The sequence below is a fragment of the Paractinoplanes hotanensis genome, assembly GCF_023717965.1.
GTDB lineage: Bacteria > Actinomycetota > Actinomycetes > Mycobacteriales > Micromonosporaceae > Actinoplanes > Actinoplanes polyasparticus.
The window spans coordinates 1-57,215 of record NZ_JAMQOL010000012.1 but is presented as its reverse complement, the minus strand read 5'-3'; the positions used below and the strand labels follow the sequence as shown (position 1 = coordinate 57,215).

The following is a 57,215-nucleotide window of genomic DNA, read 5'->3' as shown; positions in this document are numbered from 1 at the left end:
GCAAGATGCAGGACTATGTGGACGCTCGGAACGGCGGCCCCGGCAAGGGCTGGTTCCGCCTGGCTACCACCCCGGCCCAGGTGCGCCAGATCGCCGCCCAGGGCAAGCTGGCCGTCACCATCGGCGTCGAGAACTCCGAGATCTTCGGCTGCCGCGAGGTCAACGACGTGCCGCAGTGCACCCGGGCCCAGATCGACGCCGGCCTCGACGAGCTGGCGGGCATGGGCGTCAGCGGCATCTATCCCGTGCACAAGTTCGACAACGCGTTCGGCGGCACCCGCTTCGACGAGGGGGTCACCGGCGCCGCGGTCAACGTCGGCAACCTGATCTCGACCGGCCACTGGTGGCAGGCGACGTCCTGCACCGGGCCCTCCGACAACGAGCAGCCCCTGGTCAGTGATGACTTCGCCCGGCTGCTGCAACTCGGGGTCGGCCTGCCCGCCGGCGCGATCCTACCGGTGTACCCGAGCGGCAAGATCTGCAACGTCCGGGGCCTGACCGAGCTCGGCCGCTATCTCGTCGAGCGCATGATGGACCGCGGCATGATCATTCATATCGACCACATGAGCGTGAAGGCCGCCTCGGCCGTGCTGGACATGGCCGAGCAGGCGTCGTACCCGGGTGTCGCCTCGGTGCACAGCTGGTCCGACCCGTCGATGGTCAACCGGATGCTCGGGGTGGGTGGCTTCGTCGCCGGCTATGCGTTCTCGGCCACCGGCGACGGCCAGGACACGCCCACCTTCCTCGACGAGTGGCGCGCCAACAAGGGCCTGGCCAACGGCTCGAAGATCAGCGGGTACGGCGTGGGCACCGACGTGAACGGGCTGGGTCCCCAGGCGGCGCCGCGTCTGGACGCCGGGTCGCGTCCGCTCACCTATCCGTTCACCGCGACCAACGGGACGCGGGTGGCCAAGCAGGTCTACGGCTCCCGCACGTTCGACCTCAACACCGACGGCGTGGCCCAGTACGGTCTGTACGCGGACTGGATCACCGACCTGATCAACCAGGCCGGCCCGGACGCGACCCTGCTGCGCCGGCATCTGCTCGGCGGAGCGGAGGCGTACACAATGATGTGGGAGAAGGCGCGAGCCTGACCCTCGTCGACCACACACCCGCCCGCCCCGGCGTTCGCACAAGCGCCGGGGCGGGCGTCACTCGTCCTGGGCGCCCAGTAGCTCGCGGGCCAGCTTCTTCGCGCGGACCAGCACGTCGAACTGAGCCTCGTTGTGGAGCTCCCGCATCGCGTCGTCGAACGTCTCGCGGGTGACGGATTTGCCCTCCAGCACGTGGGCCATCGGGTCGTTGTTCATCCAGGGATAGTCGCGCAGAGTCTTCGCGATCTGCGGCGCGAACTTCTCGGCCAGGTTCTGCCGGGTCGCCTCGTCGGCGTCGGCCGGCAGGGAGTCGAAGTCGTCGTCGGCCGCGGAGTGGTCCTCGGTCAGCAGGCGCTGCAGGTCGGCCAGGGCCTTCTCGTCGTAGACCTGCGTGTACACGTGGACGATCGAGCGATCGGCCTCGGACAGGCGGGCCGCGACGGACTCGAAGCCCGGCGGCGAGTCGGCCGGCGCCTGTTCCCGCAGGATGGTGGCGATGTCCTCGCGGGCCTTGGCCAGACGTTCGATGGCGGCCGCGTGCTCGGTGTCGACCTGGCGCAGCGCTGCGGGGGAGCCGTCCCCGTCCGCGGTCAGGGCTTTGATCCGGGTCAACGGCACGCCCAGTTCGACGAGCCGCCGGATGCGCAGCAGGCGGACGAGGTCCGGTGTGCCGTACTGCTTGTAGCCGTTGTGACGACGTTCGGGCTCCTCGAGCAGGCCGGACCGGTGGTAGTGCCGGATCGTGTTCACCGTCGTGCCGGCGAGCCTCGCCAGCTCGCTGGTGCTCCAGGCCACGTCGCCTCCTTCCCGCGCATCCGGGGTGCGGGCCGGGGTGCGGGCCGGGCCGCGGGCAATAAGTACCGGCCGGTACGGAAGGGGTGAAGCCTAGCAGCCGGCCGGCGGGCCGTGGTGCAGCTGAGGCGACCGTCACGTGCGCGGACCGGTCGGTACCGTGACGGGATGAGTGGCGCCCGCAACACCGTGATCGGCCGGCCTCGGGGCTTCGACACCGACGAGGCGCTGGAACGAGCCATGCGGGTGTTCTGGCAGCGGGGTTACGAGGGCGCGAGCCTGACCGACCTGACCACCGCCATGGGCATCACCAAGACCAGCATGTACGCGGCCTTCGGCAACAAGGAGGAGCTGTTTCGCAAGGCCTTGCAGCGCTACTCCGACGGCCCGGCCGGCTACATCGAGAGCGCGCTGGCCGAGCCGACCGCGCGCGCGGCCACCGAGGCGATTCTTCGGGGAGCCGTCCGCACCTCCACGTCTCCCGGCGACTTCGCCGGGTGCCTGACGGTGCAGGGCGCACTGCCCTCGAACGACGGATGCCGGTCCGCGCACGATGTGCTCGTCGAGTGGCGCAACGAGGCCGGCGCACGTCTCGAGCAGCGCTTCCGCCGTGCCGTCAGGGACGGTGACCTGCCGCGCGGCACGAAGCCGAAGCGCCTCGCCCGTTTTGTCATGACGGTCGCCTTCGGCATCTCGGTGCAGGCCGCGAACGGCGTCGGCCGCGCCGCTCTCGACGAGATCGTCGACCAGACGATGCTGACCTGGCCCGGCTGACCGAGGGGCCGCCGCCGGCCCCTCGGCGTACAACCTTCAGAGGGTGCTGACGAGGCCGCCGTCGATCGCGAAGTCGGCGCCGGTGATGTTGGCGGCCCGGTCGCCGGCCAGGAACACCACGAGGTCGGCGACCTCCTCGGGACGGGTGAACCGCCCGGTCAGGGAGTCGCCCGCGGCCCGCTCGGCGACGGCGTGGGGATCGCCGCCGGTGGCCTTCGCGACCGTCGCGGCGACCCCGCCGTCGCGGTCGTCGGGCAGCACCACAGCGGTGTCGCCCCGCGTATCGAGCTCCTGGCCTGGAGCGGGCGGGCGGCCGAGACGCGGGCGATGGCGGCCCGCGCGGGCGGCCTCGACGACCTGGCCCGGAACGCGCTGGCCGTCCTCGAGCTCGGCCTCGGCCGGTACCCCGAGGCGCTGGCCCACGTACGATCCACTTTCGACGGTGATCGGCCGGGCGCGGCCACCCGGTCGCTGCACGAGATCGTCGAGGCGGGCGTGCGGAGCGGAGACCACGAGGCGGCGAAGGCGGCCCTCGCGCGGATGGACGAACGGGCCCCGGTCAGCGGCACCGCATGGGGGCTGGGCCTGCTGGCCCGCTGCCGGGCCCTGATGGCGGACGACGATCAGGCCGAGGCGCTGTATCGCGAATCGACCGAGCTGCTCGGACGTACCCGGATCAGAACCGAGCTGGCCCGCAGCCACCTCCTGTACGGCGAGTGGTTGCGCCGGCGCCGGCGGCGGGCCGACGCCCGGGTCCAGCTGCGAACTGCCCACGAGATGTTCACGCGCATGGGCGCCGCGGCTTTCGCCGGCCGCGCGCGATCCGATCTGCTGGCCACGGGCGAGCGGCCGAGCCCCCGCAGCGAGCGCTCCGACAGCGGCCTGACCCCGCAGGAGAGGCAGGTCGCGGGCCTGGCGGCGGCCGGAGCGACCAACAGCGAGATCGCCGCCCGGCTGTTCCTCAGCACCTCCACCGTCGAATACCACCTGACCCGGATCTTCCGGAAGCTGGCCATCACCTCTCGCCGCCGGCTGGCCGCCGCCCTGAGCGACGGGGCCTGAGGCCTGTTTCAGCCACGTCTCGACGGGCTCGATGATCGCGCGGGGGCCGCGGCGGGCCCAGGTGAAGTGGTCGAAGCCTTCGGACTGGGCGGCGGGCACGGTGATCTGTTCCGCCGGTCCGCCCACCCGCGAGGTCGGCGCGGAGCTGTTCCTCGGCGCCCGCACGGTCGAATGGCATCTGAGCAGGGTCTGCACAAGCTCGGCATCAACCGCCGCCGCGAGCTGCGCTCGGCGCTGGGACCGGTCTGACCCGGCCGTTCCGTTGCCTACGGTTCGGTTTCGACGGCGAACGAGGCCCAGACGTGTTTGGTGTCGCCGGCCGGGTACCAGCCGACGTCCAGCGACATGGCGCGGGCGATGGGCAGGCCGCGGCCCCGCTGGTTGGTCAGGGAGGCGGCGGTGTCCACCGGGGCGTGGTGGGGGTCGTGGTCGGCGACGTCGAGGACCAAGCGGTCGTCGTGGCGCAGGAGCCGGACGGTGGTGGGTGGAAGACCGTGCTGCAGAGCGTTGGTGGCGAGCTCGGTGGCGACCAGCGCCATGCGTTCGGAGACCTCCGCCCGCGTCTCGTCGCCAGTCGGCCGCAGGTCGGCGAGCACCTGATCCAATGATCTCCGGAGCGAGCGCAGATCGTCGGGGCACACGAGCGACCAGCGCCGCAACTCGACGGTGTGCGGCGGCGGACGGGACTTGGTCACCTCGGTCATCCCTCAGATGTGCCCTCCCACGGCGGGGCCAAGCGCGGAAGCCGGTATGACGTGATCGGGGCGTTCCGGCCACCGGCTAGATTCGTGGCGTGACTGATCCGTTCGAGGCTGCCGGCGTGCTGGGGGAGGCCTATCGGCAGGTCGACTGGGCGGCGACCCCGCTCGGACCGGTGCAGTCGTGGAGCCCGGCTCTGGTCGCCGCGGTGGATCTGATCGTGCGTTCCCGGATCGGGGCGACGCTGCTCTGGGGTCCCGAGTTCGTGCTGCTGTACAACGAGGCGTACATCCCGATTCTGGCCGAGAAGCATCCGGCTGCGCTGGGCCGGACGGCGCGGGAGGTGTTCCCGGAGGTCTGGGCCGACATCGAGCCGCTGTTGCAGTCGGTCTTCACCGGCCGCGGCACCGTGTTCATCGAGGATCTGCGGCTGCTCATGCAACGCAACCACATGTTGCAGGAGTCGTTCTTCACGTTCTCGTACTCGGCGGTGGCCGGCGCCGACGGAACGGTCGAGGGCGTGCTGGACATCGTCGCGGAGACCACCGCGCAGGTCATCGGGCACCGCCGGCTCGCGCTGCTGAGCCGGCTGATCAGTCGGGTCGTCGATGCGGACGACCCGCGTGACCTCGTCGACCGGGCCCTTTCGGTGCTGCGCTCCGCACCCGAGGATCTCGCCGCGGTCGACATCCGGATTCCCGGCGTCACCGCGCCGTCGCCTCCGGCGGAGTCCGACGACCGTACGGTATCGGTCCGGCTCGCCACCGGGAGAGCAGCCCGGGACGGCGCGTTCGTCGTCCGGTTCAGCGAGAACCTGCAGGTGGATGACGCGTACCGGGAATTCCTGGCGCTCATCGCGGCGACCCTGGAGCAGAGCCTGGGCCGCATCCGGGCCCGGCAGGACGAGCGGCACAGCGCGGTGCTGGAGCGGGAGATGTCCGAGGCACTGCAGCGGAGCCTGCTGACCGAGCCCGTTCAGCACGAGCGTCTGCAAGTCGCGGTCCGTTACCAGCCGGCCGCCGAGCAGGCTCAGGTCGGTGGCGACTGGTACGACTCGTTCCTGCTGACGGACGGCGGCCTGACCGTGGTCGTCGGCGACGTCTCCGGTCACGACCGGCATTCGGCGGCGGCCATGGCGCAGGTGCGCAACCTGACCCGGGGCGTGGCGTACACCCTGCAGCAGCCGCCGTCGCGGGTGCTCAGCTCGCTGGACGCCGCCATGTCCGGTCTGGCGGTGAACGCGCTGGCCACGGCGATCCTGGCCCAGTTCGACCAGAGCGCCACGGACGCCGGCCAGGGCCGGTGCACCATGCGCTGGTCGAACGCGGGGCATCCGACACCGCTGCTGCTGCGCGCCGACGGTGTGGTCGAGGTCCTGCAGACCCGCCCGGAACCGCTGCTCGGCATGCGGGGCACGCCCGCCCGTACCGATCACGCCGTCACCCTCGAGCCCGGCACGACCGTCGTGCTCTACACCGACGGCCTGGTCGAGCGCCGGAGCACCACCCTCGACGAGGGCATCGCCGAGCTCACCGCGCTGCTCGGCGGTCAGCAGAGCCGGACCGCCGAAGAGATCTGCGATCTGTTGCTCGAGCACTTCGGCTACAACACCGAGGACGACATCGTCCTCGCGGTGGTCCACTTCCATGCCGATCGGTCCGGACTCCGTGCGGCGCCGGAGGCCGGGAACCGACCGGCATGATCCGATTTCGGTGACCCAGGGGGTCAGCGGCTTGACCGGGCCTCCCGCAGCGGCGCTCCGACCTCGTGCAGGTGGCGAAGGGCCTGCCGGTACGACTCGATGAGGCCGGTCTGCTCGTACGGGACGCCGATCTCGGCGCAGTACTGCTGGACGATCGGCTGCGCCTTGCGCAGGTTCACGCTCGGCATGGCCGGGAACAGGTGGTGCTCGATCTGGTAGTTGAGGCCGCCCAGTGCGACGTCGACGAACCATCCGCCGCGGACGTTCCGGGAGGTCAGGACCTGCTTGCGCAGATAGTCCTCGTCGCCGGTGGGGTGCGGCATGCCCTTGTGGTTCGGCGCGAAGGTCATGCCCAGATAGACGCCGAACAGCGCCTGGTGAACCACCATGAAGGCCAGCGCCTGCAGCGGCGAGAGGACGATGAACAGCGCCGAGAAGTAGGCCGCGGCGTGGACGATCAGCAGGCCGATCTCCAGGCCCGGGCGTTTGACGGTGCCGGCTCGGATGGCCTTGAGGCTGGAGATCTTCAGGTCGAGACCGAGCAGGGTCAGCAGCGGGAAGAAGAGGCCGGCCTGGTGGCGGGTCACGAAAGCGGCCAGGCCGCGGCGGCCGAGCGCCGACTCGCTGGCCCAGATCAGCACCTCGGGCGCCACGTCCGGATCGAGGTCGTCGTGGTTCGGGTTGTTGTGGTGGCGGGTGTGCTTCTCCATCCACCAGCCGTAACTCATGCCGACACCGAGGTTGCCGGCGACGCGGCCGGCGATCGCGCTGGGACCCTTGGTGCGGAACACCTGCCGGTGGGCCAGATCGTGCGCGACCAGGGCCAGCTGGGCGAACGCCACGGCGAGCACCGCCGCGACCGCCAGCGTCCACCAGGACGAGCCGACGAGGAAGAACGCGGTCCAGCTGCCGGCGGCCAGCAGGCCGACGAGCGTCAGACGCAGGACGTAGTAGACCGGGCGGCGCCGCATCAGGTCGAGCGCGCTGACCCGGCGGTTGAGTTCCGCGAAGTCGCTGCCGGCGGTGGGGGGACGCCGGAGTGTGGAAGCCGTCATCGCTCCATCGTCGTCGCCGCGGGGCGGCGGATCAGGAGTGCCAGGCCCCAGTTCTGATTGGGGTGCCAGCACTCCTGCGGTGTCGCCACCGCCCGTCCTCCGCTGACCGGCGACGCGGGATGATGGGGTCATGCTCTTCCAGATTCGTGTGCGCACCGGCCTTCGTGCGATCGGGCTCGGCGTGTGCGCGACCGGTCTCGGGTTGCTGAACGTGCCGGTGCTCGCCCTGTGGTTGATCGGGCTGGTCCTCAGCCCGATGCCCGTGCTCGGCGCCGACCTGCTCCACGTGACCACCGTGGTCGTCCGGTGGCGGGCCGACCTCGAGCGGCGCCTCGGCGAGCTGGCCGGGGTGCCCATCCGCCGGCCGTACCTGCCCTCGCCCGACCGGGCCGAGCAGGGTAGCCGCCGATGGGTGCGATGGATCATCACCGACCCCGCGACCTGGCGTGACATGTCCTGGCTGCTGCCGGGCGCCCTGGTCAGTGTGGTGCTCGGCCTGATCACGATGGCGATTCCGGCGTATGGTCTGGCCGGCGTCCTCCTGATCCCGCTGTGGCTGTTCCTGGGCGACGTGTGGTTCGGGTACGGCTTGTTCTGGCCGGTCGCGAACGTGGCCGAGGCCTGGCTGGCCTTCCCGCAGGGGCTGATCGTCATCGCGGGCGGGCTCGTCGTGGCCCCGCTGCTGCGCCGGGTCGATGTGCTGTTCGCCCGGCTGTTCCTCGCACCGACCTCGGCCGCCGAGCTGCGGCTGCGGGTCGCCCACCTGACCACCACCCGAAGCGACACGATCGACGCGCAGAGCGCCGAACTGCTCCGCATCGAGCGCGACCTGCACGACGGCGCCCAGGCCCGGATGGTTTCGGTCGGCATGACGATCGGGCTGGCCGAACGGCTCGTCCGGCGCGATCCGGACGCGGCGCTCAAGCTGCTGGCCGAGGCGCGCGCGTCCAGCACGGCCGCCCTCGTCGACCTGCGCCACCTGGTGCAGGGAATACATCCGCCGGTGCTCGCCGAGCGGGGCCTGGAGGGCGCCGTCCAGGCGGTCGCGCTGCACATGCCGGTGCCCATCGAGGTGACGTCGCAGCTGCCGGGCCGGCTCGAGACGCCGATCGAATCGGCCGTCTACTTCGCCGTCGCCGAGGCTCTGACCAACATGGCCCGGCACAGCCGGGCCCACTCGGCCTGGGTGCGCATCCGTCACGTCGAGGGGCTGCTCGCGGTCGATGTCGGCGACGACGGTGTCGGCGGCGCCGACGCTGCCCGCGGCACGGGTCTGCGCGGTGTCGCGCGTCGCCTCAACGCCTTCGATGGCACGATGACGATCTCTTCGCCGCCGGACGGCCCGACCGTCGTGACCATGGAGGTGCCGTGCGCGTTGTCATCGCCGAAGATCTGACATTGCTGCGCGACGGGCTGACCCGCCTGCTCGAGGCGTTCGACTTCGAGGTCGTCGCCGCCGTCGACAACGGGCCCGCCCTGCTCCCGGCCCTGCTGCGCGAGCGCCCGGACGTGGCCATCATCGACGTGCGGCTGCCGCCCACGCACACCGACGAGGGGCTCAAGGCCGCCATCGCCGCCCGTACCGCGATTCCCGGTCTTCCGGTGCTGGTGCTCTCGCAGCACGTCGAGTCGCTCTACGCCCGGGAACTGCTGACCGACAGCGGCGGGGGAGTGGGCTACCTGCTCAAGGAACGGGTCTCCGACGTCGAGCAGTTCGTCCAGGCGGTGCAGCAGGTGGCCGCGGGCGGAACGGCCCTCGACCCCGAGGTCGTCACCCAGTTGCTGGGCCGCCGGGAACGGCTCGCCGGCCTGACCCCGCGGGAGCAGGACGTTCTCAAGCACATCGCCGAGGGTCGTTCCAACGCGGCCATCGCGGGCCGGCTGTTCATCACCGAGAAGGTGGTCAGCAAGTACATCAACAACATCTTCACCAAGCTCGGCCTGCCCCCGTCGGACGACGACAACCGGCGGGTCCTGGCCGTCCTCAGATACCTCGGCGGCTGAGCCGTCCACCCTGGTGCGAGGCCTACTTCGTGCGAGGCCTACCTGGTGCGAGGCGGTTCCGTGGGCGCCGCGACGGCGAAGGGGTGACGCATCGTCCGCATGGTGCTGTCGTCGCGGTCCGATGCCTGGGTGGCGGGCGGCTTCCGCTCCGCCGAGGGCGGTGCGAGGAACGTCGCGGTGTGATCGTGAGCCGGGGCGCTCTGCGGCGCGGCGGCGGCCGACTGTCGATCGTGGCTGAACCCGCCGGGGACCGATGCGGGCCGGGCGGCGGGGGTGTTCGGTGACGGGGCTGTCACTATCGGGCAGTGCCTTCCTGGAAAGGCGCGTCGTTAAGAAGGCACGGGCCGTGGGCACGGCCATCACGAAAACGAACCTGAGGAAAAATGAACAATGAGAATTTGCTGCACGGCGGCCCGCTGAACCAGTCGGGCCGCCGCGGTGAAGCATCGATCAGATTACGCGGATATTCGAGGCCTGGGGGCCTTTGGCGCCCTGAGTGATGTCAAACTCCACTCGCTGGTTCTCGTCGAGGCTGCGGAATCCGCTGGCCGAGATCGCCGAGAAATGGGCGAAGACGTCGGCGCCGCCGTCGTCCTGGCTGATGAAGCCGAAGCCCTTGTCGCCGTTGAACCACTTCACAGTGCCTGTAGTCAAGTCTGCTCCCAGCAGGGGTGTCGGGTGCCGCTTGGTGCGGAACCGCACGCCGTCGCCTTGATCACCCCGCGTCGAAACCGACGCGGAAAACGAAAAAGCGCCTGGACGGGTTTCAGATAACCCATCAGGCGCCGAGAACGTCCAAGGAAATCAAAACTGCAACTGTGCCACCGTAACACAGAATTCTGCGAGCCCTTCTCTGACGCGCTCTCGTTATTTTGACCGGCCGGTCGGCCGCGTAGAGTGGAGGGTCGGCCCTCCTGCGGAGCCTGCCCAGGCTGAACAGCGCAGCAGCGTCCCGTCGGCAAATCCCCCGATTCGCGGTCACCGGTCAGCCACTTCGACGTAGCGGCGGCGGACGAGTGGTCCTGCCCGAGCACCACCGACACCACAGGAGAACCTGCATGATCTCGAACAACACGCTCACCGCGCCCACGGCGCGCCAACCCGTCAAGACCCTTCGCGAGAAGGCGGCCACCAGCTTCAACGCCGCGCTCGCCGCGGTTCTGGTCGCCGGGCTCGAGGAGGCGCTCGCCGCGGGCGACCACCCGCGTGCCATCAATCTGATCAACCGGGGCTTCGCCGAGGGAAGTCCGCAGCTGGGCTGCGACCTTCTCTGCCGGGCCATGGCGGTCGTCGGCACCGCCCGGACGTGGACCGTGCAGCTCGCACCGTTGACCAAGGTTGAAACACGCTCCGCCCCGTAGGCGACTACTGCCGGTTGCGCCGCTCCGCCCTCGTGCCGCCGACCGGGACAGCGCGTACAGTGACCTTGCTCCGGCGTTTCGCACGCCCCTCACCGCACCCTCGGGAGCACCATGCCTCTGACACCAGCCGACATTCACAACCGGGAGTTCGGGAAGTCGTCGCTGGGCCGGCGTGGCTACGACGAGGAAGAGGTCGACTCGCTTCTCGACGACGTCACCCGTGAGATGATCAGGCTGCTGGAGGAGAACGACGCCCTGCGCGGCCGGCTCGACGCCGCACCGCCGCCCCGCCGGCCGGACATGTCCGGCCGAGCCGTCGCCGAAGAGTTGTCCGCGGTGACCGCCGCTCTCGACCGGGCGCACCGCGGGTACGAACAGGCCGAGCATCGGGCCCGGCTCGCGCGGCGTCAGCTCGACGAAGCCTACCGATCCGTCGCCGCCGCCCCGCCGGTTGTCGACGAAGAGGCGCCCTCGGAAATGGTGCTGGGAATGGCGCAGCGGACAGCCGACAACTACTTGCGCGAGGCTCACGAGAAGTCCCGCGTGTTGCTCGCCGAAGCGCGCGAGCAGGCCGAACGCGCGCAGGACGAAGCGCGGCGGCTGGCCGACGACATCGATCTGAAGGCCCACCGCCAGCATGACGAGGCGGCGGCCCAGCTGGTGACCAGGCGCAACGACCTCCTGCAGGAGATGGAAGAGCTCACGCGATTCGCCGCGGATTACCATGCCGCTCTGGAACGCCACCTGCACCGGCAGGGCCAGCTCATCGACGGCACCGCCGAATCGTAAAGCTCGGCACGGCGGCCGGCCCGGCCGTCCGGTTCGCACGGGTTCCGGCCGAGTCGTCGCACAGCTGATGACTCAACCGTCGCGCGGGCGGAGGGCCACGAGAAGGTCGTCGATCCGGTCGACGATCGCGCCGATCTGATCGTCGTCGGGGCGGCCCGCGAGGGGGCACTCGATGGCGGCGCGATACAGCGCGATGCTGCGGTTGAGCTGCTCGGCCTCCTGGCTCAGGCGGAGCTGGCCGGCCGAGTGCCGGCGGCGCCCGAGCAGGACGGCGCCGATGGCGACCCAGCCGAACAGATGCAGGCACAGCCACACGATCGGCGACCGCAGGGCCTCGGCCCCGGTGACCTTCGCCGCCACGGCGAGCGGAACGAGCAGGTGCAGCAGGGCGCCGGCGCCCACGATCGGGCCGAGCGCGGCGAACCGGCGGGCTGAACGCCGCATGTGCGTCTCCTCAGGATCGATTTCGGGGAGCCGTCCTCACGATGCGGCCGGTCCGGCACGGGCCGAGCACCAACCGGGCACGGGGTGGGCACGGGCCCGGCCGGTCGCGACAATGCAGCGGTGACAGTCAGCGCTCCGGTGAGGTTCGGCATCCTGGGTCCGGCCCTGGCGCGGTCCGCCGACGGCCGGATCGTGCCGATCGGGGGCCCGCGTCTGCGCGCGCTGTTCGCCCTGCTGCTCGCCCACGCCGGTCAGGCCGTCCCGGTCGAGCGGCTCATCGACGGCGTGTACGGGGACCAGCCGCCGGACGGCGCCGTCAACGCCCTGCGCTCGCAGGTGGCCCGGCTGCGCGGGCTCGTCGGCGACGCCGTGTCGTCGGACCCGGCCGGCTACCGCTACGCGGGCGACCCCGACGACGTCGACGTTCACCGGTTCGAGCGGCTGGCCCGGGCCGGACGCGCCGCTCTGGACTCCGGCGAGAGTGCCCGGGCAGCGGCCGTGCTCCGCGAGGCGCTGGGTCTGTGGCGTGGGCCCGCCCTGGCCGATGTCGGTCCGGCGTCGTTCGCGGGGCCGCTCACCGTCCGGTTGGAGGAGCTCCGGATGGCCGCGCTGGCGGACCGCATCGAGGCCGATCTGCGGTGCGGTGACGCCGGGCAACTCGTGCCCGAGCTGCTCGAGCTGGTGGCCGCCCATCCACTGCGCGAGCGGCTGCACGCCCAGCTCGTCAGCGCGCTGGCCCGGGCCGGACGTCCGGCCGAGGCGCTGGCCGCCTACGCCGACGCGCGGCGGATCCTGGCCGACGAACTGGGCGCCGACCCGTCGCCCGCCCTCACCGCCGCCTACCTGGATGTGCTGCGCGGGCAGACAGCGGATGCCCCCGCCGGCCCGCCCCCGAAGGGAGCCCCGAGGACGTTGCCGGCGACCGTCGCCGACTTCACCGGCCGCGACGCCGACCTGACCGCGATCCGGCGCGCTTTGGGCGGGCAGCCCGCCGGCGGCCGGCTGGCCGTCCCGATCGTCGCGATCGCGGGCCGGGCCGGGATGGGCAAGACGACGCTCGCCGTGCACGCCGCGCACGGTTTGACCGACCGGTTTCCCGACGGTCAGCTCTTCGCCGGGCTGCACGCCGGCGGTCCGCGCCCGGTCGACGCGGGGGCGATTCTCGAGCGCTTCCTGCGCATGCTCGGTGTGCACGGCAGCGACATCCCGGGCGCCGTCGACGACCGGGCGGCGCTGTTCCGCAGCCTGCTGGCCGACCGCCGGGTGCTGATCGTGCTCGACGACGTCGGCAGCGAGCAGGACGTGCTGCCGCTGTTGCCGGGCAGCACGTCGTGCGCGGTCCTGGTCACCAGCCGGCGCCGGTTGGCCGGGCTGGCCGCGGCCACCGTGCTCGAGCTGGGCCGGTTCTCCCCGGAGCAGTCGCTCGAGCTGCTGGGCCGGGTGGTCGGCGGCGACCGGGTCGGTCAGGAGGCCGCCGTCGCCCGCACCCTGGCCGAACAGTGCGGGTACCTGCCTCTGGCGCTGCGTATCGCCGGGGCCCGGCTGGCGTTGCGTCCGCACTGGACCGTACGGCAGATGGCTGTGCGACTGGTGGACGAGGAACGCCGGCTGGACGAGCTCGTTCACGGTGGGATGGCGATCGGGGCCAGCATCAGCCTCAACCACGACGCGCTCAGCGCGCCCGCCCGCCGGTTGTTCCGGCTGCTGGCTGTCCTGGACGCGCACGTCTACTCCGGCTGGACGGCGGCGGCCCTGCTCGGCGCCTCGCTCGACTCGGCCCAGGAGACGCTGGACGAGCTGGTCGACGCGCAACTCGTCCAGCCGATCCTGCCCGGTCACGGCCTCCTCACCCAGTACCGCTTCCACGACCTGGTCCGGGGTTTCGCCCGGCAGCGGCTGGCCGCCGACGAGTCGCCGGGCGAGGCCGAGGCCGCTCTGGTCCGCATGCTGGACGCCGTGCTCGCGCTGACCCGCGCCGCCACCGGGCCGCAGATGGCGGGCGAGGTGTTGTCCGACCAGGGCCGCACCCTGGCCTGGTCGCCGCCGCCGGTGCTGCTGGAGGCCGTGACCGCGGATCCGACGGCCTGGCTGGAACAGGAGCGTACGGGCATCGTCGCCGCGGTCCACCAGGCGTCGCGGGCGGGGCTGTCCGAGCGGTGTCATGGCCTGGCCGAGGCTGTCCAGCCGTTCCTGAGCCTGCGCGCCTACCGCGACGACGCCCGGTCCGTGCTGACCGTCGCGCTCGAGACCGCCCGGCGGGCCGGCGACCGGCGGGGTGAGGCCGTGATGCTGTTCAGCCTGCGGATGGATGTGGCCGACGTGCACGACCAGGACGCCGCCCTGCGCGACCTCACGCGGGCCGAGACCCTCTTCCGGCAGCTCGACGATCAGCCGGGAGTTGCCGTCGCGCTGCGGGCGCAGGCCTTCGTGGCGTACCGGTACGGACGGACCGCCACGGCCGTGCGCTTGTTCTCGTCGGCCCTGGAGATGGCGCGGGCGCTCGGCCACGACGGCGAGGCCGCGTACATCCTGCAGATTCTGGCCGCGATCCAGCTGCTGCACGGGGAGGCAGGCACCGCGCTGGTGCTGCTGGCAGAGGCGCTCGACGCCGCGCGGGCGAGCAACAAGCCCAGGGTGCTGGCCCAGGTGCTGTACCGGACCGGTCAGGCCCACCGGGAAGCCGGTGACCGCGAATCGGCCGCCGGCGTGCTCCGGGACGCCCTCGCTGTGGCGCGCGCGACCGGCGATGCCTCCGGTGAGGCCCACATCCTGGTCGAGCAGGTCCGGGCCGAGCTGTGGCCGGAGGCGCCGGAGGCCGCGGCCTCGTTGCTGGCGGCGGCCCGGGAGCGGGCGGTAGCTGCCCGTGACGCGCTCGCCGAGGGTCATGTGCTGAGCGCCTCGGCCGAGCTGGCCGGCGCCGGGCACGACCATGCGGGGGCGGCCCGGCTCCTCGGGGAGGCCGCCGCCAAGTTCAGGTCGGTCGGCAGCCTGGTGTACGAGGCCCGGGCCCTCGTCGCGCTGGGCGACGCGCAGCAGGCCGGCGGCGATCAGGAGGCGGCCGCCACCACCCGGGCTCAGGCTGCGGTTCTCATCGACCGGACCGAACCCGCCATCGCCGTACGCCTGCGGAGCGGCCCGGACCGGCGATGAGGTCGCCTCAGGCGGCGGCGTTCAGCAGGTCCAGCGCGGAATGCTGGCAGGCGTGGGCGCTGGGGACGAAGGGGCCGGCCCAGTGGATGCCGTACTCGTCGAGGCTGTTGCGGTTGTGGGTGAAGGCCGACGTGGCCTGTCGCTGCAGGTACCCGTCGTACACCCCGCCCAGCGCGTCGTTGAGAACGCCCAGCCCGCGCGCGTACTCGCCCTTCCACGACGGCTGGTCGCCCTGGCAGCTCTCGCCCTCGCCCGGTTCCCGCAGGATGCCGCCGCTGTTCAGGGCCGAGTGTGTGGTCGAGGCGTCACCGATGCGCCGGGCCGTGGCGAGCGCGGCGGCGTCGCCGGTGGCCCGGTTCAGCTGCACCAGCGCGTTCATCAGCACGCCGGAGTTGTAGGTGAGCGGCCCGCTGGCGCCACGACAGGTCTCGAGGCTGATCCGGTCGATCACGATGTTGGCCGTGGTCAGCATGCCGGTGCCCGCGAACCAGGACCAGCCGGTGCGGGCCCGGTCGCGGTAGACGGCGTCACCGGCCAGGCGCTGCGCCAGTTCGGCGTTGAGCTGGATGTACAGGCTGTTGGCGATGGCCACCTTGCTGCTGCGGTCGGTCTTCCACCAGACGCCCCCGCCGCAGGTGTTGTCCCAGTAGGCGTGCATGTGGTCGGCGTCGGCGCGGGCCGTGCTGAGGTAACGGCTGTCGCCGGTCAGGTCGTAGGCGGCCACCCAGGCCAGCCCCCACCAGCCCGTGTCGTCCAGGTACTCGTTGCGGAACTGCCCCTGGCGGCTGGTGATCTGCTTGTCGTACGTGGTGGCGATCGCGTACCGGTAGCTGTCCATGCCCGAGACGCGGATGTTGCCGATCAGGGCGGTCAGCGCGTTGGCGCTGGTCCACCAGGCGTTGCCGTCGAACAGGCCGGTGTTCTGGTCGTAGCGCATCATGAGCGCGGTGGCCGCCGCCCGGCTGCGGTCGGCCGCGTTCCACGTGCTGCGGGCCCACGCGGTGCAGGCGACCTCGGGCCGGTCGCCGGCCTTGCCGCACGCCCGCAGCGCGCCGACGCCCCGGTTCACCCAGTCGTCGACGTTGACCATCGTGGTGCGGGTCAGGGTGGCGCCGGACGGCACGGCGGTGACCCCCAGCCGGCTGCCGGAGGACCAGCCGCGGCCGCCGTCGAACGACCGGTCCAGCCACACCTCGTCACCGGCCCGGCCGCCGGACAGCGAGGCCCATCCCATCGAGTTGGGGTCGTCGACGTGCAAGGCGAAGGTGCGCCCGTACAGGGTGCTGCTCACCGGCGTGCGGTCGCCACCGGCCAGGGCGGCGTCGCGGCCGTCGCAGTAGCGGTTGCAGACGGTGGCCGCGGCTGCCGGGCTCGCACCCGCCACCACGAGCACCCCGGCCGTGACGGCCGCGGCCGCTCCCGTGGCCACCATTGTGCTCCAGCGCACCGACATGACTCACCCCTGACGCTCAGGTGTTGCTGACACCGTGCGTCAGGATTGTGCACCGCCGCACGGCTTCCGGAGGTGCGGCGGCGCATCTATTTACATCAATCTATAAAGAACCCGTGCTGATGAGCTGGAGCAGCTCGCCGGTCACCTCGGCCGGGCGCTCGATGTGGGGCGAGTGGCCGCAGTTCTCGTAGACGACCTCGCGGAAACGGCCGCCGTTCGCCGCGTACCGCTGCAGCACCGCCCGGGTCTGCCCGACCATCGGCTGCGGCGGGCAGGCGTCGTCGCCGGGCCAGCCCGGCACCGCGCCGATCGAGCCCAGATAGGCCAGGTCGAACAAGGACGTGTCGGAGACGATGGCGTCCCGGTCACCGCGGACCCACACGATCGGCGGCTTCGAGCCCGCGCCGACGAGGGCCTCGGCCACGTTGAAGTGGTTGGGCGCCATGGTGTTGAGCACGCCCCGGTCGCCCGGCCCCATCCCGGGCCAGCTCGGCGCGGCCTTGGCGTCGCCGGGGTAGTTGTCGTCGCCGATCGCGGTGCTCAGCACGGTGTCGAGCAGCAGCTCCTCGTCCGCGCCGAGGGACGCCGGGTCGGCCACGTACGCCGATCGCAGCACCGACAGCGGGCTGGTCGGCGCGTCGGCGCTGCGGTCGCCGGCCTGGATGCGGGCGACGAAGTCCGGGTTGGCGGCGCCGCCCCCGGTGCCCGCGAAGTCGGCCGTGGTCGGGTTCCCGTCGAGGTCGCGGGTGCCGCCGAAGCCGTACGGGCTCACCGGCGCCGCCAGCAGCACGGCCGAGAACCGGCCCGGGTGGTCGGCCAGCAGGTGCATCGCCACGCCGGCGCCCATCGAGTGCGCGACCAGCACGACCGGGCCCTCCCGCGGGAACACGTCACGGTTGTCGAGCAGCGCGGCCACGTCGTCGGCGAAGTCGCGCAGACCCCGGGTCGCGTCGACCGGCGCGGTCTCGCTGCGGCCGTAGCCCCGTAGGTCCGGAGCGACGACGCGGACGCCGTCGGGCAGCCGCCGGACCAGCGGCGCCCAGAAGTCGGCGGACGAGCAGTTGCCGTGCACCAGCAGCACCGGCGTCCCGTCGGCCGGACCACCGGCGAGCACGTTCTGGGTGATGCCACGGGCCTGCACACGCATGTCACGGGTCTGCATCGGCTGATCCTGACACATCGGCGGGCTCCCATTCCGGCGCAGGAGCTAAATTCGGATCATGACGACGCGGGTGGTAGCGCTCGACCTGACCGGCCGGAAGGCTCTGGTCACCGGCGCCGGGGGCGGGATCGGGCTGGCCTGCGCCACGCGGCTGGCCGCGGCCGGGGCCGAGGTGCTGGTCGTGGACGTCGACGGTGACGCAGCCGGGGCAGCGGCGGCCGCAGTGGGTGGCCGCGCCGTGGTGGCTGATCTGTCCGATCCCTCGGTTGTCGAGACCCTCGAGGCCGACATCGACGTGCTGGTCAACAACGCCGGGCTGCAGTTCGTGGCGCCGCTGCCCGAGTTCCCGCCGGAGCGCTTCGCCTACCTGCAACGGGTCATGGTCGAGGCGCCGTTCCGGTTGGTACGCCGGGTGCTGCCGCACATGTACGACCGGGGCTGGGGCCGGGTCGTCAACATCTCGTCGGTGCACGGCCTGATCGCCTCGCCGTACAAGTCGGCCTATGTGACGGCCAAGCACGGTCTCGAGGGCCTCTCCAAGACCGTCGCGCTCGAGGGGGCCGGTCGTGGCGTCACGTCCAACTGCGTCAACCCGGCCTTCGTGCGCACCGCGCTGGTCGAGAAGCAGATCGCCGACCAGGCTGCGGCCCACGGCATCGGTGAGTCCGAGGTGATCGAGAAGATCATGCTCGACCGTACGGCGATCAAGCGGCTGATCACCCCGGCGGAGGTGGCCGAGCTGGTGGCGTACCTCTGCACTCCCGCGGCCGACCTGATCACCGGCGCCTCGATCGCGCTCGACGGTGGCTGGACGGCCCACTGATGGACGAGTTCGACGTCGATGTGGACGGCGGCCGGCTGCGGGTGTGCCGCTGGCCCGGCGACGGGCCGGTGGTGCTGGCCGCGCACGGCATCACCGCGAACGCGCTGTCCTTCGCGGCGCTCGCCGAGGCGCTCGCCGGCCGGGTCGAGCTGGTCGCCCCCGATCTGCGCGGGCGGGCCCGCAGCAGCGGGTTGCCCGGCCCGTACGGCATGGCCGCGCACGCCGCCGACCTGATCGCCGTGGCCGACCACCTCGGGTTGCAGCGCGTCGCGCTGGCCGGGCACTCGATGGGCGGCTTCGTGGTTGCCGCGACGGCCGCCGGCCACCCCGGCCGCGTCACTGGCGTGCTGCTGATCGACGGCGGCGTCGGGCTGACCGTGCCCCCGGCCGCCGACATCAACGAGGTGCTGCTGGCAGTCATCGGCCCGGCCATGCGGCGGCTGGACATGACGTTCGCCGACGAGCAGGCCTACCTGGACTTCTTCCGCGCGCACCCGGCCCTGCGCGACGGGTGGTCACCGGCGGTCGCGGCCTACGTCCGGCGCGACCTGGCCGGCACGCCCCCGCACCTGCGTTCGTCCTGTGCGATCGAGGCTGTCCGCGCCGACGCCACCGACACGCTGATCGACCGGGTGACGGTGGAGGCCGTACACCGTTTGCCCGCACCGGCCCGGCTGATGTGGGCCGAGCGGGGGCTGCAGAACGAGAAGCCGGGCCTGTACGACGAGAGCCGCCTCGCCGCAGCCGGCCTCGACCCGGCCCGGATCGCCGTCGAGCACGTGCCCGGCGTCAACCACTACTCCATCCTGTTCGACCCGCGCGCCGCCGCCGTGGTGGCCGACCGGCTGGTGGAGCTGGCCACCGGCCCGTAGAGCCGGCAAGCGGAATCAGGCTGAGCCGCGCAGCACCAGCCGGGTCGGCAGGATGATGGACGTACGGTCCTGGCCGGCGATCAGGGCGAGCAGCATCCGGGTCATCTCCTTGCCCAGGGCCTGGATCGACTGGTGGACCGTGGTCAGGGGCGGGTCGGTCCGCTCGGCGATCCCCAGATTGTCGAAGCCCACCACGGCCACGTCGCCCGGCACCGAGCGGCCGGCCTCGGTCAGCACCCGCAGGGCCCCGGCCGCCATGTTGTCGCTGGCGGTGAACACCGCGTCGAGGTCGGGGTGGCTGTCCAGCAGGACTCTCATCGCCGCGGCGCCGCCGGCCTCGGTGAAGTCGCCCTCGACCACGCCGTGCGGGGTCAGGCCGGCCATGACCATCGCCTCGCGGTAGCCCCGGTAGCGGGCGTCGCCGGCCTCGCTGCCCAGCACACCGCGGATGGTGGCGATGCGGGTGCGGCCCAGGCCGACGAGGTGCTCGGTGGCGAGCCGGGCCCCGCCGAGGTTGTCGGAGTCGACGTACCACTGCGGCTCGAAATGGGACGGCCGGCCGCCGTACACCGCGGGGAGCCCGGCCTGGCCCACGATGCGGTTCAGCGGGTCGTCCTCGCTCATGGCCATGAGCATGATGCCGTCGACACCGCGGGTGCGCAGCAGATTCGTGAGCCGCGACCGGCCCCGGCCCGAGCTGGCCAGGCACAGCAGCAGGTGCAGGTCGGTGTCCTCGAGCACCGAGGACACCCCGACGATGATCTGGGCGTAGAACGGGTCGGCGAACAGTTCGGGATCGTCGTGGGAGACGGCCAGGGCGACGATGCCCGTCTGCCGGGTGGCCAGGGCGCGGGCCGTGCGGTTCGGCAGGTAGCCCATCTCTTTGATGGCTCGCTCGACGGCCTCGCGGGTGGCCCGGCTGACGTGCGGGGCCTGGTTGATGACCCGCGACGCGGCCGATCGGGACACGCCGGCCCGCTCGGCCACCTCGTCCAGAGTGGGCTGCCGCCGCGGTGTCGCTGCTGCCATCTCGCTGCCGGGTCCTTTCCGTCCGCCGGCAACCCGGCGCGCAACGATGATATCGACCACCGGCGACGTGCTGTCCCGAGACTGGAAGCGGTCCCGGAGATGCCCGGAGATGGCGCGCGCCGGATTTCCCGCAGTTGATGCACGCTCTTGACTTTCTCTGCGGCGATGCCGAGCATTTATATCGACCTGCATGGATACCTAGAACCGGGAGCGCTTCCAGTATCTCGTACGAGCGTGACGGTCGACGGCCACCGACGTCCACCGCACACGCCTTCCCCCATGAGGAGACCCGCCGATGAAACGCCTGCTCCGTCCCCGCACGTTCGCCGCCGCGCTGGCCCTGGTGGTACCCGCCGTCCTGCTCGGCGCCCCGGCCGCCCACGCCGACCCCGTGAGCCAGACCAGCGGGTTCTACGTGAACCCCCAGTCCAGCCCGGCGGCGTGGGTGGCCGCCAACCCCAACGACGGCCGGGCCGGCGCCATCCGCAGTCAGATCGCGCAGCGGCCGATGGCCAGTTGGTTCGGCAACTGGAGCGGCGACATCTCCCGCGCGGTAGGCAGCTACGTCGGGGCCGCGGACGCGGTCGACAAGCTGCCCGTCCTGGTGGCCTACAACATCCCCGGCCGTGACGCCTGTGGTGGCCACTCGGGTGGGGGCGCCGGCAGCGTCGCCGCCTACGACTCGTGGATCGCCGCCTTCGCCTCGTCCATCGGCAACCGCCCCGCCGTGGTGGTGCTCGAGCCCGACTCGCTGGGCGACTTCAGCTGCATGAACCAGACACAGATCAACGACCGGGTGGGCATGCTCTCGCGCGCCGTCGGGCAGTTCCGTTCCAAGGCGCCCAACACCTGGGCGTACCTCGACGCGGGCAACCCGGGCTGGGTCGACGCCACCACGATGGCGCAGCGCCTCAACCAGGCCGGCGCGGCCAACGCCCGCGGCTTCGCGCTGAACGTGTCGAACTACTTCCCCACCGGCGACAACACCAACTACGGCAACCGGGTCGCGTCCGCCCTGCGCAACTACGGATACAGCAAGCCCTTCGTGATCGACACCAGCCGCAACGGCAACGGCTCCAACGGCGCCTGGTGCAACCCGGCCGGCCGCCGGATCGGGACGCCGACTCAGCTCGGCGGCGGCGCCGAGATGCTGCTCTGGCTCAAGACGCCGGGGGAGTCCGACGGCAACTGCGGCGTCGGCGCCGGGTCCAGCGCGGGACAGTTCCTGCCCGAGGTGGCCTACAAGCTGATCTACGGCTACTGAGGCCGGTCACGGGCGGCCGGAATCCCCCGCCGCCCGTGACGGCCGGCGCCGGCCGTGGCCCGCGCTGCTGGCCGCCCCCGTTCCTGGTGGCTCGGATCGGGGGCGGCCAGCGTCTGCCTTTGGTCGCTGTGCCCGTGTCCGTGGTGGCTCGGATCGGGGGCGGCCCGCGTCTGGTCCTGGTCGCTGTGGCCTTGTTCGTGGTGGCTCGACGGGGGTCGCCGGCCTCTGCCCTTGTTCGTGGTGGCTCGGATCGAGGGCGGCCAGGGTCCGCTCAAGTCCGGTCGTCTCTTTCCCGGTGGTCTGCTCCGGCGGCTCGCTAGGGGCGGGCGGCGTCGGGGCAGCGTGGCTGCCGGTGTGCCGGAACTTGGCGCCGGCGGTCCGGTGGCGCCCTCACCAGGCGGTCAGCACGAGGTGGTTGACCAGCAGCGCGGTGCCGGCCTGCGCCACCAGCCAGAACCGGCGGTCGGGGCGGGGCAGCAGGGCAGCCGCGGCCGGCAGCCACACGGCGAACGGGAGCCAGATGCGCTCCACCTCGGCCTTGCTCAGCCCGGACAGGTCGGCGGCCAGAGCGGCGGCCGCCCACGCCACAGCCAGCGCGGCCACCGGGGAGCGGGGGATCCGGACCGCAGCCCGGCGCAGGATCGCGGCCGTGGCCGGTCCGGCGCACAGGGCCAGGGCGGCCAGATTCGCCCAGACCCAGTAGGCGTACGGGCGGGCGCTGGCCAACCCCTGGTAATAGCGCACCCGCACCAGGTCGTAACCCTCCCACCACCGGAAGCCGAGCAACGTCATCACCGCCACCACCGCGACGGCGCCCACGGCGGCCCCGAGAACGGGCCAGACAATGCTGCGGCCAAGATCGGATCGGGCTGACGCGATCGTCCGCCCGGACGGTGCTGATGTGATCGTCCGCCCCGACGGGCCTGACGCGATCGTCGGGCCGGACGCCGTGCGGATCCGGCGCCTGTGGTTCAGGGCGATGAGTGCGGCTGCGGGCAGGGCGAGCAGCACCAGGCCGTACGAGAGATAGACGCAGGCCGCCAGACCGGCGCCACCCGCCACGGACGCCACTCGGGACGGCCGGGACAGGCCCACGGCGAACAGCGCGAACGCGCCGGCCGCGGCCCCGGCGAACAGCCCGTCGGCCGACGCGCCCATCCAGACGGCGCCGGGGAAGAGCACGAGGAACGGCGCCGCGATCCGTGCCGCCCGTTCCTCGCCCAGCGTCCGCAGCGTGATCGCGATCGCCACGGTGGCCAGGCTTCCGGCCAGGATGCAGACGACCGCAGCCCATCCGCCGCCGCTCAGCCCCAGCCGGTCGAGGCCGACGAACACCAGCAGCGCGCCCGGGGGATGCCCGGCCACATGGGTGGTCCACGGATCGGGGCCGCCCTCGACGATGCGGTCGGCGAACCCGCGCAGCATGGCCCCGGTGTCAGTGACGCCGGGGACCTCGGCGAGGTACTCGTATTCTGTGGTCAGCCGGCCGGCCAGGCCGCGCTGCCAGCCGTCGACCAGCGCGAGCGCGAAGGTCCAGGCCACCGAGGCGGCCCAGGTGACGGCCAGCATCCGCCGCCAGGTCAGGCGCTCGGCCAGGCCGGGCCCCCAGCGGATCACGGCCAGGGCGAGCGCCACGGCGGCGGGGGTGCCAAGCCCGACGTGCGGGATCACGTGTCCGAAGAGGGGAGCGGCCGGGGCGTGCACCGGTCGCCCGGCCCAGCCCAGCAGGGCACCGGCCAGCACCGCTGCACCGACCAGGGCGACGACCGCGCCCAGAGCCCACCGGTCACCCGACGACGAGGGCCCGCGCCGCAGCCGCCGGACGGCACCCAGATCGAACCGCGCTACAGTGCGCACCTTGAGCCGTGCGGCGGCGCGCACGTTGAACCATGCGGTGGCGCCCATGTCCGGCCGGACGGTGGCGCCGTTGGTCAGAGGGGCAGGGGCGGGCTCGTCCGGCCGGGCGGCGGTGGGCATGTCAGCCGCGTAGTGGCGCGGACGCGAACTCCCGCAGACCGGTGGCTGGGGCCACCGTTGCCCGGAAGCCGAGTTCAGCCGCCGCGCGGTCCGGGGCGGCCACCACGTGGCGGACGTCGCCGAGACGGAAGCGGCCGGTCACCTGGGGCGCGGGCCCGCCGAAGGCGTCCGCGAGCGCGCCGGCCATCGCGCCCACGGTGGTGGGACGGCCGGAGGCGACGTTGTACGCCCGGAAACCCGGCCCGGCGTCTAGGGCCGCCACGTTGGCCGCCGCGACGTCGCCGACGTGGACGAAGTCCCTCAGCTGGCCGCCGTCCTCGTACACCTGCGGGGCCTGACCCTGTTCCAGGGCCGACCGGAAGAGCGCCGCCACCCCGCTGTACAGGGTGTCCCGGGGCATCCCCGGCCCGTACACGTTGTGGTAGCGCAGGGCGGCCACCGCGGCGCCGTGCTCACGGGCCCAGACCGCGCACAGATGCTCCTGGGCCACCTTGGTCGCGGCGTACACGCTGCGCGGGTCCACCGGCGAATCCTCGTCCACCAGCTCGGAGGTCAGCGCGTCGCCGCACCGTGGGCAGGGCGGCTCGAACCGGCCCCCGGTCAGGTCGGCCGGATCCCGGGGCGCCGGCCGCACGGAGCCGTGCCGCCCGCAGCGGTACGCGCCCTCGCCGTAGACCACCATGGAACTGGCCAGCACCAACCGCCGGATTCCCGACGCGGCCATCGCGGTCAGCAGCACCGCCGTGCCGAGGTCGTTGCAGCCGACGTACTCGGGCATGTCGTCGGGACCAGCGCCGAGCCCCACCAGGGCGGCCTGGTGCACCACCGCGTCCACGCCCCGCAGCGCGCCCTGGACGGCGGCCCGGTCGCGCAGGTCGGCCCGATGCAGCAGGGCGACCCCGGTGGGAACCTTCGGCGGTGTGCTGTGCGCGGCCGGGTGAAAGGAGTCCAGGACGGACACGTCGTAGCCCGCGCCGAGCAGAGCTGTGGTGACGGCCGAGCCGATGAAGCCGGCGCCGCCGGTCACGAGAATGTGGGTCACGCCAGCGACCGTAGGGCCCGTCCGGGGGTCGCGGCACTGCCGGCGACGGATCCGTCAGCGGTTCGTAAGGACTGGTCACGGCGTTCGCATTCCGTAAGATCCAGCCGCCCGGATCGCGGCTAACTTCCAGCTCATGACCGATGTGGTGTTGCCCTGCCTGAACGAGGCCGCGGCCCTGGGGTGGCTGCTGGACCGGATGCCGGCCGGCTATCGGCCGATCCTGGCCGACAACGGCTCCACCGACGGCTCGCGCGAGGTCGCCCGCCGGCACGGGGCCCGGGTGATCGAGGTGCCCCAGCGGGGCTACGGGGCCGCCGTGCACGCCGGGATCCTCGCCGCCGACCCGGACGACGGCGTGGTGTGCGTGCTCGACGCTGACGGCTCGTTCGACCCGGCTGAGCTTCCCCGGCTGGCCGGCCCGGTGCGCGACGGCGACGCCGACCTGGTGTGCGGGCGCCGCCGGCCGACCGGCATACGGGCCTGGCCCGTGCACGCCCGCGCCGGCAACGCGGTCGTCGCCCGCCGCGTCCGCCGGGCCACCGGCCTGCCCGTGCACGACATCGCCCCGATGCGGGCGGCCCGGCACGACGCGCTGCTCGCCCTGGACCTGCGGGACCGCCGCTTCGGCTACCCCCTCGAACTGCTGCTCGCCGCGGCCGGGGCCGGCTGGCGGGTCCGCGAGCTCGACGTCACCTACCGCCCCCGGGCCGCCGGGACCCGCTCGAAGGTGACCGGCACCGTGCGGGGCACCGTGCGGGCGATCCAGGACATGCGGGCGGTGCTGGCCCGATGATCCAGGTGCTCGTGATGGCCAAGGCCCCGGTGCCGGGACGGGTGAAGACCCGGCTCTGCCCGCCGTGCACCCCGGAGGAGGCGGCAGCGATCGCCGACGCCGCGCTGGCCGACACGCTGGCCACCGTCGGTCGCGTTCCGCTGGTGCGGCGGACGCTCGTGCTGGACGGCTCCTTTCCCGTGCCGCGAGGGTGGTCCTCGGTGCCGCAGCGCGGCGCCGGGCTGGGGGAGCGGCTGGCGCACGCGTTCGCCGACACCAGCCTGCCCGGCGTGCCGGCGCTGTTGATCGGGATGGATACCCCGCAGCTGACCGAGAGCCTGGTGCGGCAGGCGGCCGAGGCGCTGGCCGGCGCCCGGGCGGTGCTCGGCCCGGCCCGGGACGGCGGGTGGTGGGCGCTCGGACTGCACGCCGCGGACGACGCCGGCGTGCTGCCGGGGGTGCCGATGTCCACGCCGGACACCGGGGCGCTGACGCTCGCCGCTCTGCGTGGTCGCGGCCTCCGGCCCGCGGTGCTGCCGTCCCTGCGCGACGTCGACACCGCCGCCGACGCGGTCGAGGTGGCCGCGCTCTGCCCCGCCGCCGGCCGCTTCCCGCACGCCGTCGCGCGTTTCCTGCCTGTCGCGACCACCGGAGCCCCGTCGTGAACGCTGTCCCTTGTCTCCGGCCCGCCGTGAGGGCCGTGAGCGCCGTCGCGTTCTCCTGGTTCGGCGCGCTCGCCGGGGCGGGGTCGTGAACGCCACGAATCTGGCCTGCCCGCCGGGGGAGCAGGCTGCCCTCGACCTGTACGACCGGGTCCTGACCCGGGCTGCCACCGGCGCGGACGGCACGCTCGTTCTGCGGGACCCGAGCGGGCGCGAGTACCGGGTCGACGCCACGAGCTGGTGCCGCCCGCACCGGCCCGGCGACGGCGGTCTGCTCGACCGGTGCCGCGGCGCGACCCTGGATGTCGGGTGCGGTCCGGGCCGGCTCGCCGGGGCGCTGCTGGAGCGCGGACGACCGGCCCTGGGCATCGATGTCAGCCCGACGGCCGTCCGGCTCGCCCGCCTGCGTGGCGCCCTCGCCCTGTGCCGGGACGCCTTCGCGCCGGTGCCGGGGCAGGGGCGGTGGGAGCACCTGCTGCTGGCCGACGGCAACATCGGCATCGGCGGCGACCCGGCCGCCCTGTTGCGCCGGTGCCGCACCTTGCTCGCGCCGAACGGCCGGCTGCACGTCGAGCTCGAGCCGCCCGGCACCCGCAGCTGGAGCGGCCGGGCCACCCTGCACGACGGCGACGGCGACGGCGGCGACGGCGACGGCGGCGGCGGTGCTCCGATGCGCTGGGCCCAGGTGGCCGCCGACGACCTCGCGCCCCTGGCCGGCACGGCCGGACTGTTCATCCGGACGACCTGGACGGAGGAGGACCGATGGTTCGCGACCTTGGCCCCGGTCTGAGGCGGATCCCGGAGCCCGGCGATTTCCGGTCGCCTGCGTGGAGGGGCTGAAGTGCGACCGGCTGGTCATGGCGTACGCCGTGGCCGGCGCGGTCGGCGACGCGGCGCTGAACCTGGTGGGGGTGGCGGTGTTCCTGGTCGCCGTTGTGCCCCTGGCCTGGGGTTTCGGGCGGGACGCCGGCAATCCGGCGGTGCTGCCCCGGCCGTACGGCACCGGTCTGGGCCTGGTCCTGGCCGCGATCGCCGTGATCGCGGTGGCGGGCCGTAAGGGAATCGAAAGGTGGCGCCGGCGGCGGCGGCCGCCCCCGGCTGGGTAGCCTCCCAGCGTGACCCACCTGGTTCTCGTGGTCGACGACGACCCGACCGTCAGCGATGTCGTCCGCCGCTACCTCGAACAGGACGGCTGCCGGGTGCGGCTGGTCGCCGACGGCCTCGCCGCGCTGGCCGCCGTCGACGCCGAGTGCCCGGACCTCGTCGTGCTCGACCTGATGCTCGGCGGTGTCGACGGGCTCGAGGTGTGCCGCCGGCTGCGGCGTGACCGGCCGGACCTGCCTGTCGTCATGCTGACGGCGCTGGGGGAGGAGAGTGACCGGGTGCTCGGTCTCGAGGTGGGCGCGGACGACTACGTGACCAAGCCGTTCAGTCCGCGCGAGCTGGTGCTGCGGGTGCGGTCGGTGCTGCGCCGGACAGCACCGGCGCCGCCGCCGGGCCCGGCGCTGCTGCGCGACGGCGACCTGACGGCTGACACCGGACGGCGGACCGCGGAACTCGGCGGTCATCCGCTGGCGCTGACAGTGCGCGAGTTCGACCTGCTCGAGTTCCTGCTGCGCCATCCGGGCCGGGCCTTCTCCCGGGCGCAACTGCTCGACCAGGTGTGGGGCTGGCAGTTCGGCGACCAGTCGACCGTCACGGTCCACGTCCGCCGCCTGCGCGAGAAGATCGAGGCCGACCCGGCCGCTCCCGTGCGCCTGCTGACCGTGTGGGGCGTCGGCTACCGCTACGAGAGGGCCGGCCATGCGTGACATCCTGCTGATCGGCCTGTACTCGCTGGCCGCGGGCGGGGTGGTCGGCCTCTTCGGGGCGATCGCGCTGCGGATGCTGCGCGGGCGGTCCGTCGCTGTGCATGTGTGCGTGCTGCTGGCCATCACCGTGGCCGCGGTCGTGGCCGGCGTGGTCACCGTCGCGCGGGCCATGTTCCTGTCCCGTCACGACATGCAGGTCGTGCTGCTCACCGTGGCCGCCTCGGCGTTGGTCAGTCTGGCCGTGGGGGTGATCTTCGGGCGCCGGCTGGCCGCCGCGGCCATGTGGGCGGCGCAGGCCCGGGAACAGGAGCGGCGGATGGAGGCCGGCCGCCGGGATCTGGTCGCCTGGGTCTCGCACGATCTGCGGACGCCGCTCGCCGGGCTCCGGGCGATGACCGAGGCCCTGCAGGACGGCGTCGTGGCCGACCGGGCCACCGTCGCCGTCTACCACGAGCGGATCCGCGCCGAGACCGACCGGATGAGCGGCCTGGTCGACGACCTCTTCGAGCTGTCCCGGATCCACGCCGGCGCGCTGCGCCTCGCCCCGGCCGACCTGCCCCTGGCCGACGTGGTGTCCGACGCCGTGGCCGCGGTCGCGCCACTGGCCGGCCGCCGGGGGATCCGGGTCGTGGCCGGGCAGCGCGAGTGGCCCGTGGTGACCGCGGGCCCGGCCGAGCTCAACCGGATCCTCGACAATCTGCTCACCAACTCGGTGCGGTACACCCCGGCCCAGGGGACCATCCGGATCGACGCCGGGCGGGACGGCCGCACGGTGTGGTTCTCGGTGTCGGACAGCTGCGGCGGCATCCCCGACGAGGACCTCGCGCGCGTGTTCGACGTCGCCTTCCGCGGCACCCGCGCCCGCACCCCCGGGGCCGCCGGCGGGGGCGGGCTCGGCCTGGCGATCGTCCGGGGCCTGGTCGAGGCGCACGGCGGGCAGGTGCACGCCCGCAACGTCGTCGGTGGTTGCCGCTTCGAGGTGCGCCTGCCGGCCCGCACGTAGACCCGTCGGGCCTAACCGCTCAGCCCTTTCCCGTCCGGTGCCGATCGGGGGAGTGTGCGGTCTGCTCGCAGTGCGCTCGGCTATTGGCGATCCGCGACGTTGCCGTTGCTGATCTGGCTGCTGCTGGCCGCGATCGCCACGACCGGGCTGCTGTGGCAGCAGCGCGAAAGCCGCCAGGCGGTGGCCCAGCGCTTCGAGTTGCGCGTGTCGCTGATGCGGGACTTCGTCACCAGCTACACCGCCGACCTCATCGAGCGCGAGAGCGTGCAGGCCCGCGCCTCCCTGACCGGCGCTTCCGTCGGGGCGGATCAGTTCCGCCAGGCGGTCGCGGGTTTCGGCTACCCGGCCGCCGTGCTGATCGACAATCGCGGGCGGGCGTTGCAGGTGACCCCGTCCGACCCCGCGGTGATCGGCACGGAACTGACGTCGCGGTACGCCCATCTCCGCATTGCGCTGCGCGAGGGCCGGCCGGCGGTGTCGCCAGTCGTGCGTTCGGCGGTCCGGGGCGTGCCGGTGGTCGCGTTCGCCGTGCCGTTCGACTCCCTGTCAGGGCGGCGGGTGTTCTCCGGGGCGGTGACTGTGCGCGACGGCCCGCTCTCGGCCTATCTGACCAGCGCCCTGTCCTTGTCCGGGGCGCAGATTCAGCTGGTCGACTCGGCCGGCAGCATCGTCGCCGCCAACCGGCCGCTCGACGCCGACATTCCCACGCTGGCCGAGGAGAACGGGCCGCTCGCCGCGGCCGTGGGGCGGAGCGACCACGGTCGCTACCGGGCCGGCGATCAGTGGTGGCGGTACTCCTCCACACCCATCGCCGGCACGCCGTGGAAGCTGTCGGCCACCGTCAGCGAGAACGTGCTGTACGCGGCCCAGGCCGACAACGACCTTGCCGGCCGGGCCGCGCTGATCGGCGCGGCCGCGGTCGGGCTGTTGGTCGTCGTGGCGATCGCCCGTGCCCGCCGCAGCCATGAGGATCTGACCAGCAGCGAGCAACGGTTCCGCAAGATCTTCGACGACTCGGCCATCGGCATGACGCTGACCGACGTCCGCGGCCGGTTCATCCGCGTCAACCCGGCGGCCTGCCGGCTGTTCGGCCGCACCGAGGCCGATCTGATCGGCCGCCGGTACACCGACATGATCCACCCCGACGACCTCGAGGCGGTCCGGGCCCACGGTCGCGCCTTCCTCGAACAGCGCGCCGACAGCTTCCGCCGAGAGGTCCGGTACGTGCACGCCGACGGGCACATCCGCGAGACCGCGACCACCAGCGCCCTGCTGCGCGACGTCGACGGGCGACCGACGCACTTCGCCACCCAGATCGTCGACATGACCGAGCGCCGCGCCCTGGAACGGGCCCGGCTGGCCGGCGAGGCCGAACTCGAGCAACGCGCCCAGCAGCTCCAGGAGGCCAACGCCCACCTGGCCGACTTCATCGCGATGCTCAGCCACGACGTCCAGCAGCCGCTCACCAAGATCGTGGGGCTGGGCGAGCTGCTCCTCGAGGACTGGGACCATTCGTCCGAGGGCGACAAACACAGCGACGTCCGGCGCATCACCTCGGCCGGGCACCGGGCGAGCGAACTGGTCAACGACGTCCTCACGCTCGCCCGGCTCGACGCGGGCGCCATGCGGGCCCGGCCCGTCAGCCTCGACCTCTGCCACCTGGTCCGCGGCGTCGTCAGCGCCCACCAGGCCGGCGAGAGCACACCGGTCCGGGTCGTCGCCCCGGATCAGACGCGGGGGCAGGCCGACCGCAAGCTTCTGGAACTGATCCTCGGCAACCTGCTGAGCAACGCCACCAAGTACGGGGAACCTCCGATCGAGGTGACCGTGGCCAACCGTCCCGACCATGTCGAGATCCGGGTGGCGGACCACGGCGAGGGCGTGCCGGTGTCGTTCGTGCCGCGCCTGTTCGACCGGTTCGCCCGCGCCGAGACCGGGGTTGCCGTCAGCACGAGCGGCACGGGTCTCGGCCTCTATCTGGTGCGGCAGCTGGCCGGGGCCAGCGGTCTGGAGATCGCCTATCAGCCGAACGAGCCGCGCGGCGCCGTCTTCGTGGTCACGGTCCCGTACACCCGCGAGGACGGCCCGTCGCCGGCCCGGACGGGATTCAGCCGGGCCGGCCTGAGAGCGCACGGCATGGGCCCGGCAGCGCAGGACCGCGCCCGCCATGCGGGGTGACGAATCGGGGCGCCCCGGCCCGACGGCGGTTCCCCCGTGGCGGCTGACCCGCACGCTCACCGCGGCCATCGCCGTGGACGCGATCGCCTGGGTGTGGTTCCTGATCGGCCTGCTCCGCCCGACACCCCAGTGGGCCGGCTGGATGCTGCTCCTGTTCGCCGTCCCGATTGCCGCCGTCACGTCCTGGCGCGCCGGGGCCGCCGGGCGGACCTTCTGGCGGTACGTCTCGGCGGGCATGATCGGCCTGGGCCTGGCCTCCGCCGCGGCGGCCCGCGACTACTTCAGCGGCGACCAGCCCGGCCAGCAGATCGGCGGCCTCACGGCGATGCTCTACATCGCGGGTCTGCTGCTGATGCTGCTGGGCCTGTTGCGCATCCCCGGCGCGCAGCGGACCGGCATGGAGTGGACGCGCTTCGGGCTGGATGTCGCGACGATGGTCGTCACCGTCCTGGTCTTCGGCTGGTACCTGGTTCTGCCGCGCTGGGAGAGCTGGACCGACGGCAGCGCCGCGGGCACGGCCTCCGTGGTGGTCGTCGCCACCGCCGCGGTCATCGGCATGCTGGCCTTCGTCAAGGTCTCCTTCACCGGCACCGGCCCGATCGACCGTCGCGCCCTCTACATCCTGACGCTGACCGGCGGCGTCGGGGCCATCGGCGGCGCCATGGCGCCCCTGCTCGCCGAGCGCCCCTACCTGAACATCGGGCACGTGCTGCTGCCGACCACGAGCCTGCTGGTCTGTCTGGCGGCCGACCGTCAGCTGCGGGCCACCCGGGCCGGCCGGCCCGCATCCCGGCCGCTGTCGCGCCGGCCGAGCGTTCTGCCGTACACGGCGGTGCTGGCCACCGGCGCGCTGCTGCTGACCGGCGCCGTCACCCGGGCGCCGGACCTGCTGGGGGTCGCGGTCGGCGCGGTCGCCGTCACGCTGCTGGTCGCGGCCCGGCAGATCGTCGCCCTGCGGGACAACGCCCGGCTGCTCGACGACCTCGACGCCCGCCAGCGGGAACTGACCCACCAGGCCGGCCACGACAGCCTCACCGGTCTGGCCAACCGCACCGTGCTGATCGCCGAGATCGACGCCGCGCTGACCGAAGGGCCGGCCGGCGTGAGCGTCGCCCTGATCGACCTGGACGACTTCAAGGCCATCAACGACGACCTCGGGCACGCCGTGGGTGACGCGCTTCTCGTCTCGGTGGCCGAGCGGATCGCGGTCCAGCTGCCGGCCGGCGCCGTGCTGGCCCGGCTGGGCGGCGACGAGTACGCCGTCCTGCTGCGGGGCGGGCACTGCGCCGCCCTCGCGGCGATTACCGCCGGCCTGCGCCGGCCGCTGCCGGCCGCCGCTCACGAGTTGGTCGTCGAGGCGAGCGTGGGGCTGGCCGAGGCCCGCGCCGGCGACACCGCGAGCGAGTTGATCCGCCGGGCCGACGTCGCGATGTACGAGGCGAAGGGGCAGGGCAAGGGCCGGCACGTGGTCTTCGACGACCGGATGGACCAGCGCACCGCCGAGCAGTCCCGGCTCGCCGCCGACCTGCGCAGCGCGCTCGACACCGACCAGCTGCACCTGCTCTACCAGCCGATCGTCGCGATGCCGGGCGGCGAGCTGGCCGCGGTCGAGGCCCTGGTGCGCTGGACCCACCCGGATCGCGGCCCGATCGGGCCCGCGGTGTTCATCCCCGCCGCCGAGCGCACCGGTCTGATCGTGCCGCTGGGCGCCTGGATCCTCGAGCAGGCGTGCCGGCAGGCCATCCGGTGGCAGCAGACGATGGGCGCCGCCGCACCCGGTTCGGTCAGCGTGAACGTCTCCGCACGGCAGCTGCGCGAAGCCGGGTTCGCCGGTGAGGTCGCCGCCGTGCTCCGGCGTACGGGTCTGCCGCCGCACGTCCTCACCGTCGAGGTCACCGAGACCGCTGTGTTCGACGGCGGCACGGCGCTCGACGAGCTGAAGTCCATCGCCGCCCTGGGCGTCAAGATCGCGCTCGACGACTTCGGCACCGGCCATTCCTCGCTGGGACTGCTGCGTACGTGCCCGGCCGACGTCCTGAAGGTCGACAAGTCGTTCGTCGACGACGTGACCGCCGACGGCCCGCAGGCGGTGGTGGTGGCCGCCCTGATCAGCATCTGTGACGGCATGCGGCTCCGCGCCGTCGCCGAGGGCGTCGAGACCGCCGAGCAGGCCGCCCGGCTGTACGAGCTCGGCTACCGCTACGCCCAGGGCTACTTCTACGGCCGCCCCATGCCGCCCGAGGACATCGCCACGTATCGTCCGGCGCACGGCCCGGCCACCCAGCTGACGCTCTCCACCGTCGCCGACCGGAGCACCTGGCCGGCTCTGCCGAGCGGGGGCTGAGCAGCGGGATCGCTCGGACGGGACAACTCAAGAGTGGATGGCGGTGGCCGATCAGAGCCAGGTAGGGCCGGCCGCCGGCCGGTGGGAGGAAGGGCAACGATCGTGACCATGTCCACGGCGACGAGTGCCGCCGGGTCGCCGGCCGCGGGTGCTGACGGCTCCGGTGACCCGCAGATCGAACGGCTGCTCGACCTGGCCCGCGCCTACCTCGGCATGGAGGTGGCCTGGCTGTCGCGGTTCTCCGGGGGACAGCAGGTGATCACGGCGGCCACCGGCCTGACGACCGGCATGAACGTCACCGTCGGGGAGGGCACCGAACTGGCCGGCTCCTTCTGCGCGCGGGTCGTCGCCGGCACACTTCCGGCCACCATCACCGATGCGCGCCGGCACCCGGTCACCCGCGAGCTCGACGTGACCCGGGAGCTCAACATCGGCTCCTACGTCGGCGCGCCCTGGCGTGACGCCGACGGCAACGTGGCAGGCATGCTGTGCTGCCTCAGCCGCAGCGCCGACCCGGATCTCGACATCCCCGCGGCCCGCTACATGAGCATGCTCGCCGACCTGATCGGCGACCACCTGGGCAGCGCCGCCACCCTCGCGAGCCGGGAGACCCGGCGGGCCGAGGCCGTCGTCCGCGACATCCTGCGCACGAGCGCCGTGCGGACCGTGGTGCAACCGGTCGTCCGCCTGGCCGACGGGGCCACGGTCGCGTTCGAGGCGCTGTCCCGTTTCGAGCCGGCGGCCTTCGCCACCCCGGACCGGGCGTTCGCCGCGGCCGCCGTCTGCGGGCTCAGCATCGATCTCGAGCTGCTCGCCCTCGAACACGCCCTGCGCCTGCGTGACGGCCTGCCCGCCGCGATGTGGCTCGGGATCAACCTGTCGCCCGAGGCGGTGAGCACGTCGGCCGCTCGTGACCTGCTGCTGCCGCACGCCGGCCGCCGGATCGGGGTGGAGCTCACCGAGCACACCCCGGTCGGCGACTACGACGAGCTCAACGCCCACCTGGCGCCGTTGCGGGCGGCCGGGATCCAGGTCGTCGTCGACGACGCCGGAGCCGGGTTCGCCAGCCTGAACCACATCCTGCAGCTGCGCCCGGACACCATCAAGCTCGACATCTCGCTGGTCCGCGGCGTCCACCAGGACCCGGTGCGCCGGGCGCTGGCCCGGTCCCTGGTGGGCTTCGCCGGCGAGATCGGCGCCGCGCTGCTGGCCGAAGGAGTCGAGACCCCAGCCGAGCGTGACGCGCTGCAGGAGATCGGTGTGCCCTTCGGCCAGGGCTACCTCTGGGGCCGGCCGCAGGCCCCGGAGGGCGCACGATGCGGCCGGCCCGATCTCAGCCCTTCACCGCGCCGGTGAGACCGCCGACGATGCGGCGTTCGAACAGGCTGAAGAACACCAGCGCTGGGATCATGGACAGCGAGGTGAACGCGAGCACCCTCGCCGTGTCGACCGAGTACTGCGAGGCGAAGGCCTGCACCCCCAGCGGCAGCGTGAAGGTGTCCTGGTCGTTGAGAATGAACAGCGGCAGCAGGTAGCTGTTCCAGCTGCCGACGAAGGCCAGGATCCCGGTGGTGATCAGTCCGGGGACCGACAGCGGCAGCACCATCCGCCAGAAGAAGCCGAGCCGGCTGCAGCGGTCGATGGCGGCGGCCTCCTCGATCTCCTTGGGGATGGCCTGCAGGAACGGCACCAGGATGATGATCGTGACCGGCAGGCCGAATGCGATCTGCGGCAGGATCACGCCGGGCAGCGTGTTCACCAGGCCCAGGTTCTTGACCAGGATGTAGAGCGGCGTGATGGCGACCGTGGCCGGGAACATGAGCCCGGCGGCGAACAGCGCGTACATCGCCCCGCGGCCGCGGAATTTGTACCGGGCCAGGACGTAGCTGGCCATGACACCCAGGCCGACCACAGCGACAGTGGTGATGACCGCGACGATCGTCGAGTTGCCGACCTGGCGCCAGAAGTTCTCGCTGGCCAGGATGTCGGTGTAGTTCTCGAACACCCACGGGTTGGGCAGGCCGGCCGGGTCGACGGTGATCTGCGAGTTGGTCCGGAACCCGCCGACGATGATGTAGATGACCGGCCCGAGCATGAGGCCGATCAGCATCAGGGCGGCGAGGTAGACAGTCAGGTTGCGCCCGGAATCTCTGGTCGCGGCCATTCCTACCGCCCTTCGGTGAGTGCGCCCTCGGTGTCCCGGCGCAGAACGAAGCGCTGGTAGATCAGCGCGATGACCATGGAGATGATGAAGAGCACGACCGCCACGGCGTTGCCGTAGCCGTAGTTGCCCGCGTTGCGGCCCTCGGTGACCATGTAGGTGGCCATGGTCGAGGTGCCGGCGGTCGCGGCGACGTACTGGCCCCAGATGATGTAGACGAGGTCGAACAGCTGCAGCGAGCCGATGATCGACAGGAACGCCCAGATCCGGATGGTCGGCGCGAGCAGCGGCAGGGTGATGCGCCGCTGGGTCTGCCAGAAGGAGGCGCCGTCGACCGCGGCCGCCTCGCTCAGCTCGTCGGGGATGTTCTGCATCCCGGCCAGGAACAGGATCACCGCGAACCCGACGTACTTCCAGGTCAGGATGAACATGAGCGACCAGATGGCCAGTTTCGGGTTGGCCAGCCAGTCCTGGACGACTCCGCCGAGACCGATGGATCTGAGCACGTCGTTCGCGGCGCCGTTGGTCTGCAGGATCAGGGCCCAGGCCGTTCCGACGATGACCTCGGCGATCACGTACGGCACGAAGATGAGCACCCGGATGACGGACTGACCCCGCATCCGGCGGTTGAGCAGCAGAGCGAGGAGGACCGCAACCGGGCCCTGCAGCACCAGTGACAGCACGAGGATCTGGCCGTTGTGCCACAGCGCATCGTGGAACGAGCTGTCTTGCAGGATGGTCACGTAGTTGTCGAACCAGACGAAGTCGGTCGGCTTCCCGAAACCTTTCCACCGGTAGAAGCCGTAGTACGCGGCCATCAGCACCGGGAAGATCACAAAGCCGACGAACACCAGGATCGCCGGCCCGGACAGCGCCGCGATCTCGAGCCGCTGGGCCCAGCCGATGCCGCGCCGGCGGGGGCGCAACGGGGGCGGCGCCTGAACGCCGCCTCCGTCGCGCACACGATCGCCCGGCGCCTCGTGAGTGAGCGCCACGCTTTCTCAGCCCTTCTTGGCCGCGTCGTTCACGGACTTGATGATGCCGGCCACGTCGCCCTTTCCGGCCAGCAGGTTCACGACGCCGATGTTGAGGGCGTTACCGACGTTCTGGCCGTAGACCGTGTCCAGCCACTGCGACACGTACGGGGCCTTGTTGTAGGCGTCGAGGACGGCCTTGAGGTAGTCCTCGGTGACGGCGCCCTGGGCTTCCTTGCTCACCGGCAGCGAGTTGAAGGCCTTGTAGTACGCCTCCTGCACGGGCTTGGTGAGGATGTAGTTGAGGAAGTCGGCGCACTCCTTGGGCGCCTGCGCCGAACAGGAGTAGCCGTCGGCGCCGCCCATGATCGCGGCCGGGTCGCCCTGGCCGCCGGCAACCGCCGGGAAGGGGAAGAAGCCGAGGTCGGGCAGCGGCTTCTTGTCCTTCGTGAGGCCGGCGATCACGCCCGGGTCCCAGGAGCCCATCAGTTCCATGCCCGCCTTGCCGTTGGCGATCAGGCCGGCCGAGCTGCCCGCGCCCTGCTGGGCCGAGGTGGTCAGGAAGCCGTCGTTGAAGGGCTTGGTGTCGGAGAAGGTCTTGAGGTCCTCGCCGGCCTTGGTCCAGCAGGGGTCGCCGAAGTTCTTGTCCTTGGCCGCGGCGTCGAGTGAGGCCTGGCTGCAGGCGCGCAGGGCGAAGAAGTAGTACCAGTGAGCGGCCGGCCAGGCGTCCTTGCCGCCGAGCGCGATCGGCGTCCCGTTGGCCTTGAGCTTGCTCGCCGCCGCGGTGAGTTCCTCCATGGTGGTCGGTGTGGCGGTCACACCGGCCTTCTTGAAGGTGTCCTTGCTGTACCAGAAGCCGCCCGGGAGGATCGAGACCGGCACGGAGTACGTCTTGCCGTCGACCTGGCCGGTGCCCAGAGCGGCGTCGCCCACCGCCTGCTTGGTCGCATCGGTGATGTCGCCGGTGATGTCCTTGAGCTGACCCGCCTCGACCATCGCGGCCATCTTGCCGCCGCCGCGCTGCAGGAAGAGGTCGGGCGCGGAACCGGAGTTCAGCGAGGTCTGCAGCTTGCCGTCCAGATCCTCGTTCTGGATCGACTGGATCTTGATCTTGACGGTCGGATTGGCCGTCTGGAAGTCGGCCACCGCCTTGTCCCAGAACGCCTTGCCGGGACCGGTGGTGGAGTTGTGCCAGAGCGTCATCTCGACGTTGCCGCCCGAGTCGGAGCCGCCCCCGTCCTCGTCGCCACCACTGCAGGCGGCCAGGCCCATCGTGCTCATCGCCACGACGGCAGCCGCGGCCAGAAATCTTCTAGGCGCCATGAAGTCACCTCTCGGTACCGAAAGTTTCGGAGTGTTTCCGGAATGTGAAGCCAAGCTATGAAGTGAGCAATGTGCATGTCAAGATACTCGTCACCATGAGGTGGAAGTTGTTGCTAACGTGCAACTCTCGAAGCGGCGGCAGCACACCGAACTGAAACGTTTCGCAGAGGATCGGAAGTTGCATCCGTGCAGTCCACCGAGCTGGGCCGGGTCTGCGGCGGCGTCCTTCGGCGTCGCTGCGTCCGGAACTGACGTTCTCCGCCGACCGGAAGGCTCCTGAATGGCCATCGAAGCTGTGCTCAACGTCGACCTCGACGGACCTCGGATCAGCCGGCACCTCTACGGGCACTTCGCCGAGCACCTGGGCCGCTGTGTCTACGGCGGGTTCTACGTCGGCGAGGACTCCGACATCCCGCACGAGCGCGGCCTGCGCCTCGACGTCGTGGACGCCCTGCGCGAGCTGAGCATCCCGAACCTGCGCTGGCCCGGCGGCTGCTTCGCCGACGAGTACCACTGGCGTGACGGCATCGGGCCCAAGGAGCAGCGGCCCGTCATGGTCAACACCCACTGGGGCGGGGTCGAGGAGAACAACCACTTCGGCACGCACGAGTTCATGGCGCTCTGCGAGATGCTCGGCGCGGAACCGTACATCGCCGGCAACGTCGGCTCCGGCACGGTTCGCGAGATGAGCGAATGGGTGGAGTACCTGACCCGCGCCGGTGACTCGCCGATGGCCCGGTTGCGCCAGGCCAACGGACGCGACGAGCCGTGGCCGGTGCGGTTCTGGGGGCTGGGCAACGAGGCGTGGGGATGCGGCGGCAACATGACCGCTGAGCACTACGCGCAGGAGGCCCGCCGCTACGGCACCTACTGCCGCGACTACGGCGACAACAAGCTCTACAAGATCGCCGCCGGGGCCAACAGCGCCGACTACGCCTGGACCGAGACGCTGATGAAGCAGCTCGGGCCGCTCGGCTGCCGGCACATCGAGAGCACGGCGTACCACGCGCTGTCCGTGCACTACTACACGCTGACCGGCCCCACCTGGGAGCAGAAGGGTTCGGCGACCGCGTTCGACACCGACGAGTACTACACGACGATGGTGTCCGCGGCCCGCATCGACGAGATCCTGAGCGGGCACGCGGCGGTGATGGACTGCTACGACCCGGGCCGCTCGGTCGGCCTGGTGCTGGACGAGTGGGGCACGTGGTTCGACGTGGAGCCCGGCACCAACCCGGGCTTCCTCTACCAGCAGAACACCCTGCGCGACGCCCTCGTGGCCGGGACGCACTTCGACGTGTTCCACCGGCACGCCGACCGCCTCGTGATGGCCAACATCGCGCAGACGGTGAACGTGCTGCAGGCGATGATCCTGACCGACCCGGACTCGCAGGCCATGGTGCTCACCCCGACCTACCACGTGTTCCGGATGAACCGCGGTCATCAGGACGCGACGTCGCTGCGGGTTGATTTCCGCACCGCCCCGCCGTCGCGCCGGGTCGGCGACGCCACGCTGACCACCGTGTCGATGTCGGCCAGCCGCAAGGACGGGCGGCTGCTGATCTCCCTGTCCAACCTCGACGCCGACACGGCCGCCGACGTCGAGATCGAGCTGCGGGGCGGCGCCGTCGAGACGGTCGAGGCGCTGATCCTGACGTCCGGAGCGCTGCAGGACCACAACACCCCGCAGGCCCCGTCGGCCGTCACGCCGCGCTCGTACGACGGCGTGACGGTGGCCGGTGGCCGGCTGCGGGCACACCTGCCGGCCCATTCGTTCGTCACCGTGAGCGGCGCTCTGTGAGCCGGTCCGCGTGAGTCAGTCCGTTCGGTAGACGGCCCGGTCGAAGTCGGCGTAGCCACCCTCGGCGCCGAGATCCTGCACCCAGAGCCCGACGAAGGCGCCGGTGAAGCCCCACGCCTCGGGTTCACCGGGGACGATCGTGGCGGCGTACTCGTCGGACAGGGTCGTGGCGTCGAAGGTGCGGCCGAGGTCGTACCAGACCGGCGCCGGGCCCGGGTTCGTCGTGTAGGCGAAGGTCAGGGCCGGGCCGTCCAGGCGGATGCGCAGACCGATCCGGGGCACACCGTCGACCACGGTCCGCAGGCCCGGCGCGGTGGTGACGTGCCCGCTGTCGCAGACGAGCAGATCGAGCACCGGCGTGCCGTCGTCGTCGGCCGTCCAGTGCAGGTAGTACCAGTTGCGGGAGTTGTAGTACGCCGTGACTCCGGCCAGCTGGCGGGCGTTGCCGGGCTCGAACTCGCACGTCGCCTCGAAGGTGCACTGCTGGGCCGTCACCCGGCGGGCCACCAAGCTCGGGCGGTGCCGGGCCATCGGTGACTGACCGCCGTGGATCCGCAGGTGGGACGGGCGGGCGGACAGGTCGATCCAGTCCGGGGTGGCCGGGCGGCGCAGGGTCGACCAGTTGGGGCCGAGCACGGGCGCGTCGAAGTGGTCGTCCTCGACCTGCTCGGAGGACGGCGGCCGGGCGGTGATGACGACGCCGGCCGGGGCCGGAACCCGCTCAGCCGGCACGCTGTCGTGGATGCGGGGCCAGGCGTCGGGCGCCCAGTCCACCCTTTGCAGGGCGGCTTCCCGGCCGAGAACGCAGCGGCCGGTCGGCGCGTAGGGCCGGGCCACCAGGTGCGCCAGGTACCACTCGCCGGCCGGGGTTTGCACGAGGCTGCCGTGACCGGCCTTCTGCAGGGACAGATCCGGACGTCCGGACGAGGTCAGCAACGGGCCCCCGGGGTCCACTTCGTACTCGCCGAACAGGTGCCGGGACCGGGCGACGGTGACCTGGTGCGTCCAGCTGGTGCCGCCCTCCGCGGTGACCAGGTAGTACCAGCCGTCCTTGCGGTAGATGTTGGGCGCCTCGGTGAGACCGGCGTCGGTGCCTTCGAAGATGAGCCGGGCCGGACCGGTCAGCCGGCGCTCGTCGTGGTCGTACCGCTGGATCTCGATGCCGGCGAAGCGGTTGCGGCCCGGTCGCCAGTCGGCGCGCATCGAGAGCATCCAGGTGGCGCCGTCCTCGTCGTGGAACAGCGAGGAGTCGAATCCGCGGCCGTGCAGAACCACCGGGTCCGACCACGGGCCGGCCATGCTGGGCGCGGTGACCAGATAGTTCTGCGGGTCCCAGTAGCCGCCCGCGAACGTGGCCACGTCGGTGTAGAGCAGATGGAACAACCCATGGGCGTACGTCAGATTGGGCGCCCAGATGCCACAGGAGTCGGCGGCGCCGGCGAGATCGAGCAGCCGCCGCTCGGTCAGCGCGCCGCCGAGCGGTTGCCAGTGGACGAGGTCGGTCGAGTGGTGCACCCGGACGCCCGGGTACCACTCGAACGTCGACGTGGCGATGTAGTAGTCGGCGCCGACCCGCACGATCGACGGGTCCGGGTGGAACCCGGGCAGCACCGGGTTCCGGATCATCCAGTGGTCGGTCCCGCCGTCACCGACGGAGGAGGCAGCGGCCTTGGCGATCGTCATGACAACCCTTCCCCTTGGAGGTGGCGCGGCGGCCGTCACCGCCGCGCCACGGAAGATCCGCAAATCAGCTGGTCCGGCAGGTGACCGTGGGCCAGGTCCAGTTGCCGTTGGCCATGATGGTCACGCCGAAGTTGTTGCCGTTGCCGTTCGGTCGTGCGGTGACTGTTCCGGTGGTGCCGGAGACAGCGGCGTTCCAGCTGTTCTGGATGCTCTGACCGCCGTTGAGGGAGAGCCCGACGGTCCAGTTGCTGGTGTTCTGCACGGAGACGTTGAGGTTGAACCGGTCACCGAACTGCTCGCCGGCCGAGAGCACCGCGGTGCAGTTGCTGCCGTTGTTCGGCGGGGGAGTGGTCGGGTTGGTGGTGCCCCCGCCGGTGCCCTCGCGGACGGTGATGTCGGAGCTGCCCTGGCTCTGGTAGCCCTCGGTCGCCATCACCTGGTAGCTGTGGTTGGTGCCGAGGTTGAGTCCGGCGCGGGCCCAGGCGTCGAAGTGGTTGGCCGTGGTGATCGTGCCGGAGCTGCGCTTCTGCTGCCGGACGCTCCAGAACTGGTAGAAGGTCTGGTTGCCGTCGATCGACGGCGCGTTGACCCGCTGGCTGCGCAGGATGTCGTAGGTGCCGCCGTCGGTGGTGACGGTGCCCATGCGGGTGGCGCCGCTGCTCGGGTTGTAGCTGCCGAAGTTCTCGACGACGTAGTACTCGATGAGCGGGTTGCGGGTCCAGCCGTACAGGGCGAGGTAGGTGTTGTTGTTGCCCGGGTTGTAGCTGCCGGAGTAGGTCACGGTTCGGCGGTTGCCGGTGGCCCACCCCTTGCCGCCGACCCAGTTGTTGGTGCTGCGGTCCCAGCTGCTGGTGTACCGGCCGTCGGCGCGCAGCGTCATGCTGGCGTTGCCGCTGTCCTTCCAGAACGAGAAGTAGTAGCCGTTGTGCGTGCCGGTGAGGTTCGACGTGAGGGTCCGGTCGGCCTCGGCGTACGCGTTGGGTGCGGCGACCATGGTGCCGCCGGCGGCCAGGACGGCGGCGCACGCGGTGCCGAGCAGCAGCCGGAGGCGGCCCCGCCGGGGGCGTTGGGGACGGGCGGATTCTGCGGTCATCTGAGTGTGTCCTCCTAGGCGAGGGGCTGACGGGGAGCAGCCCCGTGGGCACATACCACGTCGGGAAGCCGGTGACGACGCTGAGCGCCACCGTGGACCGGTGGACCGTCGTGGCGGGGATGACGTCCATTGAGGGTCGTCATTGCGGAATCGTGTCCCGCAGCGTGGGGGCTTGTCAACAACTTACGGAAACATTGCGGAAATTCCGGTGCTGCTCCGTGCCTCGCCCTTGGCTTTGCCCCCAGCTCACGGCACTCAAGGGGCCCTGAAATTCTCAAGAGTCGTGGGTGGATCAGCGCTTCGGTCAGACCATAGCCCGAAACTTCCGGCGAACGGAGCGATAAGTCGGCCCGGGTCGCCAACGGGCGCGGGGGGGGGGGGGGGGGGGGGGGGGGGGGGCCCCCCCGCCCCCCCCCCCCCCCCCGCCCCCCCCCGCGCCCCCCCGCGGGGGGGGGGGGGGGGGGGGGGGGGGGGGGGCGCCCCCCCCCCGCCCCCACCGCGAATCGGCTCAGCTCAGGCTGAACCGCTGGTTGGCCTGGCCGTTGCAGTCGTAGATCTGCACCTGCTGGCCGTTGCCGGTGCCCCACACGTCCAGGCACCGTCCGGACTGGACGCCGGTGATGGTTCCGTTGGAGTTGACGTTCCACTGCTGGTTGGTCTGACCGTGGCAGCTGTAGATCTGCACGGCGGCGCCGTTGCCGGAGCCGGCGGCGTCCAGGCACCGCGAGCCGTACACGGTCAGCTGCTTGCTCGAGTTGAGCGTCCACTTCTGCTGGGCCTGGCCGTTGCAGTCGTAGAGCTGAACCCGCGTGCCGTTGGTCTGCGTCGCGCCCGGCACATCGATGCAGCGACCCGACTGGGCGCCCAGGATCCGCGTTCCGTCCCCGGTGGGCGGCGGCGTGGTCGTCGGCGGGGGAGTGGTGGTCGGCGGGGGCGTGGTGGGGTTGCCCGGGCCGGCCGAGTTGAGGGCGTTGAGCACCGAGGTGTACGCGGCCTTCTTGTTGCCGTTGCCGTCGAAGAGCAGCGGGTTCTCACTGGCCCGCCACGAGTCGCTGTCGCGGACGCCCCACACCGTGATGCCGATGCAGCGGGGGACGTTGAGACAGGCCTGGGTGAGCCCGGCGTACTGGGTGGTCGACGAGTTGGTGACGTCGACCTCGGTCAGCGCCACATCGACCCCGAGGGCCGCGAAGCTCGACAGGGTGGTCTGGAAGTTGCCGGGTAGCGAGCTGCCGCCGGTGAAGTGGGTCTGCAGCCCCACGCAGTCGATCGGCACGCCCCGGGACTTGAAGTCCCGGATCATGTTGTAGACGCCCTGCGTCTTGCCGTAGGACCAGTTCTCGATGTTGTAGTCGTTGTAGCAGAGCTTGACCGCCGGGTCGGCGGCGCGTGCCGTGCGGAACGCGACCTCGATCCAGTCGTTGCCGGTGCCCTGCAGGTTGGACGACCGCCGGCTGCCGTCCTCGTTGAACGCCTCGTTGACCACGTCCCAGGCGCCGATCTTGCCCTTGTAGTGGGCCAGCACGCCGTTGATGTGCTCGATCATCGCCTGGCGCAGGGCGCTGCCGTTGAGGCTCTGCATCCAGCCGGGCTGCTGGGCGTGCCAGGCCAGCGTGTGGCCGCGCACCTGGAGGCCGCGCTGGGTCGCCCAGTTGTAGATCTGGTCGCCGGAGCTGAAGTTGAACTGGCCCCGGTTGGGTTGCAGGGCGTCCGGCTTCATCTCGTTCTCGGCCGTGATCATGTTGAACTCACGCGCGGCGATGGTGGTGTACGTCGAGTTGCTGAGCCGGCTCGCCGCGATGGCCGTGCCGAAGTACCGGCCCGACTGGGCGGCCGCGGCGCCGAGCGTGCTCTCGGCGGCGCTCGCGTTCGGCATCACCATGACCACGCCGGCGGCCGTGACGGCCGCGACAGCGCCGCTGATCAGCAGCCGCAGCCGCAGCGATCGACGTCGCGCGGAGCCGGCGGCGCCGGGAGGAGAAAGAACTGCCACAGGGGTATCCCTTCTTTCGTCCGCGTTCCGGGCATGGAGCATCCCGCGCGGCCGGGGCGATTCCCGTAAAGGCGCAGGGAATGGTGGATCGCCCGGCCGGGACCTGAGAACGACGGGCTTCGATTTCGGGTCATGTTGACATGGGTAACACCACCGAAACAACAGCTTCCGGAAAGTTTCCGGAAGTTGCTGACGACTGGGATGCGGTCCTGTGGTCGCCGGTACGAACGCTGAACAGCCGGTTCAGCGTGATCGGGAAGGCGTCGCAGTCGACGGGGCGCCTGCCGGCGACGAACCGGCTCGACGGCGACCGTAGCTGGTGGCCGGAACTTTTGGCGCGCGCGGATGGTGCCAAAACTTCGTACTGAAAACCTGTTATGCGCATTGGGGGCCGGCGGGAAATGCAGGCTGCGACGGGTGCGCGCCGTTAACGACATTTACATTCTTGAAACTCTGGGAGCGCTCCCGTAACGTCCTTGGCACTTTCCGCGAACTGTCACCGGAATCGAGGAACAACGATGTCGATCCGAAGGCTGGCCGGTGCCGCCGCTGTCCTGCTGGCCACGGCCGCGGCCGTCGCCGTGGTGACCGCGGCGCCGGCCGATGCGGCACTCACCGCCGGGTGCGGCAAGGCGCCGACGCTGACCAGCGGCACCCGGACCATCTCCAGCGGCGGTCAGAACCGCACCTACATCCTGCGTGTCCCCGACAACTACGACCGCAACAAGCCGTACAAGCTGATCTTCGCCTTCCACTGGCTGAACGGAACGGCGGGTAACGTGGCCGGCGCCGGCTACTACGGACTCCAGGGGCAGTCGAACAATTCGGCGATCCTGGTCGCGCCGCAGGGCATCGACAACGGCTGGGCCAACACCGGCAACCGTGACCTGACCCTGGTCGACAACCTGACCGCGCTGATCGACGGGGACCTGTGCGTCGACACCACGCAGCGGTTCGCTCTCGGCTGGAGTTACGGCGGTGCGATGAGCTACGCCGTCGCCTGCGCCCGGCCGGCGGTCTTCCGCGCGGTCGCGGTGCTCTCCGGCGCCAACCTCAGCGGCTGCAGCCCGGGCACCCAGCCGGTCGCCTATCTCGGCATCCACGGCACGTACGACAGCGTGCTCAACATCTCGCTCGGCCGGTCGATCCGGGACACCTTCGTCCGCAACAACGGGTGCACGGCGCAGAATCCGCCGGAGCCGGCCCGGGGCAGCCTGACGCACATCGTCACCGCGTACGCGGGTTGCCGCGCCGGATACCCGGTGGTCTGGGCGGCGTTCGACGGCGACCACACCCCCGAGCCGGTGGACGGCTCCTCGCCCAGTGGCGCCCGCACCTGGGTCGGCGGGGAGGTCTGGAGGTTCTTCTCGCAGCTGACCAGCACGACGCCGACCACACCGCCGACCACGCCGCCGACGACGCCGCCGACCACACCGCCGACCACGACGCCGCCGCCGACCACGACGCCGCCGCCGGTCGAACCGGGCGGGTGCACCGCCACCTACCGGGTCACGGGCCAGTGGCCTGGTGGCTTCCAGGCCGAGGTCACGGTGACAGCCGGCGCCGCGGCGGTGTCCGGGTGGCGGGTCGGCTGGACGTTCGCCGACGGCCAGCGGATCACCCAGCTGTGGGGCGGCCGCAACACCCCGAACGGCAACGCGCAGACCGTCGCCAACGAGAGCTGGAACGGCAGCCTGGCTGCGGGGGCGTCGACCACCTTCGGATTCCTCGGGACGTCGACCGGCGCCAACAGCGTGCCCGCGGCCACCTGCACCCCGGCCTGACCGCACGCACTGAAACGCCGCTGTTCCCGCTCCGTCGGTTTGCCCCACGTATCCCGGTCTGGTCACGGGCTCGGGCCTTCGTCGATGGTTCCGCGCGCATCTCGGAGGGGTGCGGGTGCCGACTCGGTCGATGGTTCCGCGCGCATCTCGGAGCGGGCACGGGCGCGGACCCCGTCGACGGTTTCCGCGCAGCCGAGGTTTGCCCCGGCCCCCGGCGGAAACAACCCGCCCGTGGATGGTGGGCAATTGATCGCCGGGCGCTACCGGCTGCGTGAGGTGCTCGGTCAGGGTGGGATGTCGATCGTGTGGCGGGCCGACGACGACGTGCTGGGCCGCGAGGTGGCGGTGAAGGTGCTCTCCGGCCAGCTGGCCGGCGACCCCGACCGGCAGCGCCAGATCCGCGACGAGGCCCGGGCGGTCGCGCGGCTGCGGCACCCGAACGTCGTCGGCGTCTACGACTACGGCGAGTTCGACGACGGCGGCCGCTCGTTGTCGTACGTCGTGATGGAGCTGGTGGACGGCCGGACCCTGGCCGGCATGCTGACCGGCGGCCGGCTTCCGTGGAAGGTGGTGACGCTGGTCGGCGCGCAGGTCGCGGCGGCGCTCGCGGCCGCCCACGCCGACGGCATCGTGCACCGTGACGTCAAGCCGGCGAACGTCATGGTGACCAGCGGGGGAGTGAAGCTGGTCGACTTCGGCATCTCGGCCGCGGTCGGCGCGTTCGACGGGGGCGACGGTGAGCTGCTGGGCACCCCCGCCTACCTCGCCCCGGAACGTATCGAGGGCGGCCCGGTCCGTCCCGCGACCGACGTGTACGCCCTGGGCCTGGTGCTCTACCTCGCGCTGGGCGGCCGGATGCCGTGGCAGGCGTCGACCGTCACCCAGATGGTGCGGGCGCACGTCTACGCGAAACCGGCGCCGCTTCCCCCGATCCCCGGACTGCCACCCGCGGCCGCGCGGCTCGTGTCGCGCTGCCTGGCCAAGAAGCCCGCCGACCGGCCCAGCGCGATCGAGGTGGCCGAGATGCTCGGCGAACTCGCCGGCCTGCCCTCCACGGCTTTGATGCGCAGCGTGGCCGCGCCCACGGTGCCCCTGCCCGCGGCGAGGGAACGCCGCCCGAGCCGGGCCGTGCTGATCGGCGCCGGTGTGGCCGCCGGGTTGATGCTTGCCGGCGGCGCCTGGTGGGCCGACGACGGCCCGGCGAAGCCGACCCAGGCCGAGGCGGTCACCGCGCCGTCCGCCGCCGCCCCGTCCGCCACTGCGCCGAAGGCCCGGCCGTCGACGTCCACGCCGGAGCGCACCGTTCAAGCGGTAGCCGCGAAGCGGGAGCGGACCGGCCCCCCGGTCGATGACCAGCCGCACGCGAAGAAGGCGCCGAAGGCGAAACACGCGCCCGGGCCGAAGAAGGGGGCCAAACCCAAGCCCCCGAAGAAGGCCGGCCGGAAGTAGGCCATGGCTCGGCGGCGGCTTGCTTTCACCGCCACCCTGCGGGCGTACGCCGTGACGTCGAACGTGGTGCGCGGAGGACGCCTTGACTTCACTCTGAGGGGCGGTAACATCCACGAAACGTCACGTTAGCGCTCACATGATGGGTGGGGATGTGGTGGCGCCGTGTCCCCGGACCTGAACAGCCTCTCCCGGGTCGAGCTGCGGCAGTTGCGTTATTTCGTCACGCTGGCCGAGGAACTGCACTTCGGCCGGGCCGCAGCCCGGGAACACATCGTGCAGTCGGCCCTCAGCCAGCAGGTGCAACGCCTCGAGCGGGCGCTGGGCGTGCCGCTCGTCTCGCGCAACACCCGCCGTGTGGAGCTCACCGCGGCGGGCGAGCGGTTCCTGGCCGACGCTCGTCAGATCCTCGCCCAGGTCGAACGGGCCGCCGGCGCCGTCCAGGACGTTGCCGGGACAGGGCACGTCCTGCGTATCGGCGTGCTCGACGAGGGGTACGCCGCGGTCCGTCCCGTGCTGCACGAGCTGATGACCCGCCACCCCGCCGTCGAGGTGCACATCGTCCACGCCGGGCTGCCCGACCAGCGCCGCGACCTGATCGAGGGGCGCCTCGACATCGGGGTCGGCCGGGCCTCGGACGTGCCGGCGGAGATCGCCACCGAGGTGTTCCGGCTCGATGCCCTCGGGGTGCTCGTGCCCGAGGGGCACCACCTCGCCCGTCTCACGGCGGTGCCGGTGGCGCGGCTGGCCGCTGAACGCCTTCTCCTGCCCGACGAGTCGCAGGCGCCGGAGTTCCGGCGGTTCCTCACCGAGCTGTGCCGCTCGACGGGCTTCTTCCCCGAGACCTTCCGGGGCAGCGTGCAGGGGTTGCGCGCCGGCGCCGACCTGGTCGCCGACGGCCTCTGCGTCATGGTCGCGCCGCAGTCGGCCGGCCCGCTGGCCGGCGTTCGATGGCGTCCGCTCGTGCAGCCCACCCCGCGCTATCCGTGGTCGTTGCTGTGGCGGGCTCACGACGCGCCGCCGCACGTCGGCGCCGTCGTCGCCACCGCCCGCCGGCTGAGCCGCCGGCAGGGCTGGGCGTCGAGCGACATCGAGCTGGCCGGCTGACGGCGGCCGATGCCCCGTCCTCGGGGCACGCCTCAGTCGCGTGTGGTCAACCGGATCAGGTTCCAGGACAGGGGCGGCAGAACCAGCTGGAGGCGACCGCCGTCGACCTTCGGAGCGGCCAGCCGGCGCGGGGCGACGCGGTCGGGGTGGTCACGGTCGTTGACCGCGTCCGGGTCGTCGTCGGCGATGGCGAGGTGCTCGCCGGTGACCAGGTGAGGCAGCGAGCGTACGTCCACGTCGAGGGTCATCGGCTCGTGCTGGTCGCGGTTGACGGCGAACAGCGCCACTGACCGGTCGTCGTCCTGGAGCACGGCCACCGCGTCCAGCAGCGGCACTTCGCCGTGGGCGGCCGTCTCGTGCGACGGTGACTTCGCCTCCGGCCGCAGCACGGTGCCCCGGCCGTGGCGTGACGTCAGGGCGTACGGGTGATAGATGCTCTGCCGCCACGCCGGCCCGCCCTTGGCTGTCATGATCGGCGCGATCACGTTGACCAGCTGGGCCTGGCACCCGATCTTGACCCGGTCGGCGTGCCGCAGCAGGCTGATCAGCAGGTTGCCGACGACCACGGCGTCGGTGACCGAGTAGACGTCCTCGATCAGCGCCGGCGCCTCGGCGATGGGCAGGTTCTCCTGGCCCGCGAAGCGGCTCTGATACCAGACGTTCCACTCGTCGAACGCGATGGTCAGCCGCTTGGAGTGGCGGCCGACGGCCCGTACGTGGTCGGCAGTTGCCACGACCGCGTCGATGAACCGGTCGGTGTCCACGGCCGAGGCCAGGAAGCTGTCCCGGTCATCGCCGTGCTGCTGGTAGTAGCCGTGCATGGAGATGTGGTCGACCACGTCGTACGCCTCGGTCAGCGTGACCCGCTCCCACGTGCCGAAGGTCGGCATCCGGCTGTGCGAACTGCCCGAGACGACCAGCTCGATGTCCGGGTCGACCAGCCGCATCGCCTTGCCGGCCTCGGCCGCGAGCCGGCCGTAGTCGAACGCCGTCTTGTGCCCGATCTGCCAGGGCCCGTCCATCTCGTTGCCCAGGCACCAGACCTTGATCCCGTACGGGTCGCTCGCGCCGTTCGCCCGCCGCCGGTCCGACCAGGCGGTGCCCGACGGGTGGTTGCAGTATTCGACGAAGGCGCGGGCCTCGTCGATGCCGCGGGTGCCCAGGTTGACCGCCATCATGGTCTCGGCCCCGGCCCGCCCGGCCCAGCGCTGGAACTCGTCCACGCCGACCTGGTTGGTCTCGATGGAACGCCACGCCAGGTCGATGCGCGTCGGCCGGTCGGCGGCCGGGCCGACGCCGTCCTCCCAGTTGTAGGCCGACACGAAGTTGCCGCCCGGATAGCGCACGATCGGCACGTCGAGCCCGCGGACCAGCTCCAGCACGTCCTGCCGGAAGCCGTCGGCGTCGGCCGTCGGGTGCCCGGGCTCGTAGATGCCGGTGTAGACGCAGCGGCCCAGATGCTCCACGAACGAGCCGTAGATCCGGGGGTCCACGGCGCCGACGCGGAAGGCGGGGTCGACGATGAGGGAGGCGGAAAGCACGTGGCTCAGCCCTTCAGTCCGGTGCCGGCGATGCCTTGGACGATCTGACGCTGGAACAACAGGAAGACGGCGACCAGCGGGATGGCGCCCAGCACGGTCGAGGCCATGGTGTCGGCGTACCGGATGCCGAAGGCGCCCTGCACGGTGGCCAGCCCGACCGGCACGGTCATCAGGTCCGGGTTGGTCAGCACCAGCAACGGCCACAGCAGGTCGTTCCACGAGGTGACGAACGTGAAGATGGCGACCGCGGCCACCGCCGGGCGGGCCAGCGGCATCACCACCCGGCGGTAGATGCGGAACCAGCCGGCCCCGTCGATGCGGGCCGCCTCCTCGAGGTCACGGGGCAGCCCGTCGAAGAACTGTTTGAAGATGAAGATGGCGACGGCGGTCGGAATCTGCGGCAGGCTCACCGCCCAGTACGTGTTGAGCAGACCCAACGCGTCCATCTCGCGGAACTGGGGCACGATCAGCACCTGGCTGGGAATCATGATGCCGGCCAGGATGGCCCAGAAGACGAGGTTGCGGTGGCGGAACCTCATCCGGGACAGGGCGAAGCCGGCGAGGCTGGCTGTCACGACCGTGCCCACGGCGGTCAGCGTCGAGGTGATCAGGCTGGCGCCGAACCAGTTGAGGATCGGCGTGTCCGACAGCACCCGCCCGAACGCGGCGAAGGTCGGATCGTCGATCAGCCACGTCGTCCGGGTCGTCTCGGCGTTGGGCTTGAGCGCCGTGTCCACCGCCCAGGCCAGCGGCACCAGCCACAGCAGCGCGAAGGCGATCAGCACACCGAGGCAGATCCGATTGAACAACCGGTGCCGCTGATCGATCGTGGCCTGGGTGACGCCGCGGCTCTGCGCGGTGTCCGCGTCCGGTGCGGCGAGGGTCGAATGGGCCACGTCAAACCTCCTTCTCCTGGCGCCGGACGATCGTGAACCACACGGCCGAGACGGCCAGCACGACGAGGAAGAACAGCATCGAGACGGCCGCGGCGTAGCCGAGCCGGAAGTTGGTGAAGCCCTGGTCGTAGACGTACTGCAGGACCGAACGGGTGGCGAAGTCCGGGCCGCCGGCGGTCATCAGATACATCTGGTCGAAGACCTTCAGCGACGCGATCACCTGCAGGACGGCCACCAGCGTCGTCGTGCGCCCGAGCATGGGGACGGTGATGCGGCGGATCTGCTGCCACGGGCCGGCGCCGTCGATCGCCGACGCCTCGTACAGGTCGCGGGGAATCTCCTGCAGCCCGGCCAGGTACAGGATGAAGTTGAAGCCGAGCGTCCACCAGATGGTGGTGACGGCCAGCGACGGCATGGCCCAGGTGGGGTCGCCGAGCCAGGCCGGGGCGGTGACGCCGATCTTGGCCAGCCCGACCTCGAGCAGACCCAGTTCGGGGGTGTACATGAAGATCCAGATGAGCGCGACGACGGCCGACGGCAGGATGAAGGGCGCGAAGAAGGCCAGCCGGAAGAACCACCGGCCGCGGCTCACCCGGTCGGCCAGCAGCGCGAAGACGAACGCGAGCACGATGAGGGGCGGGGTGGTCAGGATGGTGAACCACAGGGTGTGCCACAGCGACGACCAGAAGTCGGCGCTCTGCAACGCCTCGGTGTAGTTGCCGAACCCGGCGAACCCGCCCAGACCGGGCCGCACCAGGCTGGCGTCGAAGAAGCTCATGACCAGCCCGTACACCGCCGGGCCGAGAATGAACGCCAGGTAGAGCAGCGCGAACGGGAGAAGGAAGCCGGTCGCTGCTCGGCCCTGCCCCGGCGGTCGCGCAGCGGAGGATTCCGGCGGCTGCACCGGCCGGGCAGCGGGGGTGACGGTTTCGGTGGACACCAGCGACCTCCTCGAGAGGATCAGATCGGCGACGGCGTGCGGGCCAGATCGCGCAGCGCCGACCGCATCCGGGCCACCGCCGCGGCCGGTGTGGACTGGCCGGCGATGACCGCGCCGATGGCCGATCCAGTCACGATCTCGAAGTTCGAGCCCGAACCGGAATACCATGCCTCGGCGTCGTAGGCGGCCGCCTCGGCGGCGGCGGCGTAGTTGGACTGCGGCTTGAGATCGCGGAACTCCGCGCTCTCGAGGAACGGCCGGTAGCTCGGGACATGGCCGCCCTCGGCCCAGGTCCGGCTCTGACCGAGCATCGAGGCGACGAACTCGAGCGCCCGGTCGAGACGTTCCGGGCTGGTGTCGGGATGCCGGGGCAGCACGAAGGTGTGCGAGTCGGCCTGCACGGCGTACGGGCCCTCGCGGTAGAGATGCGGGAAGAGGGTCATGGAGAAGGGCGTCTTCGCCGTCTGGAATGTGGAGATCTCCCACTCGCCCTGGAAGTAGAACCCGGCCTGTCCCTCGGCGAACATCGCGATCGAGCCCTGGTAGTCGGCCACCGCCGGGAACAGGCCGTCGTTGGTGAGCGAGCGCAGGAACGTCAGCACCTCGGTCGCCTTGGCGTCGTCGATGACGACCTCCCGGCCCTGGTCGCTGATCACCTGACCGCCGAGCTGGGAGTAGAGCGACTGGAAGATCCGCCACGGCGTGGAGGTCTCGCTGATCGAGGCCACCACCCCGCCGTACGCCCCGGTGACCTGCTTGGCCCGGCGCATCGCGTCGGTGAAGGAGGCGGGGCTGTCCAGCGGGGTCAGGGTGCCGTCCGCGCCGAGCAGACCGGCCTTCTCGCAGACGTCGGTGTTGTAGAACATGACGAACGGGTGGGTGTCCAGCGGAATGCTGTAGGCCCGGCCGTCGACGAGACCGGCCTCCCACGTCCGCGGGGTGAACCGGTCGGCGGCCAGGCCGTGCCGGGCCAGGGCGGCCGGGTCGAGCTCCTGCAGCAGGCCGGCCTCGACCATGTTCTTCATCCGCGTCAGATGGGAGATCGCGACGTCCGGCGGCTTGTCGCCGATCGTCGCCAGCGACAGCTTGGTGTAGTAGGGGTTGCCCCAGGCGAGAGTGGTCGCGCTCAGCGCGACCTGGGCGTGGTTGCGCTGATAGGTGTCGAGCATCTGCTGCATCCGGACGCCGTCGCCGCCGCCGAACAGGTTCCAGTAGGCCAGCGTTCCGGCCTCCTCCCGCGAGGCGGTCAGCCCGCTGAGCACATCGGAGGAGCATCCGGACAGGACGCCCGCGCCGGCCGCGGCCGCCAGCCCGCCCAGCAGACGGCGGCGGCTCAGCCCCGCGTGCGGCGTGCCCGGCACATGCATGGTCATGTCCCTCCCGGCCGTGCACAGCCCGCGAGTGCGCGGGACGCGCCGGCGGGGGATGCTGTCACGTGACGTCTTCGAGCCTCCCGCCGTCCTGGGCGACCGGGCAACGGCTGGACTTTCGCAAGGTCAGAAGAACGGGACCCGGAATGCGAAAAGTGGCCGGTCGTGGGGAGAGGGCTCCGATGACACACGCCGCTGCCCGCCGTGCGAGCGGCGGACAGCGGCGTCGGTGGGTCAGTGTCGTCGGTGGGTCAGTGTCGTCGTGGATCAGCGTTGCCGGGTGAGCAGGCCCGGCCGGTAGGGCAGCAGGCCGTAGTCGCCGCCCGAGCTGGGCGAGCGCCCCTGGTACAGCAGTTGCAGGTTGCACGGGTCGATGGTCATGGTCTGGTCGGCGCTGACCCGGATGAGTTCGCCGTGGCTGATGTCATTGGTCCAGGTGGCGCCGCTGTTGGCCTTGCCGGCGAAGGGGTTGCTTTCGGTGGCGGCCTGGGGTGTCCAGGAGCCGCCCAGGCTGGTGGCGGTGAAGGACCGGAAGTAGCGGCCGTTGGCGCCGATGGCTTCGACGATCATGAGGTACTGGTTCTGGCCCTGGACCTTGTAGATCTGGGGCGCCTCGAACAGGTTGTTGGTGGTGTCGCTCATGATGGTGGTGTAGGAGGAGCCGAAGTTGCCGGGGAAGTTGCCGATCGGCATGCTGGCTCGGTAGATCTTGCCGTTGTCGCCGGCGAAGAACAGGTACATGTTGGTGCTGTCGCCGATGAGGGCTTGGTCGATGGGTCCGGTGCCGGATCCGGTGATGCTGCCGGTGAACAGGGTTTGGGCGGCGGACCAGCCGTTGGGGTTGGTCGGGTCGCTGGAGGTGCGGTATGAGAACGCGGTGCCGCCCCACTGGTAGGCGAGGACCCAGATGTTCTTGGGGGCGAAGTAGAACAGCGACGGTGCGACGGTGGCCGAGTTCATCGCGTTCTGGCTGGCCGAGCCCATCTCCGACCAGTTGGTGAACAACCCGAAGTTCATCGACCCCCAGCGGGTGCCCGTGTCATGGGTGGTCGCGTAGACGAGCTGACGGCCGTTGTACGGAACCGTCGTGAAGTCCTTCAGGGACACCCAGCCGGATCTCGGTGTAGCCAGCTGCCCGGTCGAGCTCCAGCGGTACGACGACGGCAGCGAGCAGGTGGCCGGCGGCGGCGTGGTGGTGGGCGGAGTCGTCGGCGGCGTGGTCGGTGGGGTGGTCGGCGGCGTGGTCGGAGTCGTGCTGCCCGTGCACGCCACGCCGTTGAGCGCGAAGCTGGTCGGCACGGGGTTGCTGCCGGTCCAAGAACCGTTGAAACCGAACGAGACCGTGCCGTTGGCCGCAACCGCCCCGTTGTAGCTCACGTTCCTGGCGGTCGCCGCCGATCCGCTCTGCGTCAGCGACGTGTTCCAGGCCTGGGTCACGGTCTGCCCGGCGCCGAACGACCACGTCAGCGTCCACCCGTTCAGCGCGTCACCCAGGTTCGTGACGGACACGGCGGCGCCGAAGCCGCCCTGCCACTGCGACGACACGGTGTAGTCCACCGAACAACCGGCGACCGCGGCGTTCGCGGGCAGCGCCACGAGTGTTCCGGCTGAGGCCAGGGCCGCGATCCCGGCCGCGGCCAGGCCGGCGCGTTTCTTGTGCTGTTTCATGTTTCCTCCTGGTGGGGGACGTCAGAGGGTGAGAACGACGGTGGAGATGCTGCGGGCGGGGAGACTCACGGTGACCTGCCCGCCGTTCACGCCGACCGGCTGACCGGCCGCGTTGGCGCTCTGCGAGGTCAGGAAGTGCTCGGCCTTGGTGATGTTCTGTGGTGCCTGGAGCACGGCGCTGCTGATGGCGGCGGCCGACCGGTTGAGGACGACCAGCGTGATCTTCCCGCCGCCCTGATAGGCGGTGACCTCGAGCGGATTCGCCTTGGAGCTCTTCGTCAGGGCGACCCGTTGATAGCCGGGACGGACGTACTTGGCGTACTGGGAGAAGGCGTACCCACGCTTGAGCGGAGCCCCGGCGGTGGTGCCGTACGCCGCCTCGCCGTCACCGATGAACGAGTAGTACCGCTTGCCGTACCACCAGATGTAGGCGTTCCAGTTCGACTCCATCGACTTGTGCACCGTGCGCATGACGTCGTCGAGCGTCTCGTTCCAGACGGCTTGGTTGCCGGGGTTGCCCCAGATGTTCGAGCCGTTGCCGTCGGCCTCGTGGAAGTTCCACTCGGTCATCCACACCGGCTTGTTGTTCTGCTCGGCCAGGGTGTACGGCTTGAGCCGGCCCGAGTCCTCCGTGCCGTACAGGTGCCCGCCGATGTAGCCGATGGCGTTGCGGGCGCTCGCGTCGTTGAGCGTCGGGTCGGTGTAGCCGTAGTTCAGATTCACCGCCTCGGCCACCATCAGCTTGGTGTTCTGCACCTTGGCGCCCTGCGTACGGAGGAAGTCGCGCAGCTCGGTGCCGCTCCAGTCCATCGAGTCGTAGTCGGGGTGCCAGTCCGGCTCGTTCTGCACCGAGGTGACGTCGATCGGCACGCCCTGGCCGCGCATGTACTGGACGTAGCCGTTGAGGTGGCCGGCGTAGTCGTCGTAGTAGTCGGTCTTGAGCTTGCCGCCGTTGACCCGGCTGTTGTTCGTCTTCCAAGCCGCGGGCGCCGTCCACGGCGACCCCAGGATCTTGACCCCCGAGCCGTACGACTTGGCGGTCTTCAACGCGTTCACCTGAGCCGGCCACTCGCTCGAGACCGGCGAGATCCCGGTGCGCACGATGGACAGACCGAGCTGTCCGGCGCCCGTCCCGACCAGCGTCTGCGTCTCGGCCGTGGACCAGGCGCCACCCCAGATCGGCGTCGCCGCCCCGAATCCGTCCACCGTCTGATACCGGGTGGCCGTGTTCACCGTGATGTCCGGCGTCGCTGCCGGTGGCGTGGGCGGCGGCGTGGTGGGCGGTGTGGTCGGCGTCGTGCCGCCGGTGCAGGCGACCCCGTTGACGGCGAAGCCGGTCGGAACAGGATTGGTGCCGGTCCACGAGCCGTTGAAGCCGAACGACGCCGTGCCACCGGTGGCCACTGTGCCGTTGTGGCTGACGTTCCGGGCGGTGACGGCCGGCCCGCTCTGGGTCACCGTCGCGTTCCAGGCCTGCGTGACGGTCTGCCCGGCGCCGTACGACCAGGTCAGCGTCCACCCGGTGAGAGGATCGCCGAGATTGGTCAGGGCGACCTCGGCGCCGAAGCCGCCCGGCCACTGCGACGACACGGCGTACCGGACCGAGCAACCCGCGGCTGCGGCTCCGGCCGGAAGAGCCACGGCGACCGCGGCCGAGGCCAGCAGCACGCCGGCGACGCAGGCCACCGCGGCACTTCTTCTGCGTTTCATGAGCGCTCCTGATCAGGGGGTGCTGACGGCGAACTGGTTGACCGTGACCGAACCGCCCAGCGACTGGGTGGCGTAGTCGAACAGGCCGAAGCGATAGCCCATGAAGAACTGCCAGTTGTTGTTGAGCGTGAACGGCGGTCCCAGGCTGGTGAACGTCGAGCCGTTGGTGCTGTACGAGAACGTCGCGGTGCGGCCGGAGCCGGGCCGGATGTCCGCGCTGACCCGCAGCCAGATCCGCCCGCCGCTGACGGGTGCCCCGGCTTGTTCGGCGCCTGTCCCGGTCGTACCCCAGCCGCTGGTGGACATGGTGAGGCCGTTGGTCATCGAGACCCGGGTGCTGCCGTTGTCCTTGCGGATGCCGATCCACGCCGACTGATCGCGCAGCATGGCCAGGCCGGCCCGGTCGC

50 protein-coding genes (1 of these 50 running past the window's edge) are annotated in these 57,215 nt (G+C 71.6%); 26 read left to right on the top strand and 24 right to left on the bottom strand.

Annotated features, from left to right (window positions below; genetic code table 11):
- A protein-coding gene (locus LXN57_RS10060) for an amidohydrolase family protein (RefSeq protein ID WP_251797759.1) crosses the window boundary here: on the top strand, nt 1-1,094 show its 3' portion. The gene continues 946 nt to the left of window position 1, outside the view; 1,094 of the gene's 2,040 nt are visible here — the last part of the coding sequence; its start codon lies off the left edge, out of view; the stop codon is at nt 1,092-1,094.
- 57 nt (nt 1,095-1,151) lie between these two features.
- On the opposite strand, the gene LXN57_RS10055 is transcribed toward LXN57_RS10060, so the two are convergent.
- The gene (locus LXN57_RS10055) at nt 1,152-1,889 is read right to left on the bottom strand and encodes a MerR family transcriptional regulator (protein ID WP_251797758.1); all 738 of its coding nucleotides are present in this window, start codon (nt 1,887-1,889) and stop codon (nt 1,152-1,154) included.
- Between the two features lie 165 nt (nt 1,890-2,054).
- On the opposite strand from LXN57_RS10055, the gene LXN57_RS10050 reads away from it, so the two are divergent.
- The gene (locus tag LXN57_RS10050) at nt 2,055-2,660 is read left to right on the top strand and encodes a TetR/AcrR family transcriptional regulator (RefSeq protein ID WP_251797757.1); all 606 of its coding nucleotides are present in this window, start codon (nt 2,055-2,057) and stop codon (nt 2,658-2,660) included.
- A gap of 36 nt (nt 2,661-2,696) precedes the next feature.
- On the opposite strand, the gene LXN57_RS10045 is transcribed toward LXN57_RS10050, so the two are convergent.
- Entirely contained in the window at nt 2,697-2,921 is a 225-nt protein-coding gene (locus LXN57_RS10045; RefSeq protein ID WP_285904609.1) for an SDR family oxidoreductase, read from the bottom strand.
- A gap of 66 nt (nt 2,922-2,987) precedes the next feature.
- Here LXN57_RS10045 and LXN57_RS10040 point away from each other — a divergent pair, with 66 nt between their 5' ends.
- A complete protein-coding gene (locus LXN57_RS10040) occupies nt 2,988-3,722 on the top strand; it encodes a helix-turn-helix transcriptional regulator (RefSeq protein ID WP_251797756.1) in 735 nt (244 codons plus the stop codon).
- 266 nt (nt 3,723-3,988) lie between these two features.
- Here LXN57_RS10040 and LXN57_RS10035 read toward each other — a convergent pair whose 3' ends face one another.
- Nucleotides 3,989-4,426: an ATP-binding protein gene (locus LXN57_RS10035; protein WP_251797755.1), complete on the bottom strand. Its 438-nt coding sequence runs from the start codon at nt 4,424-4,426 to the stop codon at nt 3,989-3,991.
- An 89-nt stretch (nt 4,427-4,515) separates the two neighbouring features.
- Between LXN57_RS10035 and LXN57_RS10030 the strand changes: the two genes are divergently transcribed.
- Nucleotides 4,516-6,123, top strand: coding sequence for a PP2C family protein-serine/threonine phosphatase (locus tag LXN57_RS10030; RefSeq protein WP_251797754.1), 1,608 nt, complete (start codon nt 4,516-4,518; stop codon nt 6,121-6,123).
- 23 nt (nt 6,124-6,146) lie between these two features.
- Here LXN57_RS10030 and LXN57_RS10025 read toward each other — a convergent pair whose 3' ends face one another.
- Entirely contained in the window at nt 6,147-7,178 is a 1,032-nt protein-coding gene (locus LXN57_RS10025; protein ID WP_251797753.1) for a fatty acid desaturase family protein, read from the bottom strand.
- Between the two features lie 130 nt (nt 7,179-7,308).
- Between LXN57_RS10025 and LXN57_RS10020 the strand changes: the two genes are divergently transcribed.
- A complete protein-coding gene (locus LXN57_RS10020) occupies nt 7,309-8,574 on the top strand; it encodes a sensor histidine kinase (RefSeq protein ID WP_251797752.1) in 1,266 nt (421 codons plus the stop codon).
- Nucleotides 8,547-9,182 (top strand): LuxR C-terminal-related transcriptional regulator, encoded by a 636-nt coding sequence (locus LXN57_RS10015; protein ID WP_251797751.1) that lies wholly within the window; start codon nt 8,547-8,549, stop codon nt 9,180-9,182. Before LXN57_RS10020 ends, LXN57_RS10015 begins: the two co-directional genes overlap by 28 nt.
- Nucleotides 9,183-9,632: 450 nt before the next feature.
- Here LXN57_RS10015 and LXN57_RS10010 read toward each other — a convergent pair whose 3' ends face one another.
- The gene (locus LXN57_RS10010) at nt 9,633-9,836 is read right to left on the bottom strand and encodes a cold-shock protein (RefSeq protein ID WP_221379233.1); all 204 of its coding nucleotides are present in this window, start codon (nt 9,834-9,836) and stop codon (nt 9,633-9,635) included.
- Nucleotides 9,837-10,240: 404 nt separating this feature from the next.
- Here LXN57_RS10010 and LXN57_RS10005 point away from each other — a divergent pair, with 404 nt between their 5' ends.
- Nucleotides 10,241-10,543, top strand: a complete 303-nt coding sequence (locus LXN57_RS10005; protein WP_221379234.1) for a hypothetical protein — start codon at nt 10,241-10,243, stop codon at nt 10,541-10,543.
- Between the two features lie 111 nt (nt 10,544-10,654).
- Entirely contained in the window at nt 10,655-11,332 is a 678-nt protein-coding gene (locus LXN57_RS10000; RefSeq protein ID WP_251797750.1) for a DivIVA domain-containing protein, read from the top strand.
- A gap of 72 nt (nt 11,333-11,404) precedes the next feature.
- Here LXN57_RS10000 and LXN57_RS09995 read toward each other — a convergent pair whose 3' ends face one another.
- The gene (locus tag LXN57_RS09995; RefSeq protein ID WP_251797749.1) at nt 11,405-11,776 is read right to left on the bottom strand and encodes a hypothetical protein; all 372 of its coding nucleotides are present in this window, start codon (nt 11,774-11,776) and stop codon (nt 11,405-11,407) included.
- A 120-nt stretch (nt 11,777-11,896) separates the two neighbouring features.
- Here LXN57_RS09995 and LXN57_RS09990 point away from each other — a divergent pair, with 120 nt between their 5' ends.
- Entirely contained in the window at nt 11,897-14,926 is a 3,030-nt protein-coding gene (locus LXN57_RS09990) for an AfsR/SARP family transcriptional regulator (protein WP_251797748.1), read from the top strand.
- 7 nt (nt 14,927-14,933) lie between these two features.
- On the opposite strand, the gene LXN57_RS09985 is transcribed toward LXN57_RS09990, so the two are convergent.
- Complete coding sequence (locus LXN57_RS09985; RefSeq protein ID WP_251797747.1) at nt 14,934-16,379, bottom strand: glycoside hydrolase family 76 protein; 1,446 nt, start codon at nt 16,377-16,379, stop codon at nt 14,934-14,936.
- A 100-nt stretch (nt 16,380-16,479) separates the two neighbouring features.
- The gene (locus tag LXN57_RS09980; protein WP_251797746.1) at nt 16,480-17,541 is read right to left on the bottom strand and encodes an alpha/beta fold hydrolase; all 1,062 of its coding nucleotides are present in this window, start codon (nt 17,539-17,541) and stop codon (nt 16,480-16,482) included.
- 58 nt (nt 17,542-17,599) lie between these two features.
- Here LXN57_RS09980 and LXN57_RS09975 point away from each other — a divergent pair, with 58 nt between their 5' ends.
- Both LXN57_RS09975 and LXN57_RS09970 read left to right on the top strand, forming a co-directional pair.
- Nucleotides 17,600-18,364, top strand: coding sequence for a 3-hydroxybutyrate dehydrogenase (locus LXN57_RS09975; protein WP_251797745.1), 765 nt, complete (start codon nt 17,600-17,602; stop codon nt 18,362-18,364).
- Complete coding sequence (locus LXN57_RS09970) at nt 18,364-19,236, top strand: alpha/beta fold hydrolase (protein WP_251797744.1); 873 nt, start codon at nt 18,364-18,366, stop codon at nt 19,234-19,236. Before LXN57_RS09975 ends, LXN57_RS09970 begins: the two co-directional genes overlap by 1 nt.
- Nucleotides 19,237-19,251: 15 nt before the next feature.
- On the opposite strand, the gene LXN57_RS09965 is transcribed toward LXN57_RS09970, so the two are convergent.
- Nucleotides 19,252-20,265, bottom strand: a complete 1,014-nt coding sequence (locus LXN57_RS09965; protein WP_251797743.1) for a LacI family DNA-binding transcriptional regulator — start codon at nt 20,263-20,265, stop codon at nt 19,252-19,254.
- Nucleotides 20,266-20,560: 295 nt separating this feature from the next.
- Between LXN57_RS09965 and LXN57_RS09960 the strand changes: the two genes are divergently transcribed.
- The gene (locus tag LXN57_RS09960; protein ID WP_251797742.1) at nt 20,561-21,529 is read left to right on the top strand and encodes a glycoside hydrolase family 6 protein; all 969 of its coding nucleotides are present in this window, start codon (nt 20,561-20,563) and stop codon (nt 21,527-21,529) included.
- Nucleotides 21,530-21,919: 390 nt separating this feature from the next.
- Here the strand turns inward: LXN57_RS09960 and LXN57_RS09955 are convergent, their stop codons facing one another.
- Both LXN57_RS09955 and LXN57_RS09950 read right to left on the bottom strand, forming a co-directional pair.
- Nucleotides 21,920-23,506 carry a hypothetical protein gene (locus LXN57_RS09955; RefSeq protein ID WP_251797741.1) on the bottom strand — a complete coding sequence of 529 codons (1,587 nt, stop codon included), beginning with the start codon at nt 23,504-23,506 and terminating at the stop codon, nt 21,920-21,922.
- 1 nt (nt 23,507) lies between these two features.
- On the bottom strand, nt 23,508-24,548 hold the full coding sequence (locus tag LXN57_RS09950; RefSeq protein WP_251797740.1) for an NAD-dependent epimerase/dehydratase family protein: 1,041 nt from the start codon (nt 24,546-24,548) through the stop codon (nt 23,508-23,510).
- Nucleotides 24,549-24,681: 133 nt separating this feature from the next.
- Between LXN57_RS09950 and LXN57_RS09945 the strand changes: the two genes are divergently transcribed.
- The 9 genes from LXN57_RS09945 to LXN57_RS09905 all read left to right on the top strand — a co-directional run bounded on the left by LXN57_RS09945 (nt 24,682) and on the right by LXN57_RS09905 (nt 34,674).
- Nucleotides 24,682-25,341, top strand: coding sequence for a glycosyltransferase family 2 protein (locus LXN57_RS09945; RefSeq protein ID WP_251797739.1), 660 nt, complete (start codon nt 24,682-24,684; stop codon nt 25,339-25,341).
- Complete coding sequence (locus LXN57_RS09940; RefSeq protein WP_251797738.1) at nt 25,338-25,985, top strand: TIGR04282 family arsenosugar biosynthesis glycosyltransferase; 648 nt, start codon at nt 25,338-25,340, stop codon at nt 25,983-25,985. The genes LXN57_RS09945 and LXN57_RS09940 overlap by 4 nt, the downstream gene beginning before the upstream one ends.
- Nucleotides 25,986-26,070: 85 nt before the next feature.
- A complete protein-coding gene (locus LXN57_RS09935; RefSeq protein WP_251797737.1) occupies nt 26,071-26,772 on the top strand; it encodes a class I SAM-dependent methyltransferase in 702 nt (233 codons plus the stop codon).
- 37 nt (nt 26,773-26,809) lie between these two features.
- Entirely contained in the window at nt 26,810-27,088 is a 279-nt protein-coding gene (locus tag LXN57_RS09930) for a hypothetical protein (protein WP_251797736.1), read from the top strand.
- Nucleotides 27,089-27,097: 9 nt separating this feature from the next.
- Nucleotides 27,098-27,793 (top strand): response regulator transcription factor, encoded by a 696-nt coding sequence (locus LXN57_RS09925; RefSeq protein WP_251797735.1) that lies wholly within the window; start codon nt 27,098-27,100, stop codon nt 27,791-27,793.
- A complete protein-coding gene (locus tag LXN57_RS09920; RefSeq protein WP_251797734.1) occupies nt 27,786-28,796 on the top strand; it encodes a sensor histidine kinase in 1,011 nt (336 codons plus the stop codon). The genes LXN57_RS09925 and LXN57_RS09920 overlap by 8 nt, the downstream gene beginning before the upstream one ends.
- Before the next feature lie 99 nt (nt 28,797-28,895).
- Nucleotides 28,896-30,974: a sensor histidine kinase gene (locus LXN57_RS09915; RefSeq protein WP_251797733.1), complete on the top strand. Its 2,079-nt coding sequence runs from the start codon at nt 28,896-28,898 to the stop codon at nt 30,972-30,974.
- Nucleotides 30,964-33,318, top strand: coding sequence for a putative bifunctional diguanylate cyclase/phosphodiesterase (locus tag LXN57_RS09910; RefSeq protein ID WP_251797732.1), 2,355 nt, complete (start codon nt 30,964-30,966; stop codon nt 33,316-33,318). The genes LXN57_RS09915 and LXN57_RS09910 overlap by 11 nt, the downstream gene beginning before the upstream one ends.
- Before the next feature lie 108 nt (nt 33,319-33,426).
- Nucleotides 33,427-34,674: a sensor domain-containing phosphodiesterase gene (locus LXN57_RS09905; RefSeq protein WP_251797731.1), complete on the top strand. Its 1,248-nt coding sequence runs from the start codon at nt 33,427-33,429 to the stop codon at nt 34,672-34,674.
- Here the strand turns inward: LXN57_RS09905 and LXN57_RS09900 are convergent.
- The 3 genes from LXN57_RS09900 to LXN57_RS09890 all read right to left on the bottom strand — a co-directional run bounded on the left by LXN57_RS09900 (nt 34,652) and on the right by LXN57_RS09890 (nt 37,776).
- Entirely contained in the window at nt 34,652-35,482 is an 831-nt protein-coding gene (locus tag LXN57_RS09900; protein WP_251797730.1) for a carbohydrate ABC transporter permease, read from the bottom strand. The genes LXN57_RS09905 and LXN57_RS09900 overlap by 23 nt on opposite strands.
- Before the next feature lie 2 nt (nt 35,483-35,484).
- Entirely contained in the window at nt 35,485-36,405 is a 921-nt protein-coding gene (locus LXN57_RS09895) for a carbohydrate ABC transporter permease (RefSeq protein ID WP_438872860.1), read from the bottom strand.
- A gap of 75 nt (nt 36,406-36,480) precedes the next feature.
- Nucleotides 36,481-37,776: an ABC transporter substrate-binding protein gene (locus LXN57_RS09890; RefSeq protein WP_251797728.1), complete on the bottom strand. Its 1,296-nt coding sequence runs from the start codon at nt 37,774-37,776 to the stop codon at nt 36,481-36,483.
- A 280-nt stretch (nt 37,777-38,056) separates the two neighbouring features.
- Between LXN57_RS09890 and LXN57_RS09885 the strand changes: the two genes are divergently transcribed.
- On the top strand, nt 38,057-39,577 hold the full coding sequence (locus tag LXN57_RS09885; RefSeq protein WP_251797727.1) for an alpha-N-arabinofuranosidase: 1,521 nt from the start codon (nt 38,057-38,059) through the stop codon (nt 39,575-39,577).
- A 15-nt stretch (nt 39,578-39,592) separates the two neighbouring features.
- Here the strand turns inward: LXN57_RS09885 and LXN57_RS09880 are convergent, their stop codons facing one another.
- The 3 genes from LXN57_RS09880 to LXN57_RS09870 all read right to left on the bottom strand — a co-directional run bounded on the left by LXN57_RS09880 (nt 39,593) and on the right by LXN57_RS09870 (nt 44,235).
- Nucleotides 39,593-41,260, bottom strand: a complete 1,668-nt coding sequence (locus LXN57_RS09880; protein ID WP_251797726.1) for a glycoside hydrolase family 43 protein — start codon at nt 41,258-41,260, stop codon at nt 39,593-39,595.
- 64 nt (nt 41,261-41,324) lie between these two features.
- A complete protein-coding gene (locus tag LXN57_RS09875) occupies nt 41,325-42,353 on the bottom strand; it encodes a glycoside hydrolase family 11 protein (RefSeq protein WP_251797725.1) in 1,029 nt (342 codons plus the stop codon).
- 508 nt (nt 42,354-42,861) lie between these two features.
- The gene (locus LXN57_RS09870) at nt 42,862-44,235 is read right to left on the bottom strand and encodes an endo-1,4-beta-xylanase (RefSeq protein ID WP_251797897.1); all 1,374 of its coding nucleotides are present in this window, start codon (nt 44,233-44,235) and stop codon (nt 42,862-42,864) included.
- 251 nt (nt 44,236-44,486) lie between these two features.
- On the opposite strand from LXN57_RS09870, the gene LXN57_RS09865 reads away from it, so the two are divergent.
- The 4 genes from LXN57_RS09865 to LXN57_RS47865 all read left to right on the top strand — a co-directional run bounded on the left by LXN57_RS09865 (nt 44,487) and on the right by LXN57_RS47865 (nt 48,683).
- The gene (locus LXN57_RS09865) at nt 44,487-44,714 is read left to right on the top strand and encodes a hypothetical protein (protein ID WP_251797724.1); all 228 of its coding nucleotides are present in this window, start codon (nt 44,487-44,489) and stop codon (nt 44,712-44,714) included.
- 150 nt (nt 44,715-44,864) lie between these two features.
- Entirely contained in the window at nt 44,865-46,130 is a 1,266-nt protein-coding gene (locus LXN57_RS09860; RefSeq protein WP_251797723.1) for a CE1 family esterase, read from the top strand.
- 246 nt (nt 46,131-46,376) lie between these two features.
- A complete protein-coding gene (locus LXN57_RS09855) occupies nt 46,377-47,579 on the top strand; it encodes a serine/threonine-protein kinase (RefSeq protein WP_251797722.1) in 1,203 nt (400 codons plus the stop codon).
- A gap of 162 nt (nt 47,580-47,741) precedes the next feature.
- The gene (locus LXN57_RS47865; protein WP_285904608.1) at nt 47,742-48,683 is read left to right on the top strand and encodes a LysR family transcriptional regulator; all 942 of its coding nucleotides are present in this window, start codon (nt 47,742-47,744) and stop codon (nt 48,681-48,683) included.
- 32 nt (nt 48,684-48,715) lie between these two features.
- Here the strand turns inward: LXN57_RS47865 and arfA are convergent, their stop codons facing one another.
- The 7 genes from arfA to LXN57_RS09810 all read right to left on the bottom strand — a co-directional run.
- Complete coding sequence (arfA, locus tag LXN57_RS09840; RefSeq protein ID WP_251797721.1) at nt 48,716-50,224, bottom strand: arabinosylfuranosidase ArfA; 1,509 nt, start codon at nt 50,222-50,224, stop codon at nt 48,716-48,718.
- 5 nt (nt 50,225-50,229) lie between these two features.
- Nucleotides 50,230-51,120, bottom strand: coding sequence for a carbohydrate ABC transporter permease (locus tag LXN57_RS09835; protein ID WP_251797720.1), 891 nt, complete (start codon nt 51,118-51,120; stop codon nt 50,230-50,232).
- A gap of 1 nt (nt 51,121) precedes the next feature.
- Entirely contained in the window at nt 51,122-52,060 is a 939-nt protein-coding gene (locus LXN57_RS09830; protein ID WP_251797719.1) for a carbohydrate ABC transporter permease, read from the bottom strand.
- Nucleotides 52,061-52,080: 20 nt separating this feature from the next.
- Nucleotides 52,081-53,433: an extracellular solute-binding protein gene (locus LXN57_RS09825; protein ID WP_251797718.1), complete on the bottom strand. Its 1,353-nt coding sequence runs from the start codon at nt 53,431-53,433 to the stop codon at nt 52,081-52,083.
- Nucleotides 53,434-53,697: 264 nt separating this feature from the next.
- Nucleotides 53,698-55,098, bottom strand: coding sequence for a non-reducing end alpha-L-arabinofuranosidase family hydrolase (locus tag LXN57_RS09820; protein WP_251797717.1), 1,401 nt, complete (start codon nt 55,096-55,098; stop codon nt 53,698-53,700).
- A 21-nt stretch (nt 55,099-55,119) separates the two neighbouring features.
- On the bottom strand, nt 55,120-56,808 hold the full coding sequence (locus LXN57_RS09815; RefSeq protein WP_251797716.1) for a cellulose binding domain-containing protein: 1,689 nt from the start codon (nt 56,806-56,808) through the stop codon (nt 55,120-55,122).
- A gap of 12 nt (nt 56,809-56,820) precedes the next feature.
- The coding region (locus tag LXN57_RS09810) for a beta-xylosidase family glycoside hydrolase (protein WP_507185028.1) at nt 56,821-57,215 on the bottom strand (395 nt) is incomplete at its 5' end.

Coding starts and splice junctions, on each gene's coding strand:
- LXN57_RS10050 (WP_251797757.1), top strand. CDS start 2,055: ATGAGTGGCGCCCGCAACACCGTGATCGGCCGGCCTCGGGGCTTCGAC.
- LXN57_RS10040 (WP_251797756.1), top strand. CDS start 2,988: ATGGCGGCCCGCGCGGGCGGCCTCGACGACCTGGCCCGGAACGCGCTG.
- LXN57_RS10035 (WP_251797755.1), bottom strand. CDS start 4,426: ATGACCGAGGTGACCAAGTCCCGTCCGCCGCCGCACACCGTCGAGTTG.
- LXN57_RS10025 (WP_251797753.1), bottom strand. CDS start 7,178: ATGACGGCTTCCACACTCCGGCGTCCCCCCACCGCCGGCAGCGACTTC.
- LXN57_RS10020 (WP_251797752.1), top strand. CDS start 7,309: ATGCTCTTCCAGATTCGTGTGCGCACCGGCCTTCGTGCGATCGGGCTC.
- LXN57_RS10005 (WP_221379234.1), top strand. CDS start 10,241: ATGATCTCGAACAACACGCTCACCGCGCCCACGGCGCGCCAACCCGTC.
- LXN57_RS10000 (WP_251797750.1), top strand. CDS start 10,655: ATGCCTCTGACACCAGCCGACATTCACAACCGGGAGTTCGGGAAGTCG.
- LXN57_RS09995 (WP_251797749.1), bottom strand. CDS start 11,776: ATGCGGCGTTCAGCCCGCCGGTTCGCCGCGCTCGGCCCGATCGTGGGC.
- LXN57_RS09985 (WP_251797747.1), bottom strand. CDS start 16,379: ATGTCGGTGCGCTGGAGCACAATGGTGGCCACGGGAGCGGCCGCGGCC.
- LXN57_RS09980 (WP_251797746.1), bottom strand. CDS start 17,541: ATGCAGACCCGTGACATGCGTGTGCAGGCCCGTGGCATCACCCAGAAC.
- LXN57_RS09975 (WP_251797745.1), top strand. CDS start 17,600: ATGACGACGCGGGTGGTAGCGCTCGACCTGACCGGCCGGAAGGCTCTG.
- LXN57_RS09970 (WP_251797744.1), top strand. CDS start 18,364: ATGGACGAGTTCGACGTCGATGTGGACGGCGGCCGGCTGCGGGTGTGC.
- LXN57_RS09965 (WP_251797743.1), bottom strand. CDS start 20,265: ATGGCAGCAGCGACACCGCGGCGGCAGCCCACTCTGGACGAGGTGGCC.
- LXN57_RS09960 (WP_251797742.1), top strand. CDS start 20,561: ATGAAACGCCTGCTCCGTCCCCGCACGTTCGCCGCCGCGCTGGCCCTG.
- LXN57_RS09955 (WP_251797741.1), bottom strand. CDS start 23,506: ATGCCCACCGCCGCCCGGCCGGACGAGCCCGCCCCTGCCCCTCTGACC.
- LXN57_RS09945 (WP_251797739.1), top strand. CDS start 24,682: ATGACCGATGTGGTGTTGCCCTGCCTGAACGAGGCCGCGGCCCTGGGG.
- LXN57_RS09940 (WP_251797738.1), top strand. CDS start 25,338: ATGATCCAGGTGCTCGTGATGGCCAAGGCCCCGGTGCCGGGACGGGTG.
- LXN57_RS09920 (WP_251797734.1), top strand. CDS start 27,786: ATGCGTGACATCCTGCTGATCGGCCTGTACTCGCTGGCCGCGGGCGGG.
- LXN57_RS09910 (WP_251797732.1), top strand. CDS start 30,964: ATGCGGGGTGACGAATCGGGGCGCCCCGGCCCGACGGCGGTTCCCCCG.
- LXN57_RS09905 (WP_251797731.1), top strand. CDS start 33,427: ATGTCCACGGCGACGAGTGCCGCCGGGTCGCCGGCCGCGGGTGCTGAC.
- LXN57_RS09900 (WP_251797730.1), bottom strand. CDS start 35,482: ATGGCCGCGACCAGAGATTCCGGGCGCAACCTGACTGTCTACCTCGCC.
- LXN57_RS09890 (WP_251797728.1), bottom strand. CDS start 37,776: ATGGCGCCTAGAAGATTTCTGGCCGCGGCTGCCGTCGTGGCGATGAGC.
- LXN57_RS09885 (WP_251797727.1), top strand. CDS start 38,057: ATGGCCATCGAAGCTGTGCTCAACGTCGACCTCGACGGACCTCGGATC.
- LXN57_RS09880 (WP_251797726.1), bottom strand. CDS start 41,260: ATGACGATCGCCAAGGCCGCTGCCTCCTCCGTCGGTGACGGCGGGACC.
- LXN57_RS09875 (WP_251797725.1), bottom strand. CDS start 42,353: ATGACCGCAGAATCCGCCCGTCCCCAACGCCCCCGGCGGGGCCGCCTC.
- LXN57_RS09870 (WP_251797897.1), bottom strand. CDS start 44,235: ATGGTGATGCCGAACGCGAGCGCCGCCGAGAGCACGCTCGGCGCCGCG.
- LXN57_RS09865 (WP_251797724.1), top strand. CDS start 44,487: ATGGGTAACACCACCGAAACAACAGCTTCCGGAAAGTTTCCGGAAGTT.
- LXN57_RS09860 (WP_251797723.1), top strand. CDS start 44,865: ATGTCGATCCGAAGGCTGGCCGGTGCCGCCGCTGTCCTGCTGGCCACG.
- LXN57_RS09825 (WP_251797718.1), bottom strand. CDS start 53,433: ATGACCATGCATGTGCCGGGCACGCCGCACGCGGGGCTGAGCCGCCGC.
- LXN57_RS09820 (WP_251797717.1), bottom strand. CDS start 55,098: ATGAAACAGCACAAGAAACGCGCCGGCCTGGCCGCGGCCGGGATCGCG.
- LXN57_RS09815 (WP_251797716.1), bottom strand. CDS start 56,808: ATGAAACGCAGAAGAAGTGCCGCGGTGGCCTGCGTCGCCGGCGTGCTG.